Annotated in this window: 47 protein-coding genes and 1 riboswitch (1 of these 48 only partly in view); of the genes, 35 read left to right on the top strand and 12 right to left on the bottom strand. The window is 61.3% G+C overall.

Annotated features, from left to right (window positions below):
* The 4 genes from GQX66_RS28470 to aceE all read right to left on the bottom strand — a co-directional run.
* On the bottom strand, positions 1–1,997 hold the 5' portion of the coding sequence (locus GQX66_RS28470) for a GGDEF and EAL domain-containing protein (RefSeq protein WP_102686819.1). Its footprint begins 700 nt before the window's first position; the window shows 1,997 of its 2,697 coding nt (coding positions 1–1,997); its start codon is at positions 1,995–1,997; the stop codon falls past the left edge of the window.
* Between the two features lie 239 nt (positions 1,998–2,236).
* Entirely contained in the window at positions 2,237–3,634 is a 1,398-nt protein-coding gene (locus tag GQX66_RS28465; protein WP_240872120.1) for an alkaline phosphatase D family protein, read from the bottom strand.
* Positions 3,635–3,912: 278 nt separating this feature from the next.
* Positions 3,913–5,877, bottom strand: a complete 1,965-nt coding sequence (aceF, locus tag GQX66_RS28460) for a dihydrolipoyllysine-residue acetyltransferase (protein WP_240872119.1) — start codon at positions 5,875–5,877, stop codon at positions 3,913–3,915.
* Positions 5,878–5,888: 11 nt separating this feature from the next.
* On the bottom strand, positions 5,889–8,534 hold the full coding sequence (gene aceE / locus GQX66_RS28455) for a pyruvate dehydrogenase (acetyl-transferring), homodimeric type (RefSeq protein WP_240872118.1): 2,646 nt from the start codon (positions 8,532–8,534) through the stop codon (positions 5,889–5,891).
* A gap of 262 nt (positions 8,535–8,796) precedes the next feature.
* On the opposite strand from aceE, the gene GQX66_RS28540 reads away from it, so the two are divergent.
* The 17 genes from GQX66_RS28540 to GQX66_RS28375 all read left to right on the top strand — a co-directional run bounded on the left by GQX66_RS28540 (position 8,797) and on the right by GQX66_RS28375 (position 27,710).
* Positions 8,797–8,922, top strand: a complete 126-nt coding sequence (locus GQX66_RS28540; RefSeq protein ID WP_255261909.1) for a hypothetical protein — start codon at positions 8,797–8,799, stop codon at positions 8,920–8,922.
* Positions 8,919–11,858: a bifunctional [glutamate--ammonia ligase]-adenylyl-L-tyrosine phosphorylase/[glutamate--ammonia-ligase] adenylyltransferase gene (gene glnE, locus GQX66_RS28450; RefSeq protein ID WP_085746459.1), complete on the top strand. Its 2,940-nt coding sequence runs from the start codon at positions 8,919–8,921 to the stop codon at positions 11,856–11,858. Before GQX66_RS28540 ends, glnE begins: the two co-directional genes overlap by 4 nt.
* Positions 11,859–11,908: 50 nt before the next feature.
* Positions 11,909–12,943 carry a lipopolysaccharide heptosyltransferase II gene (waaF, locus tag GQX66_RS28445; RefSeq protein WP_240872117.1) on the top strand — a complete coding sequence of 345 codons (1,035 nt, stop codon included), beginning with the start codon at positions 11,909–11,911 and terminating at the stop codon, positions 12,941–12,943.
* A gap of 1 nt (position 12,944) precedes the next feature.
* Positions 12,945–14,006 (top strand): lipopolysaccharide heptosyltransferase I, encoded by a 1,062-nt coding sequence (waaC, locus tag GQX66_RS28440; protein WP_074689605.1) that lies wholly within the window; start codon positions 12,945–12,947, stop codon positions 14,004–14,006.
* Positions 14,006–15,127 (top strand): glycosyltransferase family 4 protein, encoded by a 1,122-nt coding sequence (locus GQX66_RS28435; protein WP_129972313.1) that lies wholly within the window; start codon positions 14,006–14,008, stop codon positions 15,125–15,127. Before waaC ends, GQX66_RS28435 begins: the two co-directional genes overlap by 1 nt.
* Entirely contained in the window at positions 15,128–15,934 is an 807-nt protein-coding gene (gene rfaP, locus GQX66_RS28430) for a lipopolysaccharide core heptose(I) kinase RfaP (protein ID WP_108559264.1), read from the top strand.
* Entirely contained in the window at positions 15,934–16,668 is a 735-nt protein-coding gene (locus tag GQX66_RS28425) for a lipopolysaccharide kinase InaA family protein (protein ID WP_085746463.1), read from the top strand. Before rfaP ends, GQX66_RS28425 begins: the two co-directional genes overlap by 1 nt.
* Positions 16,665–17,417 carry a lipopolysaccharide kinase InaA family protein gene (locus GQX66_RS28420; protein ID WP_102686815.1) on the top strand — a complete coding sequence of 251 codons (753 nt, stop codon included), beginning with the start codon at positions 16,665–16,667 and terminating at the stop codon, positions 17,415–17,417. The genes GQX66_RS28425 and GQX66_RS28420 overlap by 4 nt, the downstream gene beginning before the upstream one ends.
* A complete protein-coding gene (locus GQX66_RS28415) occupies positions 17,417–18,868 on the top strand; it encodes a lipopolysaccharide kinase InaA family protein (RefSeq protein ID WP_240872116.1) in 1,452 nt (483 codons plus the stop codon). Before GQX66_RS28420 ends, GQX66_RS28415 begins: the two co-directional genes overlap by 1 nt.
* Positions 18,869–19,027: 159 nt before the next feature.
* On the top strand, positions 19,028–19,363 hold the full coding sequence (locus tag GQX66_RS28410) for a YceK/YidQ family lipoprotein (RefSeq protein ID WP_085746466.1): 336 nt from the start codon (positions 19,028–19,030) through the stop codon (positions 19,361–19,363).
* A gap of 172 nt (positions 19,364–19,535) precedes the next feature.
* On the top strand, positions 19,536–21,293 hold the full coding sequence (locus GQX66_RS28405) for a carbamoyltransferase (RefSeq protein WP_007952261.1): 1,758 nt from the start codon (positions 19,536–19,538) through the stop codon (positions 21,291–21,293).
* A complete protein-coding gene (locus GQX66_RS28400) occupies positions 21,277–22,407 on the top strand; it encodes a glycosyltransferase (protein ID WP_085746467.1) in 1,131 nt (376 codons plus the stop codon). The genes GQX66_RS28405 and GQX66_RS28400 overlap by 17 nt, the downstream gene beginning before the upstream one ends.
* Complete coding sequence (locus GQX66_RS28395) at positions 22,407–23,303, top strand: antimicrobial resistance protein Mig-14 (RefSeq protein ID WP_085685299.1); 897 nt, start codon at positions 22,407–22,409, stop codon at positions 23,301–23,303. Before GQX66_RS28400 ends, GQX66_RS28395 begins: the two co-directional genes overlap by 1 nt.
* 8 nt (positions 23,304–23,311) lie before the next feature.
* Positions 23,312–24,712 carry a PIG-L family deacetylase gene (locus GQX66_RS28390; RefSeq protein ID WP_240872115.1) on the top strand — a complete coding sequence of 467 codons (1,401 nt, stop codon included), beginning with the start codon at positions 23,312–23,314 and terminating at the stop codon, positions 24,710–24,712.
* Between the two features lie 84 nt (positions 24,713–24,796).
* Entirely contained in the window at positions 24,797–25,753 is a 957-nt protein-coding gene (locus GQX66_RS28385; protein ID WP_085746470.1) for a glycosyltransferase, read from the top strand.
* A gap of 55 nt (positions 25,754–25,808) precedes the next feature.
* The gene (locus tag GQX66_RS28380) at positions 25,809–26,570 is read left to right on the top strand and encodes a hypothetical protein (RefSeq protein ID WP_085746471.1); all 762 of its coding nucleotides are present in this window, start codon (positions 25,809–25,811) and stop codon (positions 26,568–26,570) included.
* A 48-nt stretch (positions 26,571–26,618) separates the two neighbouring features.
* A complete protein-coding gene (locus GQX66_RS28375; protein ID WP_085746472.1) occupies positions 26,619–27,710 on the top strand; it encodes a glycosyltransferase in 1,092 nt (363 codons plus the stop codon).
* On the opposite strand, the gene GQX66_RS28370 is transcribed toward GQX66_RS28375, so the two are convergent.
* Positions 27,705–28,310, bottom strand: coding sequence for a toluene tolerance protein (locus tag GQX66_RS28370; RefSeq protein ID WP_085746473.1), 606 nt, complete (start codon positions 28,308–28,310; stop codon positions 27,705–27,707). The two genes, GQX66_RS28375 and GQX66_RS28370, sit on opposite strands and share 6 nt — an antisense overlap.
* A 110-nt stretch (positions 28,311–28,420) precedes the next feature.
* On the opposite strand from GQX66_RS28370, the gene GQX66_RS28365 reads away from it, so the two are divergent.
* From GQX66_RS28365 to hldE, 5 genes are all read left to right on the top strand, one after another.
* Positions 28,421–29,593 carry an O-antigen ligase family protein gene (locus GQX66_RS28365; protein WP_085746474.1) on the top strand — a complete coding sequence of 391 codons (1,173 nt, stop codon included), beginning with the start codon at positions 28,421–28,423 and terminating at the stop codon, positions 29,591–29,593.
* Between the two features lie 15 nt (positions 29,594–29,608).
* The gene (gene msbA, locus GQX66_RS28360; protein ID WP_085746475.1) at positions 29,609–31,414 is read left to right on the top strand and encodes a lipid A export permease/ATP-binding protein MsbA; all 1,806 of its coding nucleotides are present in this window, start codon (positions 29,609–29,611) and stop codon (positions 31,412–31,414) included.
* 189 nt (positions 31,415–31,603) lie between these two features.
* Positions 31,604–32,308: a sulfotransferase family 2 domain-containing protein gene (locus GQX66_RS28355; RefSeq protein ID WP_085746476.1), complete on the top strand. Its 705-nt coding sequence runs from the start codon at positions 31,604–31,606 to the stop codon at positions 32,306–32,308.
* Complete coding sequence (gene cysC / locus GQX66_RS28350) at positions 32,301–32,912, top strand: adenylyl-sulfate kinase (protein WP_085746477.1); 612 nt, start codon at positions 32,301–32,303, stop codon at positions 32,910–32,912. The genes GQX66_RS28355 and cysC overlap by 8 nt, the downstream gene beginning before the upstream one ends.
* A 102-nt stretch (positions 32,913–33,014) precedes the next feature.
* Positions 33,015–34,439, top strand: a complete 1,425-nt coding sequence (hldE, locus tag GQX66_RS28345; RefSeq protein ID WP_007952241.1) for a bifunctional D-glycero-beta-D-manno-heptose-7-phosphate kinase/D-glycero-beta-D-manno-heptose 1-phosphate adenylyltransferase HldE — start codon at positions 33,015–33,017, stop codon at positions 34,437–34,439.
* Between the two features lie 66 nt (positions 34,440–34,505).
* Here hldE and GQX66_RS28340 read toward each other — a convergent pair whose 3' ends face one another.
* The 4 genes from GQX66_RS28340 to GQX66_RS28325 form a co-directional block, all read right to left on the bottom strand.
* Entirely contained in the window at positions 34,506–35,474 is a 969-nt protein-coding gene (locus tag GQX66_RS28340; protein ID WP_007952240.1) for a hypothetical protein, read from the bottom strand.
* Between the two features lie 31 nt (positions 35,475–35,505).
* Entirely contained in the window at positions 35,506–36,318 is an 813-nt protein-coding gene (locus GQX66_RS28335) for an aldo/keto reductase (RefSeq protein WP_102686805.1), read from the bottom strand.
* On the bottom strand, positions 36,315–37,490 hold the full coding sequence (locus tag GQX66_RS28330) for an FAD-dependent oxidoreductase (RefSeq protein ID WP_102716951.1): 1,176 nt from the start codon (positions 37,488–37,490) through the stop codon (positions 36,315–36,317). The genes GQX66_RS28335 and GQX66_RS28330 overlap by 4 nt, the downstream gene beginning before the upstream one ends.
* A gap of 129 nt (positions 37,491–37,619) precedes the next feature.
* Positions 37,620–37,952, bottom strand: coding sequence for an SMR family transporter (locus GQX66_RS28325; protein WP_007952237.1), 333 nt, complete (start codon positions 37,950–37,952; stop codon positions 37,620–37,622).
* 102 nt (positions 37,953–38,054) lie between these two features.
* On the opposite strand from GQX66_RS28325, the gene GQX66_RS28320 reads away from it, so the two are divergent.
* Positions 38,055–38,957, top strand: a complete 903-nt coding sequence (locus GQX66_RS28320; protein WP_007952236.1) for a LysR family transcriptional regulator — start codon at positions 38,055–38,057, stop codon at positions 38,955–38,957.
* Between the two features lie 11 nt (positions 38,958–38,968).
* Positions 38,969–40,249 carry a lipid IV(A) 3-deoxy-D-manno-octulosonic acid transferase gene (gene waaA / locus GQX66_RS28315; protein ID WP_085746480.1) on the top strand — a complete coding sequence of 427 codons (1,281 nt, stop codon included), beginning with the start codon at positions 38,969–38,971 and terminating at the stop codon, positions 40,247–40,249.
* A 31-nt stretch (positions 40,250–40,280) separates the two neighbouring features.
* On the opposite strand, the gene GQX66_RS28310 is transcribed toward waaA, so the two are convergent.
* Complete coding sequence (locus tag GQX66_RS28310) at positions 40,281–41,714, bottom strand: TolC family outer membrane protein (RefSeq protein WP_240872114.1); 1,434 nt, start codon at positions 41,712–41,714, stop codon at positions 40,281–40,283.
* A 196-nt stretch (positions 41,715–41,910) separates the two neighbouring features.
* Positions 41,911–42,016: riboswitch (TPP riboswitch) on the top strand.
* Between the two features lie 146 nt (positions 42,017–42,162).
* On the opposite strand from GQX66_RS28310, the gene thiC reads away from it, so the two are divergent.
* Together thiC and cytX are read left to right on the top strand one after the other, a co-directional pair.
* Complete coding sequence (gene thiC / locus GQX66_RS28305) at positions 42,163–44,052, top strand: phosphomethylpyrimidine synthase ThiC (protein ID WP_240872113.1); 1,890 nt, start codon at positions 42,163–42,165, stop codon at positions 44,050–44,052.
* 108 nt (positions 44,053–44,160) lie between these two features.
* Positions 44,161–45,453, top strand: coding sequence for a putative hydroxymethylpyrimidine transporter CytX (gene cytX, locus GQX66_RS28300; protein ID WP_240872112.1), 1,293 nt, complete (start codon positions 44,161–44,163; stop codon positions 45,451–45,453).
* On the opposite strand, the gene GQX66_RS28295 is transcribed toward cytX, so the two are convergent.
* Positions 45,422–46,168, bottom strand: a complete 747-nt coding sequence (locus GQX66_RS28295) for an RsiV family protein (RefSeq protein ID WP_085746483.1) — start codon at positions 46,166–46,168, stop codon at positions 45,422–45,424. The two genes, cytX and GQX66_RS28295, sit on opposite strands and share 32 nt — an antisense overlap.
* Before the next feature lie 221 nt (positions 46,169–46,389).
* Between GQX66_RS28295 and GQX66_RS28290 the strand changes: the two genes are divergently transcribed.
* The 9 genes from GQX66_RS28290 to GQX66_RS28250 all read left to right on the top strand — a co-directional run bounded on the left by GQX66_RS28290 (position 46,390) and on the right by GQX66_RS28250 (position 55,696).
* The gene (locus GQX66_RS28290; RefSeq protein WP_102686800.1) at positions 46,390–47,007 is read left to right on the top strand and encodes an NUDIX domain-containing protein; all 618 of its coding nucleotides are present in this window, start codon (positions 46,390–46,392) and stop codon (positions 47,005–47,007) included.
* The gene (locus tag GQX66_RS28285) at positions 46,998–47,450 is read left to right on the top strand and encodes a DUF1249 domain-containing protein (RefSeq protein ID WP_007952222.1); all 453 of its coding nucleotides are present in this window, start codon (positions 46,998–47,000) and stop codon (positions 47,448–47,450) included. The genes GQX66_RS28290 and GQX66_RS28285 overlap by 10 nt, the downstream gene beginning before the upstream one ends.
* A 105-nt stretch (positions 47,451–47,555) precedes the next feature.
* The gene (cpdA, locus tag GQX66_RS28280; protein WP_240872111.1) at positions 47,556–48,371 is read left to right on the top strand and encodes a 3',5'-cyclic-AMP phosphodiesterase; all 816 of its coding nucleotides are present in this window, start codon (positions 47,556–47,558) and stop codon (positions 48,369–48,371) included.
* A 96-nt stretch (positions 48,372–48,467) separates the two neighbouring features.
* Positions 48,468–49,076 carry a YqiA/YcfP family alpha/beta fold hydrolase gene (locus GQX66_RS28275; protein ID WP_064382909.1) on the top strand — a complete coding sequence of 203 codons (609 nt, stop codon included), beginning with the start codon at positions 48,468–48,470 and terminating at the stop codon, positions 49,074–49,076.
* A 42-nt stretch (positions 49,077–49,118) separates the two neighbouring features.
* Positions 49,119–51,026, top strand: coding sequence for a DNA topoisomerase IV subunit B (gene parE / locus GQX66_RS28270; RefSeq protein WP_039766602.1), 1,908 nt, complete (start codon positions 49,119–49,121; stop codon positions 51,024–51,026).
* Positions 51,026–52,015: an esterase-like activity of phytase family protein gene (locus tag GQX66_RS28265; protein WP_240872110.1), complete on the top strand. Its 990-nt coding sequence runs from the start codon at positions 51,026–51,028 to the stop codon at positions 52,013–52,015. The genes parE and GQX66_RS28265 overlap by 1 nt, the downstream gene beginning before the upstream one ends.
* Entirely contained in the window at positions 52,012–52,536 is a 525-nt protein-coding gene (locus GQX66_RS28260; RefSeq protein ID WP_240872109.1) for a TIGR02281 family clan AA aspartic protease, read from the top strand. Before GQX66_RS28265 ends, GQX66_RS28260 begins: the two co-directional genes overlap by 4 nt.
* A gap of 7 nt (positions 52,537–52,543) precedes the next feature.
* The gene (parC, locus tag GQX66_RS28255; protein WP_129972327.1) at positions 52,544–54,808 is read left to right on the top strand and encodes a DNA topoisomerase IV subunit A; all 2,265 of its coding nucleotides are present in this window, start codon (positions 52,544–52,546) and stop codon (positions 54,806–54,808) included.
* Positions 54,809–54,985: 177 nt separating this feature from the next.
* The gene (locus tag GQX66_RS28250; RefSeq protein ID WP_085746491.1) at positions 54,986–55,696 is read left to right on the top strand and encodes an ABC-type transport auxiliary lipoprotein family protein; all 711 of its coding nucleotides are present in this window, start codon (positions 54,986–54,988) and stop codon (positions 55,694–55,696) included.
* Positions 55,697–56,075: 379 nt separating this feature from the next.
* Here the strand turns inward: GQX66_RS28250 and GQX66_RS28245 are convergent, their stop codons facing one another.
* Complete coding sequence (locus tag GQX66_RS28245; RefSeq protein WP_102686795.1) at positions 56,076–57,584, bottom strand: AhpA/YtjB family protein; 1,509 nt, start codon at positions 57,582–57,584, stop codon at positions 56,076–56,078.
* Positions 57,585–57,671: the final 87 nt, after the last annotated feature.

Raw genomic sequence — 57,671 nt, 5'->3', positions numbered from 1 at the left:
CTGCGCAGGCACAGCTTCGGCTGATAGAACACGTCCAGCTCGTTCTGGGTCAGGGCCCGGCGCAGGTTGTTCTCGACGAACAGTTTGTAGCTGGCCTCGGCGTTCAGCGCTTCGGTGAACACCTGGACCTGATGTTTGCCGTTGGCCTTGGCCTTGTGCAGAGCGAGGCCGGCGTTGCGCATCAGGGTCTGCGGGTCGCGGCCGTGCAGTGGCGCGCAGGCCAGGCCCACGGAGCCGGTGACGCTGATCAACTGGTTGTCGACGAACATCGGTTTATCCAGCGTCGCCAGCAATTGGTTGGCGATCTGCTGCCCGGTGGCAAGGTCTGTGTCGTCGAGCAACACTGCGAACTCGTTACTGGCGAACCGCGCCAGACTGCCGCTCGGGCTCAGGCTGTTACGCAGGCGCCGGGCCAGGCTGATCAACAGTTTGTCGCCGGTCTGGTGGCCGAGGCTGTCGTTGATCCGCTTGAAGTTGTCGATGTCCACCAGCAGCAGGCTGATCGGGGTATCGCTATCCCGGGCGAAGCGTTCATCCAGATTGCGGATAAATGCAGGCCGGTTGCCGAGGTTGGTCAGGTTGTCGGTGTAGGCCAGGCGCTCGATGCGCTGCTGCGCCAGTTTGGTCTGGGTGATGTCTTCGTAGATGCCGATGTAGTGCGTCAGCTCACGGTTGTCGCCGTAGACCTTGGAGATCGACAACTGGCCCCAGTAGGGTTCGAGGTTCTTGCGGCGGCTCTTGAATTCGCCCTGCCAACTGTTGCTCTTGGCCAGTGCCGACGGCGCGTCGAACAGCAACTCGCTGAGGTTTTCCAGGGCCGGCAGCTCCGACAGGCGCTGGCCGTGGACTTCCTCGGTGGTGTACTGGGTGATCGCGGTGAAGCTCGGGTTGACGTACTCGACCACGCCGTCGCAGTTGACCAGCAAAAAGGCGTTGGCGCTTTGCTCGACCGCACGCTGGAACAGGTGCAGCGCGCTGGTGGCGGTGCGGCGGTTGTGATTGTTGATGACCTGGGCGAACTGGTCGGCCAGTTCACCGGCAAAAGCGATTTCGTCGGACTGCCAGGCGCGGGTGACGCCGGTCTGCTCCAGGCACAGCACGCCGACCACTTGGCCGTCGACGCGGATGCTGGCGTCGAGCATGGCGTTGACGTCACGCGGGCGCAGGGCTTCGGCCATTTCCCGGGTACGCGGGTCGCGCATCGCGTTGTGCGCGTCGATGGCGCGGCTGCCGTGCAACGCGTCCATGTAATCGGGGAAGCCGCTGACGTCGATCACCTCCGGCAGGATGTATTCCTGGGTGGCGCGGTGGTACGCCGAGATCGGCACCAGCTTCTGGCCTTCAAGGTTCCACAGACTGGCGCAGTCGATTTCGTAGATATCGCAGGCGCAGCGGGTAATCAGTTCGGCGGCTTCTTGCAGGGAGTTCTGGCTGCTGTAACGCTGGCGGGCCAGCAGCAGGATCAGGTCCTGCTGGGCGCGCACCCGCTCCAGATGTTGCAGCTGTTCCTGCTGGGCACGCTGGTTGAGTTCAAGGGCGATTTGCAGGCGTGAATTCTGGGTTTCCAGATCGACGGAGGGCAACGTCGGCGCTTCGTCGAATACATCGTCGACCGCCAGCAGGTAACCGCGCAGCAAGTGGCGGTTGTGCTGTTTGTAGGCTTCACCGAGTTCAAGAATGCTCAACGCGCCGGCGGCGGTGTGCAGGGTATAGCGCACCAGGTAATGCGGGCTTTGGCCGAGTTGTTGCTGGATCGCATCATGCAGTTGATAGCGCGCTTCGGGCTCCATCAGGCTGGCGTAGGGCGAGCCGACCAGGGCGCAGAGCTCGACGGCGGGCTGGCCGAACTGGCGTTCACAGTTGGGATCGAGAAACAGCATCGCCCAGCTGGCTTCATTCAGGCGCTCGAAACGCAGCATGCCGAGCCGCGAGGGCACAGGCAACTGCGTCACTACCTCGGCCACCATACGGCTGGCGGCATCGGGTTGGCTCTTCATGAAGGGAACTCGCTTGGAAATTTGCTGAACGCGCCGGGCTCTCGCCCTCTTTACTGTTGCCTGCGGCAAGGTTGCATCATTGCGGCACCGACTGACAAGAGACATGAAGGCCAAGTGCTATAAGAATATGTCGGCTGCAGTGAACATTTCTCCAGCACTTGCCGGAAACTAATGCTATTAAGCGCGGAGATGGCCGTTCCAGAGCCTTCGGCCATCCGGAACGGTCGTGCCGCTGGATTTCATCGCAGCGGAATATCGATGGATTGCAGGTGCCTGCCATCCCGGTCGTGATAGTTGACCTGGATCCGTCCGGCCTCGACCACCATGTGCGCAAAGTTGTCCTGGCTGATGACTTGGCTGGTCAGTTCGTGCCGGTATTCGCCTGCCTCGGTCTGCGCCAGCGGCTGGTCGAGCATGAAGGTCGCGGCGGTGGCGTAGGGCAGCAATTTGCTGTTGCTCAGCGGCGAAGATACGACGGTGTGTACCTCGAAGTCCGGGTCTTCGCTGTGGCTCAGGCGACTGGTCAGCGAGCCATGCACATCGCCGGAAATGAACACGACGTTCCTGAGCCGATGCCAGCGGATGGTTTCCAGCAGGCGCAGGCGCTGTTCGGGGAAGCCTGCCCAGGCATCATCGCCGTTCATTTTGCGGTCGGGGTAGAACATGACACTGGTGACCACGAACTTGACCCTCGCCGGGCTCTTCACCAGCCAATTGCACAAGGCTTGTTCCTGTTCTTCATCGAGGATGCGGCGGTTCTCGGCCGACAAGTTGCGGCGAGTTCGACTGTCCGTTACAAACCATTCGATATCGCCGTCGCTGAATTGATACCAGTAGTGTTTCAGTGAAGTACGGTCGATTGTGCCGTTAGTTGTTGCGGAGTAAGCCGGGCTATGACTGACTTGATAGAGTTCGTAAGCCTTCATCGCATTGCTGAACAGTATTTCATCGGACTCGTTGGCGTTCATTGGCCAGTTATCTTCTATTTCATGATCATCTAGAATCATGTAAGTCGAAGTCTCCGACATCAGTCGTCGAATATTGGGCAGGGAAAACGCCGTACGATACTTTGCGATGAACTCTTCATAGCCGCGATCCGGTGCGAACAGGTTCAAATCATCAGCGTAGATTTGATCGCCACACATCATGATGGCGCTGATCGCCGGTTGTGCGCCTTCGATCAATTGACTGATCGACGCGAAAATCCGGTCGCCCAGATGCGGAAGAACCGGGATGCCGGCGGTCATGCGCAAGTAGCGGCAGGAACCGAGGATATAAGCGCGCGGCTGCAAGGGCTGATGGCTGCGGGTGCGCAGGCGATACGTTTCCCGTGGCCATTGCAGCGGTAACTCCGCCACGCTATCCACACTGTGGACGGGACTCATCGGGCTGAACCAGCCGGTCTGGTATTCGTAGTCGGTGTCGTCCTGCAAATGATCGAGCACCAGCACTTCAGTCATGTCGCGGGTCGAATCCAGTTTTACAAACTGGCCCGTCTGCCATTGTTTCGAATCCAATATCCGATAGCGAATGCCGGCAAATACGGCAGCGTTATGCTGCAGTCCGCCGCGAATAAAGATCCGCACCTGATTAGTTGTCGTGTAGCCAATGATCGGGCCGACAGTAGGTTTCAGCATGTTCGAGTCCATTCGAATAAATGTTGGTGATTGATAAAGTTACCCGGCTGGTTGGTGCAACTTTGATGCGCCAAGGTTAGTTGCCTGTTGCTGAAAAATATCGACAGGAAGTGGACTCGAGTCGTGGCTTATATCAGCGCAAGTTGTGGGAAAAGTTCGGGCGACAGTTATTTCAGGCAAAAAAAAGCCCCGCCAAACTGACGGGGTTGAGGTACGAGCGTGTGGCGCTCGAAAACGTGGAACACGATCGGCCCTCCGTTGCCGGAGGGCCGAGCGCTTTACAGCAGGATGGTGCGGATGTCCGCCAGCAGGTCGCTCAGACGCTTGGTGAAGCGTGCAGCAGCGGCGCCGTTGATCACACGGTGATCATAGGACAGCGACAGTGGCAGCATCAGTTTCGGCTGGAAGGCTTTGCCGTCCCAGACTGGCTGGATGGTTGCCTTGGAAACACCGAGGATCGCCACTTCCGGCGCGTTGACGATCGGCGTGAAGCCGGTGCCGCCAATGTGGCCGAGGCTGGAAATGGTGAAGCAGGCGCCTTGCATCTCGTCCGACGAGAGCTTTTTGGTCCGGGCTTTTTCCGCCAGGGAAGCGGCCTCGGCGGCCAGTTGCAGCAGGCTCTTCTGGTCGACGTTCTTGATGACCGGTACCAGCAGGCCATCCGGGGTGTCGACGGCGAAGCCGATGTTCACGTATTTCTTGCGGATGATCGCCTTGCCGCTTGGTGCCAGCGAGCTGTTGAAGTCCGGCAGTTCCTTGAGCAGGTGTGCGCAGGACTTGAGCAGCAGCGGCAGGATGGTCAGCTTGACGCCGGCCTTCTCTGCGACAGCTTTCTGTGCGGTGCGGAACGCTTCCAGCTCGGTGATATCCGCCGAGTCGAATTGCGTTACGTGCGGCACGTTCAGCCAGCTGCGGTGCAGGTTGGCAGCACCGACCTGCATCAGGCGGGTCATCGGCACTTCTTCGATTTCGCCGAAACGGCTGAAGTCGACGACCGGAATCGGCGGGATGCCCGCGCCACCGGTTGCGCCAGCGGCAGCGGCCGGTGCTTCCTTGGCCTTCTGCATCATGGCTTTGACGTAAACCTGCACGTCTTCTTTCAGGATGCGACCGTGCGGACCGCTGGCGCCGACAGCACTCAGTTCGACGCCGAACTCGCGAGCCAGTTGACGCACGGCAGGGCCGGCGTGAACTTTGGCGCCTGGCTTGGCTGGCGCAGCAACCGGAGCGGCAGCAGCAGGTGCAGCGGCAGCCGGAGCAGCAGCGGCCGGCGCCGGAGCGCTCGGAGCAGCAGCGGCAGCTGGAGCCGGGGCAGCAGCTGGAGCGGCACCTTTGACTTTCAGCTTGAGGATCAGGTCGCCGGTGCCGACTTCGTCGTCCAGCTTGATGGAAACGCTTTCCACCACGCCAGCGGCAGGCGACGGGATTTCCATGCTCGCCTTGTCGGATTCCAGGGTGATCAGCGACTGGTCGGCTTCAACGCTGTCGCCAGCCTTGACCAGCACTTCGATGATCTTGGCCTTGCCGGCCGAACCGATGTCCGGAACGTGGATGTCCTGAACGCTGTCGGCAACCGGTGCAGCTGGCGCGGCGGCCGGTGCTGGTGCAGCCGCAGCGGCCGGAGCAGCAGCCTGGGCCGGAGCGGCAGCAGCAGGGGCCGCAGCACCCGCCACTTCCAGATCCAGGATCAGGTCGCCGGTGCCGACTTCGTCGTTCAACTTGACGCTGATGGCCTTGACCACGCCAGCGGCAGGCGACGGGATTTCCATGCTCGCCTTGTCGGATTCCAGGGTGATCAGCGACTGATCAGCCTCGACGGTGTCGCCGACCTTGACCTGGATCTCGATGATCTGGGCCTTGCCCGACGAACCGATGTCCGGCACGTGCACTTGCTGAACCGAAGCGGCAGCAGGGGCAGCAGCTGGAGCAGCCGGTGCAGGAGCGGCAGCCGGTGCAGCTTCAGCCTTGGCGGCAGGCGCAGCAGCCGGAGCAGGGGCCGCAGCTGCGGCACCCTCGACTTCCAGTTCCAGCAGTTCGTCGCCTTCTTTCAGGCGATCGCCCAGCTTCACTTTCAGGCTCTTGATGACGCCAGCCTTTGGGGCCGGCACTTCCATGCTGGCCTTGTCCGATTCCAGGGTCAGGATGCTCTGGTCGGCTTCGATACGGTCGCCGACCTTCACAAACAGTTCGATTACTTCACCTTCACCGCTGCCGATGTCAGGTACGCGAATGAGTTCGCTCACAGAGTTTCTCCTCAGCAGTCCAGTGGGTTGCGTTTTTCCGGGTCGATGCCGAACTTGGTGATGGCCTCGGCCACGACTTTAGGTTCGATATCACCACGGTCAGCCAGTGCTTCCAGGGCTGCCAACACCACGAAATGACGGTCGACTTCGAAGAAATGACGCAGTTTCTTGCGGCTGTCGCTGCGGCCGAAACCGTCGGTGCCCAGGACTTTGAATTCCTTGGACGGTACCCACTGACGGATCTGCTCGGCGAACAGTTTCATGTAGTCGGTAGACGCGATGACCGGACCCTTACGGCCGCTCAGGCATTCTTCGACGTAGCTGCGCTTAGGCTTCTGGCCAGGTTTCAGACGGTTGCTGCGCTCTACGGCCAGGCCGTCGCGACGCAGTTCGTTGAAGCTGGTGACGCTCCACACATCGGCGCCGATGTTGAACTCTTCACGCAGAATCTTCGCCGCTTCACGGACTTCACGCAGGATGGTGCCGGAGCCCATCAGCTGTACGTGGTGCGCCGCATCGCGGGTGTCTTCTTCCAGCAGGTACATGCCTTTCTTGATGCCTTCTTCGGCACCGGCCGGCATGGCTGGCTGCTGGTAGGACTCGTTCATCACGGTGATGTAATAGAAGATGTCCTGTTGCTCTTCGGTCATCTTCTTCATGCCGTCCTGAATGATCACCGCCAGCTCGTAGCCGTAGGTCGGATCGTAGGTGCGGCAGTTCGGGATGGTGGCAGCCAGCAGGTGGCTGTGACCGTCTTCGTGCTGCAGACCTTCACCGTTCAGGGTGGTACGGCCGGCGGTGCCGCCGATCAGGAAGCCACGGGTACGGCTGTCGCCAGCGGCCCATGCCAGATCGCCGATACGCTGGAAGCCGAACATCGAGTAGAAGATGTAGAACGGCAGCATTGGCTGGTTGTGGCTGGAGTACGAAGTACCGGCGGCGATGAAGGAACTCATGGCGCCTGCTTCGTTGATGCCTTCTTCAAGGATCTGACCTTTCTGGTCTTCCTTGTAGAACATCACCTGGTCTTTATCGACTGGCTCGTAGAGCTGGCCGACGGACGAGTAGATGCCCAGCTGACGGAACATGCCTTCCATACCGAAGGTACGGGCTTCGTCCGGGATGATCGGAACGATGCGCGGGCCGATTTCCTTGTCCTTGACCAGTTGCGCGAGGATCCGCACGAACGCCATGGTGGTGGAAATTTCACGGTCGCCGGAACCGTCGAGGATCGCCTTGAGGGTGTCCAGATCCGGAGTCGGTACGCTGAAGCTCTGTGCACGACGCTGAGGCACGAAACCGCCCAGTGCGGCACGACGCTCGGCCAGGTAACGGGCTTCGGCGCTGTTTGGCTCCGGCTTGAAGAACGGCAGGTTTTCCAGCTCTTCGTCTTTCACCGGGATGTCGAAGCGGTCGCGGAACAGCTTCAGGCTGTCGACGTCGACTTTCTTGGTGTTGTGCGCGGTGTTCTTCGCTTCGCCCGCACCGGTACCGTAACCCTTGATGGTCTTGGCCAGGACGACGGTCGGTTGTTCTTTGTGGTTGACCGCTTCGTGGTACGCCGCGTACACCTTGTACGGGTCGTGGCCGCCACGGTTGAGTTTCCAGATCTCGTCGTCGGACAGATCAGCAACCATCGCCTTGAGTTCTGGCGTGTTGAAGAAGTGTTCACGAACGAACGCGCCGTCTTTGGCTTTGTAGTTCTGGTACTCGCCGTCGATGACTTCGTCCATGCGACGTTGCAGGATGCCGTCGACGTCTTTTGCCAGCAGTGGATCCCAGAAACGGCCCCAGATGACTTTGGTCACGTTCCACTGAGCACCGCGGAACACGCCTTCGAGTTCCTGGATGATCTTGCCGTTGCCGCGAACCGGGCCGTCGAGGCGCTGCAGGTTGCAGTTGATGACGAAGATCAGGTTGTCCAGCTTCTCGCGGCCGGCCAGGGAAATGGCGCCCAGGGATTCCGGCTCGTCGCACTCGCCGTCGCCCAGGAAGCACCAGACTTTCTGTTTGCCCGGCTGGATGAAGCCGCGGTGTTCCAGGTACTTCATGAAGCGAGCCTGGTAGATCGCCTGGATCGGGCCCAGACCCATCGAAACGGTCGGGAACTGCCAGAAGTCAGGCATCAGCCAAGGGTGCGGGTAGGACGACAGGCCCTGACCGTCGACTTCCTGGCGGAAGTTGTTCATCTGGTCTTCGGTGATGCGGCCTTCCATGAATGCACGGGCGTAAACGCCTGGCGAGGTGTGGCCCTGGAAGTAGATCAGGTCGCCGCCGTGTTCGTCGGTCGGGGCCTGGAAGAAGTAGTTGAAGCCGATGTCGTACAGGGTCGCACTGGAAGCGAAGCTGGAGATGTGACCACCCAGGTCAGAATCTTTCAGGTTCGTACGCATTACCATGGCCATCGCGTTCCAGCGTACCAGCGAGCGAATGCGGCGTTCCATGAACAGGTCGCCAGGCATGCGTGCTTCGTGGGTAACGGGGATCGTGTTGCGGTAAGGCGTGGTGATGGCGTAAGGGAGCTGCGAACCGCTGCGGGTCGCCAGTTCACCCATACGGGTCATCAGATAGTGAGCACGGTCTTCGCCTTCTTTGTCGAGAACCGATTCCAGGGCGTCCAGCCATTCCTGGGTTTCGACGGGATCGAGGTCTTGCATGGCTTGCTCCAGGGCGGAAAGGCTTCCAGAATCGGTTGCCTGAGTTTGCGACTGGCCTTGTGGGCAGACGATTTAAAATTCTTGGATTGCCGACAGGTTGTTCCGGCGGCGTGTAGTTTTACTACAAATCATCCGGCATTTCAGCCTTTCGAATGTATAGACGAGTAGTAAAACTACAGATGAAAGGCTTGTGGCCTCCGGCTGCGTTGTGAGAATAATCGTTAAGGTTGGTCTTTAGCCATCCGAAAAAGGTGAAAGTTTGATGCTGGCTGCCAAAGAAAAAGAAATTTCAGCTATTTCTCACTTTTGTTCGACAGTCCTTCGCGTAGCGGTTTTTCAATCATCACTACAAGCGGCCATTTACACGCCGATCAAGGATAGACCATGACCCTGCCCGCGCTTGCCGAACTGCCCGCCATTCTCCTGCCGTTGGTCAGCCGATCGGAGCAGTCGTTCCGTGCGGCCGTCGCCGGACTTGAAGATGATCTTGGCTTCTCCACCTGGACGCCGGAACGCTGGGCGCAGTTCGCCCGCGTCAGCGCCGCCAGCGATTTCGTCATTGAACAGAGCGTTCGTGACCCTTTGATGTTGTTGTCGCTGGTGCAGTCCGGTGAGCTGGACCGGCCGTTCGCCAAAGGTGAGTTGTGCGCGCAGATCGCCGCCGCCGTCAGCCTCGCCCAGACCGAAGATGAACTGGGCCGAGCCCTGCGTCGCCAGCGCACCCGGCATCAGGTGCGGATCATCTGGCGCGACCTCAACCGCCAGGCCGATCTGGTGCAGACCTGCCGCGATCTCTCGGACATGGCCGACGCCAGCATCGATCAGGCCTATCAATGGTTGTACCGCCGCCATTGCGACCAGTTCGGCACACCGACCGGCCGGCGCAGCGGCGAACCGCAGCAGATGGTCATCCTCGGCATGGGCAAGCTCGGCGCGGTCGAGCTGAACCTGTCTTCGGACATCGACCTGATCTTCGCTTACCCCGAGGGCGGCGAAACCGTCGGCGTGAAGCGCCCGCTGGACAACCAGGAATTTTTCATCCGCCTCGGCCAGCGTCTGATCAAGGCACTCGACCCGATCACCGTCGACGGTTTTGTATTCCGCGTCGACATGCGCCTGCGCCCGTACGGCTCGTCCGGCGCGCTGGTGCTGAGCTTCAATGCGCTGGAGCAGTATTACCAGGATCAGGGCCGCGACTGGGAACGCTACGCGATGATCAAGTCGCGAGTGGTGGCCGGCGATCAGGTGGCGGGCGAGCAGTTGCAGGAAATGCTGCGACCGTTCGTTTACCGGCGCTATCTGGACTTCTCGGCGATCGAAGCGCTGCGCACCATGAAGCAACTGATCCAGCAGGAAGTGCGGCGCAAGGGCATGGCCGACAACATCAAGCTGGGCTCCGGCGGTATCCGCGAAGTCGAGTTCATCGCCCAGGCCTTTCAACTGATTCACGGCGGCCGCGACCTGAGTCTGCAGCAGCGCCCTCTATTAAAGGTGTTGAGCACGCTTGAAGGGCAGGGCTATCTGCCGCCAGCGGTGATCAGCGAACTGCGCGAAGGTTACGAATTCCTGCGTTACACCGAACACGCGATCCAGGCGATTGCTGACCGTCAGACCCAGATGCTGCCGGACAGCGCTCAGGATCAGGCGCGAATCGCGTTCATGCTCGGTTTCGCCGACTGGGAAGCGTTCCACGAGAAGCTGATGTTCTGGCGCGGCCGGGTGGCTTGGCACTTTGCGCAAGTGATCGCCGATCCCGATGAGGACGAAGGCGTTGAGAGCGAAGTGGTGGTCGGCGGTGAATGGCTGCCGCTGTGGGAAGAGGCTCAAGACGAAGAAGCGGCCTGTCGCCAGCTGGAGGAGGGCGGTTTCGCCGACGCGACCAAGGCCCTGAAGGCACTGGCGAGCTTGCGCGCCAGTCCGCAGTTGCGGGCGATGCAGCGTCTGGGCCGCGAACGTCTCGATGCCTTTATTCCGCGCCTGCTCGCCCAGGCGGTGGAGCATGAAAATCCCGATCTGGTGCTCGAGCGGGTGTTGCCGCTGGTCGAAGCGGTAGCCCGGCGCTCGGCTTATTTGGTGCTGCTGACGGAAAACCCCGGCGCGCTGCGGCGTTTGCTGACGCTGTGCGCCGCCAGTCCGTGGATCGCCGAGCAGATCACCCGCTTCCCGTTGCTGCTTGATGAATTGCTCAACGAAGGCCGGCTGTTCAAGCCGCCGCTGGCGCCGGAACTGGCCGCCGAGTTGCGCGAGCGCCTGACGCGGATCCCGGAAGACGACCTCGAACAACAGATGGAAGCGCTGCGCCATTTCAAACTGGCGCACCGCTTGCGTGTTGCCGCCTCGGAAATCGCCGGCAGCCTGCCGTTGATGAAAGTCAGCGATTACCTGACCTGGCTGGCCGAAGCGATTCTTGAGCAAGTGCTGGCCCTGGCCTGGCGCCAGACCGTGGCCAAGTACGGCACGCCGCTGCGCACCGATGGCACGCTGTGCGATCCCGGCTTCATCATTGTCGGTTACGGGAAAGTCGGCGGGATCGAGTTGGGGCATGGTTCGGATCTGGATCTGGTGTTCATCCACGATGGCGATCAGCAGGCCGAAACCGATGGCCCGAAACCCATCGATGGCACGCAGTTCTTCACCCGGCTCGGCCAGCGGATCATTCACTTGCTGACGGCACAGACCAACTCCGGTCAGCTGTACGAAGTGGACATGCGCCTGCGTCCTTCCGGAGCATCCGGGCTGCTGGTCAGTTCGCTCGGCGCGTTTGCGCGCTATCAGGAAAATGAAGCCTGGACCTGGGAACATCAGGCGCTGGTGCGGGCGCGGGTGCTGGTGGGCAGCAAGGATGTCGGCCAGGCGTTCGAGAACGTCCGGGCCCAAGTGCTGGGCAAAGTGCGGGATCTGGCGAAACTGCAACAGGAAGTGAGCGAGATGCGCGCCAAGATGCGCGACAACCTCGGCAGCAAGAGCACTGCCGCCGGTACCGGGGCGAATGCCTTCGAGGCCACGGCGCCGTTCGACCTCAAGCAGGACGCCGGAGGTATCGTCGATATTGAATTTATGGTGCAATACGCGGCTCTGGCGTGGTCGCAGACCCACCCGCCGTTGCTGCGCTGGACGGACAATATCCGCATTCTGGAAGAGCTGGAGCACGAAGGGCTGATGCCGGCCGAAGACGCCAGCCTGTTGCGCGAGGCCTACAAGGCCTATCGTTCCGCCGCCCACCGGCAGGCCTTGCAGAAGGACGCCGGGGTGATACCGGGCGATCAGTTCGCAGACGAACGGCGGCAGGTGATGCGGATCTGGCGTGAGCTGGGGCTAAGCTGATTCTCGAGCGGGGAGGCGTAAAGCCTCCCCGGTTCGTTTATGGAAACCACATGAATATTCTGATCGTTGGGCCCAGTTGGGTCGGTGACATGGTGATGGCGCAGACACTGTTTCAGTGTCTCAAGCAGCGCCACCCGCAGTGCGAAATCGACGTGCTGGCCCCCGAGTGGAGCCGGCCGATCCTCGAACGCATGCCCGAAGTGCGCAAGGCCTTGAGCTTCCCGCTCGGCCACGGCGCGCTGGAGCTGGCGACCCGTCGGCGGATCGGCAAATCCCTGGCCGGCCAGTACGACCAGGCGATCCTGTTGCCGAACTCGCTGAAGTCGGCGCTGGTGCCGTTCTTCGCCGGCATCCCGAAACGCACCGGCTGGCGCGGCGAATTCCGCTACGGCCTGCTCAATGACGTGCGCACGCTGGATAAAGAACGTTATCCGCTGATGATCGAGCGTTTCATGGCGCTGGCCTACGAGCCGAACTCCGAGCTGCCGAAACCTTATCCGCGCCCGAGTCTGCAGATCGATCCGGTGACCCGCGAGGCTGCATTGGCCAAGTTCGATCTGACCCTCGATCGCCCGGTGCTGGTGCTGTGCCCCGGCGCCGAATTCGGTGAGGCCAAACGCTGGCCGTCGGAGCATTACGCCAAGGTCGCCGAGGCGCGCATCCGCGAAGGCTGGCAGGTCTGGCTGTTCGGCTCGAAGAACGATCACGCGGTCGGCGAAGACATTCGCGCGCGGCTGATTCCGGGCCTGCGTGAAGAGTCCGTGAACCTCAGTGGCGGCACCTCGCTGGCCGAGGCCATCGACCTGATGTCCTGCGCCGATTCGGTGGTCTCCAACGATTCCGGCCTGATGCACGTGGCCGCTGCGCTGAATCGCCCGTTGGTGGCGGTCTACGGTTCGACCTCGCCGGGTTTCACCCCGCCGTTGGCCGAGCACGTGGAAATCGTCCGTCTGGGCCTCGATTGCAGCCCTTGCTTCGACCGCACCTGCCGTTTTGGCCATTACAACTGCCTGCGCCAGCTGATGCCGGACGCGGTCAACGATGCCTTGCAGCGCTTGCAGGGCTCTGTGGTCGAGGTTCATTAACTTGCGGGTATTGCTGATCAAGACTTCATCGCTGGGCGACGTGATTCACGCGTTGCCGGCGCTGACCGACGCCGCCCGGGCGATTCCCGGGATCAAGTTCGACTGGGTGGTGGAAGAAGGCTTCGCCGAGATTCCGACCTGGCACCCGGCCGTAGGCAAAGTGATTCCGGTGGCGATCCGCCGCTGGCGCAAGAACATCTGGAAAACCATCACCAGCGGCGAGTGGAAACGCTTCAAGCAATCCGTTCGGGCGAACAAATATGACCTGGTGATCGACGCTCAAGGCCTGCTGAAAAGCGCCTGGCTGACCCGCTACGTCAAAGCGCCGGTGGCCGGTCTTGACAAGGGCTCGGCCCGCGAGCCGATCGCCGCGCGCTTTTATGACCGCAAACTGGCGGTGGCCCGTGGGCAGCACGCTGTCGAGCGTGTGCGCCAGTTGTTCGCTATCGCCTTGGGCTATGACTTGCCCAAAGGTCTGGGCGATTACGGCCTCAATGTCGAGCGTCTGGTCGAGTTGCCGCGCAAGAATGCCTACGTGGTGTTCCTCCACGGCACCACTTGGGACACCAAACACTGGCCGGAAGCCTACTGGCGCGAGCTGACCGAGCGGGTCGGTTACCTCGGCGTCGGGATCAAGCTGCCGTGGGGCAACCCGCTGGAGAAAGCCCGGGCCGAGCGCATCGCCGCCGGTTTCAAACACGCCGAAGTGCTGCCGAAGCTGAACCTGGCCGGGGTCGGCAAGGTGCTCGCCGGCGCCCAGGCCTGCGTCGCGGTGGACACCGGTCTCGGCCATCTGGCTGCGGCACTGGATGTGCCGACGATTTCCCTGTTCGGCCCGACCAATCCGGGCCTGACCGGCGCCTACGGCAAGCTGCAGATTCACCTCGGCAGCGATTTCCCTTGCGCGCCGTGCCTGCAAAAGAAATGTACCTATCAACCGACCGCGCAGGATGCCCGTCAGTTTGACCTGAAACGCGAGTGGCCCCTGTGCTTCACGCGTCTGAATCCCGAGCGTGTTGCCAGCCGACTGAGCACGTTGTTGATGGCTGAGGAGCTGCGCTGATGCAATTGGCTTTTGTCCTGTACAAATATTTTCCGTTCGGCGGTTTGCAGCGCGACTTCATGCGCATCGCCCTCGAATGCCAGAAGCGCGGGCACCAGATCCGCGTCTACACCCTGATCTGGGAAGGCGACGTGCCGCCCGGTTTCGAAGTGCTGGTGGCGCCGGTCAAGGCGTTCTTCAATCACCGGCGCAACGAAAAGCTCAGCGCGTGGATGGAAGCGGACCTGGCCAGGCGCCCGGTGGATCGCCTGATCGGCTTCAACAAGATGCCGGGGCTGGACGTCTACTACGCCGCCGACGGCTGCTTCGAAGACAAGGCGCAGAACCTGCGCCATTCGCTGTATCGCCGCTGGGGCCGCTACCGCCACTTCGCCGAATACGAGCGTGCGGTGTTCGCCAAAGACGCGAAGACCGAAGTGCTGATGATTTCCGAAGTGCAGCAGCCGCTGTTCATCAAGTATTACGACACGCCACTTGAGCGCTTCCACCTGCTGCCGCCTGGCATCGCCCAGGATCGCCGCCGTCCTGCGGATGCCGACCAGATTCGCGCCGGTTTCCGCGCCGAATTCAATCTGAAGGACGACGAACTGCTGCTGGTGCAGATCGGTTCCGGGTTCAAGACCAAGGGTGTCGATCGCAGCCTGAAAGCGCTGGCCGCATTGCCCGCCGAGCTGAAGAAACGCACCCGGCTGTTTGTAATCGGCCAGGATGACCCCAAATTGTTCCAGATGCAGAGTGCGACGCTGGGCCTGGGCGACAACGTGACGTTCCTCAAGGGGCGCAGTGATATCCCGCGTTTCCTGCTCGGCGCCGATCTGCTGATCCACCCGGCGTACAACGAAAACACCGGCACGGTGCTGCTTGAGGCGCTGGTCGCCGGGTTGCCGGTGCTGGTCAGCGCGGTCTGCGGTTACGCCCATTACATCGCCGAGGCCGACGCCGGGCGAGTGCTGGACGAGCCGTTCGATCAGGCGCAACTGACGCAATACCTGACTGACATGTTGAACGACGACGCTGCACGGGCGGCCTGGAGCCGCAACGGTCTGGCCTTCGCCGAGACGGCCGACCTCTACAGCATGCCGCAGCACGCGGCCGATGTGATTCTGGCGGAGCACGCTTAAATGAAGTTGATGCTGGCTGAACCGTTCAAGAGCCTGTGGGCCGGACGCGATCCGTTCGCCGAGGTCGAGGGCTTGCAGGGCGAGGTGTACCGCGAGCTGGAAGCCCGCCGGACGTTACGCACGGAAGTCGACGGCAATGGCTTTTTCGTCAAGATCCACCGGGGCATCGGTTGGGGCGAGATCTTCAAGAACCTGCTGACCGCCAAGCTGCCGGTGCTCGGTGCGGGTCAGGAATGGAAGGCAATCCAGCGTCTGCAGGAAGTCGGCGTGCCGACCATGACCGCCGTCGCGTACGGCGAGAAGGGCAGCAACCCGGCGGATCAGCATTCGTTCATCGTCACCGAAGAGCTGGCGCCGACCATCAGTCTCGAAGACTTCAGCATCGACTGGGTCAAGCAACCGCCGCAGCCGAAACTCAAGCGGGCGCTGATCGCCGAGGTCGCGCGCATGACCGGCATGATGCACCGCGCCGGGGTCAACCACCGCGACTGCTACATCTGCCACTTCCTGCTGCATACCGACAAACCGGTGACCCCGGAGGATTTCAAACTCTCGGTGATCGATCTGCACCGCGCCCAGACCCGCCCGGCGATCACCCAGCGCTGGCGCAACAAGGATCTGGCGGCGCTGTACTTTTCCGCGCTGGATATCGGCCTGACCCGCCGCGACAAGCTGCGTTTCCTCAAAGGCTACTTCCAGCAACCGCTGCGCCAGATCCTGGCCGAAGAAGCGCCGTTGCTGAGCTGGCTCGAAGGCAAGGCCAACAAACTCTATGCGCGCAAACAGCGTTACGGGGATGCGCTCTGATGGCGGGTTGGAATCTGGAGCCTGAGTACAGTGAACTTGCGCAGCATTTCGGTAGCCTCGAAGCGGTATTTGCCCTTCAGGGCGAGCGCCTGACTCGCGATCCATTGTCCGAAGTCATTCGCGTGCAGCTCAATGGCGTCAACTATTACGTCAAGCGCTACAGCGGTGCCGGCAAGGGTCTGCGGCGTTATCTGGGCAAACCCCGGGTGAAGATGGAATGGCAGAACCTCAAGCGCTTCGCCAAGTGGGGCATTCCCACCGCCGAAGTGGTGGCGTGGGGCCTGGAGCGCAACGGCATGGCCTACGATCGCGGGGCGATGATTACCCGGGAACTGCCGCGCACCGAAGACCTGTCGGCACTGGCCGAGCGCAACGATCCCAAGCTCAAGGATCGTGCCTGGGTCGACGGCGTCAGCCGGCAACTGGCCGGTTACACGCGTGTCATGCACGACCACCGCTTCACTCATAACGATCTGAAGTGGCGCAACCTGCTGATCGACGATCAGGCGCAGCTGTTTCTGATCGATTGCCCGAACGGCGATTTCTGGCGCGGCTTCTGGCTCAAGTACCGGATCACCAAGGATCTGGCCTGTCTCGACAAGGTGGCCAAGTATCACCTGTCGAACACCCAGCGCCTGCGCTTTTACCTGCAATATCGCCGGCGTGAACGGCTCAATGCCGCCGACAAGCAACGGATTCGCCACGTGGTGAGATTTTTCGAGGGACGCGAATGACTGATTTTCTGGCCGCTGAAGATCGTGCGCTGCTGGAGCGCCACGGTCTCGGCACGTTCGATGCGCTGTGGTCCAAGCAACTCGACGCCGTGGATGAGCCCAACACCGATGGCGGCGGCTGGAGCAGCGTGTTTCGTCTGGAGCTGGAAGGGCATGGCTATTACCTCAAGCGCCAGTGCAATTACCTGACTCGCACCTTGCACGCGCCATTCGGCGAGCCGACCTTCGCCCGGGAATTTCGCAATATCAGTCGTTACAACAAGCTGGGCATTCCGGCGTTGCAGGCGGCGTTCTTCGGTGAGCGCAAGGTCAACGGTGAAGTCCGTGCGATCCTGCTGACCCGCGCGCTGGAGGGCTGGGATGATCTCGATTCGCTGTTGCAGCGCTGGTCGGATCTCGATGCCGCGCAGCAGTCGGCGATTCTCAAGGCTTGCGGCCTGTTGGCGCGTCATCTGCACGGTATGCGTCAGGTGCACGGCTGCTTTTATCCAAAACACATTTTCCTGCGCGCCGAGAGCGATGGCTATCAGGCGCAGTTGATCGACCTGGAAAAGACCCGCCCGTTGCTGTTCGGCATGCGTGACCGGGTCAAGGATCTGGAACCGCTGCTGCGCCGTGCGCCGGAGTGGAGCGAGGCGCAATTGCGTGAGCTGCTGGCGGCGTATCTCGATCAATCGACGGACAGTTCGCTGGTCGACAGCTGGATCACGCGGCTGACCGCGCGGCGCAGTCGCAAGGAGACCCGCTGATGCAGTTGTCCGACTTGAAAAATGCCGGGCGCACGCCGAGTCTGCCGTTGACGGTTTCGCTCGCGGATGCGGCGGGCGTTGCCGATTTGCAGTTGCTCAGTCTGCTGCGGGTGTTGCCGGGGCAGCGTTACGTCGGTGCCGGTGTGTGGCGCGGGCGTCCGGTGCTGGCCAAATTGCTGGTCGGTAGCAAGGCAGCGCGGCATTTTCAGCGTGAGCTGGAGGGCGTGAAACTGCTCGCCGCCCAGGGCATGACCACGCCGTTGTTGCTGGCCGACGGCCTGAAGGACGGCGAGGGTGGCTGGCTGCTGTTCGAGCTCCTCAAAGGCGCCGAAAGCCTCGGCGATGCCTGGAACAAGGTCGAATCCTTGCCGGTGCTGGCCGACGAACAATCGGCGGTGCTGGCCGAAGCGCTTGGCGCCATCGGTCAATTGCACGGCAAAGGCCTGTGGCAGGAAGACCTGCACCTGGACAACCTGCTGCGCCACGGCGGTCAGCTGTATCTGATCGATGGCGCAGGTATCTGTGCGGAAAACGCCGGCCAGCCGTTGTCCCGGCAGAAAGTGTTGGAAAACCTCGGAGTGTTCTTCGCCCAGTTGCCCAAGTCGCTCGAGCCGTTCACCGAAGAATTGTTGGTGTATTACCTGCTGAGCAACAGCGAACACGCGCTGCCGCTGGAAGCCTTGCAAAAGCAGATCGACAAGGTGCGCGCCTGGCGCTTGAAGGATTACCTGATCAAGGTCGGTCGTGAGTGCACGCTGTTCAGCGTCAAGCGCGGCGCGTTCGGTCTGCGCTCGATTCGTCGTGAGGAAGAGCCCGCGATGTTGCCGGTGCTGGCGCAGGCCGATGCCTTGCTCGATCAGGGCCATCTGTACAAGACCGGCGGCGCGGCCAGTGTCGGCAAAGTCGAGGTTGCCGGGCGTCCTCTGGTGATCAAGCGTTACAACATCAAGAATTTTGCCCATTGGCTCAAGCGCTTCTGGCGTCCAAGCCGCGCCTGGCATTCCTGGCGCGAAGGCAATCGTCTGGCCTTCCTCGGCATCGCCACGCCAAAACCGTTGGCGGTGCTGGAAACCCGTTTTCTCTGGCTGCGCAGCAAGGCCTATCTGATCACCGAACATCTGGCCGGGCCGGACATCATCGAGCGCTTTGCGCCGTACGTTGAAAGCGGTGCGGCGCCGGAAAGCGAGTTGCAGGCGCTGGATCAGCTGTTTGCGCGGTTGATCGCCGAACGCATCAGCCATGGCGACTTCAAGGGGCATAACCTGTTCTGGCAGGAAGATCGCTGGGCGCTGATAGATCTGGATTCGATGTGTCAGCACGGCTCGTTGGGCAGCTTCGCTCCGGCCTATGCCCGGGATCGTGCGCGCTTCATGCGCAACTGGCCTGAGAGCAGCGCGCTGTATCAGGTGATTGATCAGCGGTTGCCCAAAGATGTAGCGGGCACTGCGTGATTGTTTTCGCCAGCGCGTAAGACATTTCTGCAGTTGGATCCGGGTGAGGCATGTGGCGACAAATCCTTGTGACTTGTCCTACGGCCTTCCCGGAACCCATGAACTGCCCCTTGCAAAACCCCGATGCTAGTTTGCCCCGACGTTCCCGGAGGGCAAATCTTGAGCATCAAAAACGCTATCACTATCGGCGCATTTTCCCTGGCACTGTCCGGCTGCGGCACCGCCGTTACGGTGCTGCAGGACGATGAAGACGCCACGCGCGGCCTGCGTAAACAGAAGACCTACTGTCAGTCGATTCCGCGTATCTACAGCGGACTCGCCCACGATTTCTGCCTGCTGCACGCGCCGCCCGATCCTACCGGCATTCTGGTGCCGGTTGTCCTGCTCGATCTGACCCTGTCCGGTGTGTTCGATACGGCTTTTCTGCCGTACACGATCTATCGCCAGACGGTGGACGGGAATATCAGTGTTTATTGGCGACCAGGCCGTGGATAGGCCGATGGACAAGGGTTCAGTAGGTTGAACGACATGGGGCAATTCGCACAGGGTCATTCCCGCCACGTTTACGCTATAATCCCGCCCTTTAGCTGTCTCTCGCCCGGTGCGAGGGCACATCATTTTTCAAGGCGCATCGCGCCTGAATGCAGACTAAAGAGGCTAGACCCCTGTGGCATTGACGATTCTTGGCCTGTCCGGCGCCCTTAGCCATGATCCTTCAGCAGCCCTGTACATCGACGGCAAGCTGGTCGCGGCGGCTGAGGAAGAGCGCTTCGTACGCGATAAACATGCAAAGAACCGCATGCCCTACGAATCGGCGAAGTTCTGCCTGGAGCAGGCAGGCATCAAGCCGTCCGACGTTGACGTGGTCGCGATTCCGTTCGCCCCGATCAGCATTTTCGGCAAGGCTCGCTGGCAGTACGCCAAGCGTTACTGGTACGCCCCGGACCGCGCACTCGACGCGATCCTGATGGGCAACCGTCGCTACAAGCGCTATCGCAACAAGATTGTCTGGTGCCTGGAGCAACTGGGCTTCGATCCGAAGAAAATCAAGATCGAACCGGTTGAACACCACCTGGCCCACGCTTCCAGCGCCTATCACTGCTCGGGTTTCAAAGAGAAAACCGCGATCCTCGGCATCGACGGCAAGGGCGAGTACGCCACGACCTTCTTCGGTTACGGCGAAAACGGCAAGATCCACAAGATCAAGGAATTCTTCGATCCGGACTCCCTCGGCGGCCTGTACGGTGCGATCACCGAGTTCCTCGGTTTCGACATGCTGGACGGCGAGTTCAAGGTCATGGGCATGGCGCCGTACGGCGACGCCAGCAAATACGATTTCTCGCGCCTGGCTTCGTTCGAGAACGGCGAGCTGGTGATCAACACCGACTACGCCAACGTGATCGGCTTGCGTCGCTATAAAGAGAAGGGCAAGGGTTACTACTTCTCGCCGAAGCTGATCGAGTGGCTGGGTCCGAAGCGCGAAGGCGACATCGCCGACGAGCCGTACATCCACTACGCCGCCAGCATCCAGGCACTGTTCGAAAAAATCGCGCTGCAGATGATCGACTACTACCTGGGCGACGTGCTCAAGGAAACCGGCAAGCTGGCCTACGCCGGCGGCTGTGCGTTGAACGTCAAGCTCAACCAGAAAATCATCGCCCGCGACGACGTCAAGGAACTGTTCGTACAGCCTGCCTCCGGCGATGCCGGCACTGCAGTCGGCGCAGCGGCCTATGTGTCCAACGCCCGTGGCGTGCCGGTCGAGAAGATGGAACACGTCTACCTCGGCCCGTCGTACAGCAATGAAGACGTGATCGCCGCGTGCGCCCGTCACGAGAACAAGCCGACCTGGCGCAAGCTCGACAACATGCCGGAGCAGATCGCCAAAATCATGGTCGATGGCAACCCGGTGGCCTGGTTCCAGGGCCGCATGGAGTTCGGTCCGCGCGCACTGGGTGGTCGTTCGATCATCGGTTGCCCGAGCGTGGCTGGCGTGGCTGACCGCATCAACCACCAGATCAAGTTCCGCGAGCGCTGGAGGCCTTTCTGCCCGTCGATGCTCGACACCGTTGCGCCACAGATGATCAAGATCGATCACCCGGCGCCGTTCATGACCTTCACCTTCGAAGTGGCTGAAGAGTGGAAAACCCGCGTGCCGGAAGTCGTCCACGAAGACGGTACTTCCCGGGCCCAGGTGCTCAAGCGCGAATACAACCCGCGCTACTACGACATGATGAAGGCGCTGGAAGTGCTGACCGGCAACGGCGTTTCCCTGAACACTTCGCTCAACCGCCGTGGTGAACCGATGATCTGCTCGCCGACCGACGCCCTGAACATGTTCTTCGGCTCGGATCTGCAATACCTGATCATGGAAGACATCCTGGTGGTCAAAGAAGGCGCAAACGCTTATGACACGCTCGGCTGAACGCCATGTGCTGCAGTTCTGTCACGGCTATGACGGGCCGTTCCTCGACTGCGCACGGCAATACGCCAGCCTGTTTGCGGGCACCGGTTATCGGGTCACCACGGTCTTTCTGACCGGGGCCGCCGATAGCGAGGTGGCCGCAGCCTGCGCCTCCGATGAAGTGTTGTTCATGGAATACAGCTCCAAGGCCATTCGTGGCCTGAAGCTGGGCGCCATCGGCGATCTGCGCAAGATCGCCGCTTCACGCAATTTCAGTTTCTGCATCGCCCATCGCTTCAAGCCGATCTACATCGCCTTGCTCGGCACTTCGCTGCCGGTGATTGGCGTGCATCACGCGTTTGGCGATTACAAACGCGGCTCGCGCAAACTTTTTGCGCAGATTTTCCGCAAGCGTTTGAGCCTGCTCGGCGTGTCCGATGCAGTGCGCGACGACATGCGCCGTTGCCTGCCGAAATGGCCGGCGGCGCGCATCCAGACCCTCTACAACCGCATCGATGTCTCGGCGTTGCAGATGAGTCAGGTGTCGGCCCGTGAAGCCCGCGAGACCCTCGGTCTGTCAGCGGATGCGTTCATTGTCGGCAACGTCGGTCGTCTGCACCCGGACAAGGATCAGGCCACGCTGCTGCACGGTTTTGCTGCGGCATTGCCCGGTCTGCCGGCCAACAGCCAACTGGTGATTCTCGGCAAAGGGCGTCTGGAACAAGACCTCAAGGAACTGGCCCGTGAACTGGGCATCGGTGATCGCGTGTTGTTCCTCGGCCAGGTGCCGGACGCGCGCAATTATTTCCGCGCATTCGATGTGTTTGCCTTGAGCTCCGACCACGAACCGTTTGGCATGGTGCTGCTGGAGGCCATGGCCGCCGGCGTGCCGTTGCTGGCCACGGCGTGTGGCGGGGCGAAGGAAGTGGTCGAAGGCGTGGGCATTCTGTTCCCGCTGGGTGACGCCGAGCATCTGGCCCAGGGTCTGAAACATCTGGCCGGCATGGACGAGCAGCAGCGTCGTCAATGCGCCGAAATGATGGTCGATCGTCTGCGCGAGCGCTTCTCCGACCGAGCTGTACGCGACACCTTCTGGCATTTGCCGCAAGTTACCGATCTGGCACCGAGGGGCTGATGCTCAACCGATTTCAAGGCTGGCGCGAACGTGGCTGGTCGCCCGTTGACGCCTCAACTTATGCACAGGCCTGGCAGCGTTTCGGCGGCAGCGTCGCGACTCATCCCATGGTGGTCGAGCGTCTGGCGGATCTGGCCGGCATCCCGGTGCGTTATCTGGCCTGGGAGCAGCAGGGCGACGTCAAAGCCGCGATCCCGACCTGGGGCCGCGACCTGGCCTTGTCCAAGGACGTGCTCAAGCGCAACGGCAAGAAAGGCTTGTTCGACCTCGGCAACGCCGAGCTGATCCTGCCGGCCGCCGTCGATGCCCAGGCCCCGCTGCGCCATCGCGGACGCTACCTGTCGGCGCTCAACGAAAACCGCTTCAGCGGCCTCAAGTTGCAGACCGAACAACTGGCCATGGCCCGTACCCCCGAAGAACTGTCGAAGAAGTTTCGCTACAACCAGCGCCGTGAACTGCGCCTGCTGGAAGAGGCGGGCGGTGTGGTGCGGCCGGTCAGCGACTTCTCGAGTGCGGAACTGGCAGCAATCTACTGCGACTTGTTTCAGCGTCGCTGGGGTTTTCCGGCCACTGGCGCGGCACGCATGGCCGAAGTCATCGAATTGCTGCGCGAATTGTTGATCGGCTCGGTGATCTTCCTCAACGACGCGCCGATTGCCATTCAACTGGTGTATCGCGTTGAAGCCCCGGAATGGATCAGCGTCGAATACATCAACGGCGGCGTCGACCCTGAAACCCGCGAATTCAGCCCCGGCAGCGTCCTGAGTTTCCTCAATACGCAAAGTGCCTGGGAGCATGCGCGGGCACTGGACAAGCCGCTGCGCTTTTCCTTCGGTCGTGCCGACCGTGAATACAAGGATCGCTGGTGCAATCCTGTGCCGGTCTTCACCGTATGAGTCAGCCCATGAGCCGCAAACAGCAATTGCTCAAGCGCCACCGGCGCAATAAACGCATCGGCCTGTTGATCGCACTGGTCGTGTTGATCGCTCTCGGTGTGCTGGTGGCCTGGTGGTTGCCGCTGGTGCTGGCATTGGTTGGCTGGATCGCCCACGAAGCGTGGTTCGCCGATCACCTGTTCTATTCGCCGAAAGACGATTACCAATACAGCTTTCCGCCGTTTACCCCGCAGCCAAAAGTGCATTTGAACGGCGAGCACTTGCGCCTCGACGAAGGCGTGATGCTGATGGACGACGCTACGCTGATCCTCGCGGTGAAGGTCAAAAGCAGCTTTCTGGGACGCTTCTTCGATCCTCGGGTCGAGTTGGCCGGGGGCACCCATCCCGATGCGCAGACGTTCGAACGTGGCGTCAACGGTCTGCGTTATCTGAACCTCAGCGGGCAGGCGCAGGCCTTGTCGCAAGGCCAGTTGCGTCTGCGCGGGCGCTTTTGCCGGGTCTCCGGCGAGCCGGTGCTGTGGGCACTGGAGCAGCCGGACTACCGCCAGCAGCGGGTGATGGTCATCGCCCCTCACGCCGACGATGCCGAACTCGCCGCCTACGGTCTGTACAGCCAGGCCAGTGAAGCCTGGATCGTGACGCTGACCGCCGGCGAGATCGAAGCCGAACATTATCAACAGATGGGCCTGAACAAGGTCGAGGCGGCGCGGCTAAAGGGGCGCCTGCGTGCCTGGGACAGTCTTGCCGTACCGCGCTGGGCCGGCGTACCGCAGGAGCACTGCGTGCAGCTCGGGTATTTCTGCCTGCAACTGGCGGCGATGCAGGCTGCGCCGAATCAGCCGGTGGGTTCGCGGGAAGCTGATTTGAGTGATACACGGATGTTTCGTCAGCTGAATCCGTTTGCCTTGCCCGGTGATGCCGATGGCGCGCCGACCTGGAACAATCTGCTGGCCGACCTGCGTGACGTGCTGTCCCGCGCGCGCCCGGATGTGATCGTGCTGCCGCATCCGACGCTCGATCCGCATCCCGATCACATCTGCGCCCAGGAAGCCGTGCTGGAAGTCTTGCGTGGTCTTGACTGGCAACCGGTCCTGCTCGGCTACGCCAACCACCTGCACGATAACGATCGCTGGCCGATGGGTGATAGCGGGCAAGGTATCGCCCTGCCGCCGACATTCGACTCGTCGCAACCGATGCAGCCATTGTGCGTGCCGTTGACGCTCTCGCAGCAACGTGACAAAGCCATGGCCTTGGGCATGATGCACGACCTGCAACCACCGGCTCCGTTCAAGCGTCGCTTGCGGCGCGGCCTGCAGCGCCTGCTTGCGGGGCGTGCGGGCTCGCCCTACGGTGAAAACGAATTTTTCCGCAAGGCTGTACGACGCCATGAACTGTTCTGGCGTTTATAGATGGTACGGGCCTGAAGTACGTCCGCTTTCGAGCGGAAAGACCTTCAGGCGTTGCTCTGTTTGCCTGTCGCGGCAAGGAAGACGATGAAAGTTTTATTTCTGGTGCAGAAAGATCAGCGGGCGATTCTGGATCGCTTGTACGAAGGTGTTGCGGCACATTGCGAGTGCGATCTGCGGTGGCTGAGCAGCGATGAACAGCGCAATCTGCGTCGCTATTTCCGGCGCGAAGTCGACGTTACGCAATATGACCGCATCGTGTTTTTCCTTCGTTTCAAGCAGGAAATCCGTCAGGTCGGATTTATCCGCACGATCCCCAATCTGGTGATTCTGGAACACGATGCCTACCAGAATTACATTCCGTGCAAATACACCGGTAAGTTCAGCGCGCATTACCGCCGCTTGCCGTGGGCGCGGGTGATCAGCTCCGGCTTCGTGGTCACCGAGCGCCTTCGTCAGGAGGGCTTCGACGCCGTCTTCGTGCCCAAGGGCTACGACCAGTCACAACTTGAAGATCAGGGGCGCGAGCGGGATATCGAGCTGGCTTTCGTGGGTAGCACCAACAGTGTTGCCTACAGCGGTCGCAAAGCCTTGCTCGACGAGTTGGGGCGCGTCGAGCCTCTGGTGGTCACTCGTACAAAATCCGGAGAGGAATACCGCGACACGCTCAACCGAATCCGCTTTTTTGTCAGCGCCGACGTTGGCATGGGCGAATTCATGATCAAGAATTTCGAAGCGATGGCCTGCGGTTGTGTATTGCTGGCGTTTGATCAGGGGGCAGAGGAAAGTCAGGCCCTGGGGTTGAAGGACATGCACAACGTGGTGTTCTACAGGGACATCGCACAGCTTCAGGAGAAGCTGGCCGTATTGCGCAGCGATCCGGAACTGGCGCCGCGAATTGCGCGCAACGGTCGGGAGCTCGCGGTCAGTCAGTTCAGCTTTGCACGAATCGGCCAACGTATCGTCGAGGAACTTAAGCCAGAACTGCGGGCTCGTGCGCCGCTGAGCCTTCTGGAAAAGGTGCGTCTGAAGCTGGGCATTTGACAAGCACTACCCGGCAATCGATATTGCTGGCGACTTTTACCTAATTGAGATTCCGGTGCAATTTACTCAAGAAAGTGACATCACCCTGGTGGTCACCAGCTGTGGTCGAATGGATCTGCTCAAGATAACGCTTGAGAGCTTCGACCGGTTCAATACCGCTCCCATCCGTGAAGTGTTCATCACGGAGGATGCGGGGGATGAAGGTGTGCACGCTGTGATTCCTGCTCATTGGAAGGAGCATTGCACCGTATTCATCAATCGCCCGAAGCTGGGGCAGCTGGCATCAATCGACTTGGCTTACGCACATGTCACCACACCCTATGTCTTCCATTGCGAAGACGACTGGGAATTCTATCGCCCGGGATTTGTGGAAGACTCCAGGACCATTCTCGACCTGCGCCCGGAAATTCTGCAGGTCTGGCTGCGTAGCTATAATCATGACTTGCGGGTGCACAGTCCTTACATTCGGCTGGAGACGCGGGAGATCGTCGGCGGGGTAGCTTGTTACCCGTTGGTGTCCGACAAGCCTGAGTGGCAGGGCTTTTCGCTGAATCCTGGCTTGCGCCGGATGAAGGAATACCGCTTGTGCGCACCTTTTGCCGGATTCAGTGGGGAGAAGGCGCTGTCCATTCGCTACGCAGACTTGAATCTGACGGCCATGACGCTGGAAGCGGACGCCGTCATGCACACGGGTTTCGGTCTGCATGTGCAAACGGCTGTCGAGCGTCAGCGCAAGGCGCGCCGCAGTCGTCGCGAACAGATAAAGTTCGTATTGTCTTTGCTGTTGGGAGTCTGTATTGGCTGGTTCATCAATTAAATGCACCGCAGCTTTTTTCCAGAAACCCAGGTATTGGCTTCGTTCCCTATGAGTATTCTCAACGTCATGTGGGCCGGGGGTGCTCCGTTTGCCTCAACTCATAAGGTGCATCAACAGATCCTGTCTCAGGCCGCTTCGTCGGAGCCGGTTCAAACCTGGTTGCTTCAAGGCCGCGCCTGCGAAGGTGGGCTGAGCGTTGGCGAAGTGACGGAGTGGGGGCTGTCCTCCGCCCGGTTGAAAGGGCGGCATTTCTGGCGGCTGACGAGGCCCTGGATGCGTTCCAGATTTCACAAAGCCCTCAAAAACAGCGGTGCACGCGTGGTGCTCCTCGATGGCCTTGGCGTAGCACGTACATTGCTGCCTGTCATCGAAGCCATGCCCGACGTTCGTGCGGTGGTGGTCTTTCATGGTTCGACGCGGCTTCATCCTGCGGATCGCGCGCTCTTCAAACGAATTCCCTCCTCGCAACTGACGCTGGTTGCAGTCTCGAACACCCTCGCGGCGTCGTTGTGTCAGGACTTGCAGATTCAGGTCATGACGTTGCGCAGCGCTTTCGATCCTCTGGCGTTTCGTGCCGACCTTCTCCCTCGGGAGCAGGCGCGAGCGCGATTGGGTCTTGCGCTGGACAAACCGGTATTGGGAGCTGTTGGGCGACTGGTCGCGGGCAAGGGGTTTGGTTGCCTGCTCGACGCTTTCGCCGAAGCCTTGCTTCAGCGACCTGATCTGCAGTTGGTGATTCTCGGTGAAGGCACGGGGCGCGCTGTGCTGGAGGCGCGGATCGATGAGTTGCAATTGCGTGGCAAGGTCTTGCTGCCGGGGCATCTGGATGATGCGGCTCAGCTTTACCGGGCATTCGATTGGGTTGCCATGCCGTCGCTGAATGAAGGCCTGGGGCTGATCATGCAGGAAGCCGTCATGGCGGGTGTTCCGGTTTTATCCAGTGAGCTGGAGGTGTTTCGCGAACAGTTGGCCGATACCGGCTGGTATGCCCCCGTTCAGGATGTGGCCGCCTGGCGTGACGCGATCCTGAGGGCGTTCAGCGCATCGGCCGAAACAGTCGCCGCCGAGCAATATCAGGCGCTGGCGCCTGACCAGGCCTGGCTCGATTTCAGCCAGGCTGCCCACGACCTGCTTTCATGAAGGCATTACGGCCTTTTCCAGTGCGTGCATCGGAAAGGTTTCGTTCAGCTTCTCGCGTTCAATATAGCGAGCGAAATGCTGCAGGTTGCGCTTGACCAGATACCGGGGCAACGGCGCCCGCAAAAAACGCAAGTCTGCTACATCGATCAGGCCCATGCAGTTGTCGGGCGTCACCACAATGTTGCCCAGGTGCAGCGAACGAAAATAGATCCCCGATTCATGAAGATTGCGGATCAGACCGGCCAGGTCTGGCAATGCCTGCTGCCACGAAAAACCTTCCTTGCTGGCTATCTGGCGCAAGGTCTCTCCCGGCAATGGCTGGTAGAGCACAGCTGTCATGCCAGGAGCTTGCAGTTTATAAAGCTGCAGGACCTGAAGGGTTGGAACGCCCAGTTTTTGCAGTCCGACGGCGTTATCGATGAAGCGTTTCGAGTAGGGGCGCCACAGTGCGGATGAAAAAAACCGTTTGCGGCGGAACAGTTTCAGAATATTCCCATCCTGCAACAGGTAGACTTTCGGCCCGTAGCTATCGGCCTCCAGGATTCTGGCACCGTCAATCATTTGATTCAAAGTGGCCTCTGGCAGCCGGGAAAATTGCATCGTGAAAAGCCTTGTGGGAAGAACGGGGCGCTGTGGCGGGCAATGATGCCGAAAAGTTTCAGCTTTAACCATGCCGGGCTGGGTGGGTGAACTCTATCAGGAGCAGTTTGATGCAAGAAACACGTTGGGCGAAAGCATGGATGTCGACAGGTCTGTTGTGGTTTCTGTTAGCCATTGCCATTGCGCCTACCAACAAAGCCTATCAGCAAGGCCTGGTCGTATTGCTCTGGATACCTGCGCTGGTCTTTTCCTGGTCTGCACGGGCCCGGCTCAGGGAGATGTTTCATGAACAGCGCTGGATCTGGCTGCCGATGCTCGGGCTTCTGGCCTGGTCTTTGATCAGTCTTTCATGGACGAACGCCGCGGACAGCGGGCGCGAGGCCAAGCGGTTGCTGTATATCGTGGTTTTTCTTCTGTTCTTTCCGGTTTTTGCCAATGGCAGACCCGACCGTGTGATTCGCATCATGCAATGGGGTGGCATCGGGCTGGCGGCCACGGCAATCGCGGCTATCGTCAAATTCTACCTTCTCGATGGCAATGTCCTGATGGCGCGCGTGGAAGGCCTGGGCGAGCTGGCCCACCCGATCCTCGGGGGCTATGTCATCGGCCTGGCGGCGGTATGGCTTGTTCTGTGGCCACCACAAACCGGGCGGATGCAGATTGTCTGGGTCATCGCGATGACGTTTCTGGGTATGTTCGTACTGCTCAGCCAGAGTCGCGGCGCCGCATTGGCATTGTTTCTCACGCTGCTTGCCATGCCGATCTGGTGCGGTGACCGCCGCAGCCGTGCAATTGCGGCGTGCGCGTTGGTTGTCGCCATGCTGGCTTTCGTGTTGTTCGAGCCGTTGGTCATGGCGCGCGGCGTTTCCTACCGACCGCAGATTCTGATGGCCTGCCTGCAAATGATCGCCGAGCACCCCCTGCGTGGGCTGGGTCTTGGTGGCGACTACAAAGTGTTTGCTTCGGGCATGTATTTTGACCATGCCCATAATCTGTTCACCCATGTCGCTATCGAGCTGGGCCTGCCAGGCTTGCTGTTGTGGTGTGCAATCTGGATTGCCGTCTTGTGCCAGGCATGGAAAGCCCGGGAAACCCTCTACGGGCGGGGCATCATTGGCATTTGGCTGTTCTCGAGCCTGGCCATGCAATTCGACGCCGCCAGCCTGACCGGAACCCCAAGGGCCGAGTGGTTTGTAAGCTGGTTGCCTATTGGTCTGGCCAGTGTTTTGGTATGGGCTCGGGCCAATCCCGGTGCCTGTGATAAAATTTCGCGTTCTTCCTAATCAGTGAGCCCTACGATGAGTGACGTACCGCCCAAAGCGGAACAGGATTCCAGCCTGAAGATCTACTTTCGGCTGTTGGGGTACGTAAAGCCCTATATCGGCCTTTTCCTTCTGAGTATCGTGGGCTTCGTGATTTTTGCCTCCACCCAGCCAATGCTGGCGGGAATACTCAAATATTTTGTCGATGGCCTGAGCAATCCCGAAGCGGTGCTCTTTCCCAATGTTCCTTATCTCAAGGACCTGCAGTTGTTGATGGCCGTGCCGTTGCTGATCATTCTGATCGCTGCCTGGCAGGGTCTGGGGTCGTTTCTCGGCAACTTTTATCTGGCGAAAGTATCGCTGGGACTGGTGCATGACCTGCGCATCGAGTTGTTCAACAAACTGCTGGTGCTGCCCAATCGTTATTTCGACACCCATAATTCAGGGCATCTGATTTCGCGCATCACGTTCAACGTGACCATGGTGACCGGTGCCGCCACCGATGCCATCAAGGTGGTTATCCGTGAAGGCCTGACGGTGGTGTTTCTGTTCGCCTATCTGCTCTGGATGAACTGGAAGCTGACCCTCGTCATGCTGGCGATCCTTCCGTTGATTGCCTTAATGGTGGGGAGTACCAGCAAGAAATTCCGCAAGCAGAGCAAGAAGATCCAGGTGGCCATGGGCGACGTGACTCACGTGGCTTCCGAAACCATCCAGGGCTATCGCGTGGTGCGCAGTTTTGGTGGCGAGAGCTATGAAGAGCGCCGCTTTGCCGCTGCCAGCCAGAGCAACACCGACAAGCAATTGCGCATGACCAAGACCGGAGCGGTCTATACGCCCATGCTGCAGCTGGTGATCTACAGCGCCATGGCCGTGCTGATGTTCCTGGTGCTGTTCCTGCGTGGCGATGCCACGGCCGGTGATCTGGTGGCGTACATCACGGCCGCGGGTCTGCTGCCCAAGCCGATCCGGCAGTTGTCGGAGGTCAGTTCGACCATCCAGAAAGGGGTTGCCGGTGCCGAAAGCATTTTCGAGCAACTGGACGTAGAACCTGAAGTGGATAACGGTACGGTGGAGCGTGACCGGGTCAGCGGCCATCTGCAGGTACGCAACCTCAGTTTCACTTACCCGGGCACCGAGCGCGAAGTGCTGAAGAACATCAACTTCAGTGCGGCGCCAGGCCAGATGATCGCACTGGTGGGTCGCTCCGGTAGCGGCAAGTCGACTCTCGCCAGCCTGATTCCGCGTTTCTATCATCACGATATCGGGGAGATTCTGCTCGATGACGTCGAGATCGAAGATTACCGATTGCGCAACCTGCGTCGCCACGTTGCACAGGTCACCCAGCATGTGACCCTGTTCAACGACACGATTGCCAACAACATCGCCTACGGCGACCTGGCCGGTGCCCCCCGGGCCGATATCGAAAAGGCCGCTACCGACGCCTACGCAATGGACTTCATCTCGCAAATGCCCGAAGGCCTGGACACCCAGGTCGGGGAAAATGGCGTGTTGCTGTCTGGCGGTCAGCGTCAGCGCCTGGCGATAGCACGGGCGTTGTTGAAGAATGCACCGCTGCTGATTCTCGATGAGGCGACATCGGCACTGGATACCGAATCCGAGCGGCACATTCAGGCAGCGCTGGATCACGTCATGAAGGGCCGCACCACGCTGGTCATCGCTCATCGCCTCTCGACGATCGAGAAGGCCGATCTGATTCTGGTGATGGATCAGGGCCAGATTGTCGAACGTGGCACCCACGCACAGTTGCTGGCGCAGAACGGCTACTACTCGCGTCTGCATGCGATGGGCCTGGATGCTCCGGCTGAAGACATCGCCTGATCCCGACGACAGGATGGGACTGCCCCATCCTGTCGCCCTTCGGGGCGTGCAATGCGCTTCCGAGATATGTATCCGTTTCTTTACGCTTCTTGACCAAACTTGAATAAATCCCGGTAACACGCTTGTTAAGGTTCTCGAACGAACTTTGACTTCAATCGAGAGGGCCATCCCTTTCGCGTGGGTACTGCGATGCTGCAACGTTATCTCTGGAAGCTGTTGCCCAAGGCACAGCGGCAATTTCTGCTGGATCGACTGTCAGTCGTGGACCGTCAGGTCGTGAACAAGTCGATGTCTGCGAATCGGCACTACCCCCCATCGTTCGCGCAGCGTTCCTGTCTGTTTATCCACGTGCCCAAATGCGCCGGCAGCAGTATCTGTACGGCGATGTTCAACGGCAGGACTCCGGGTCACCTGCCGCTGTACTGGTACGAGCAGCAGTTTCCCGAGCAGTATGCCGCTGCGTACAAGTTTGCTTTCGTACGAGATCCTCTGGAGCGGGCGTATTCGGCTTATGCGTTTCTCCACGGCAATACGTTGAGCGGGCGTGATCATGCCGCGCAGCAACTGGTTCGGCAGTACCGGGACTTCGACGATTTCATTGCCCGCTGGCTGCATACGGAGACGATCTCGCGACAACTGCATTTTGCCGCACAGAGCGATTTTTTGACCGACTCGCTGGGCCATCTGGCCATGGATTTCATCGGCTATCAGGAGCACCTGGAGCGGGATTTTCAGATTGTCTGCGAGCAGTTGGGGATGGTGTGTCAGCTGCCACACGTCAACGTTTCCGTGCTGCGCCAGCCGACCAAGGCGCGAGAGTTCTGTACCTTGCGAACCCGGCGTCTGGTACGTCGGGTCTATCAACGTGACTATGAGTTGCTCGGTTATGAATGAAGTGTTGCCCGGTCTGGCGACCGCATCGGCCATTCGCCCATACAGCTTCACGCTGTCTGCTCGGGACAGAGCCGCGCTCAAGGCCCAGCATCCTCGCTGCCTGTGGCTGACCGGATTGTCCGGTGCCGGCAAATCGACGTTGGCCAACACCCTGGAAGTGCATTTGCATGAATTCGGCCTGCACACGTTTTTGCTCGACGGCGATAACGTGCGCAACGGTTTGTGCCGGGACCTGGGAATGGACGATGCGAGTCGTCGGGAAAATATCCGGCGCATGGCTGAAGTGGCCCGGCTGATGGTTGACGCCGGCCTGATCGTCATCGTCGCGGCGATCTCGCCGTTTCGGGCCGAGCGGGACGCTGCGCGGCAACTGTTTGCCGAGGGCGACTTTATCGAAGTGCATGTGAGCACGTCGCTGAAGGTGTGTGAGCGCCGGGACCCGAAAGGTCTGTACCAGGCCGTGCGAGAGGGCCGGATCAAGCAGTTCACGGGTATCGACAGCCCTTACGAAGAACCCTCGGCGGCGGAATGCCGGATCGATACGGAAACGGTCGAGCCGAGAGAAGCCTGCGAGCTGCTGGCGGCTTTTCTGCTTAAAAAATGAGCAAAAAAGCCAGCTGTTTCATCCTGTTGCAGCCGCCGCACAAGCCTTCGCCAACCCTGTGTTAATATCGCGCCCCTGTTCATTTTGTATGTGGGTTGCTCCATGAAGTTGTCCATGCCGCGATTCGATCAAGCCCCTGTCTTGGTGGTCGGCGATGTCATGCTCGACCGTTACTGGCATGGTGGTACCTCACGGATTTCCCCTGAGGCGCCGGTTCCTGTCGTTAAAGTCGAGCAAATCGAAGACCGCCCGGGCGGTGCCGCTAACGTTGCCTTGAACATTGCCGCGCTGGGTGCGCCGGCGTCGCTGGTCGGTGTGACCGGTGACGACGAAGCCGCCGACAGCCTGAGCAACAGCCTCAAGGGTGCGGGCGTGAGAGCCTTGTTCCAGCGCATCGCGCACCAGCCGACCATCGTCAAGCTGCGGGTCATGAGCCGGCACCAGCAATTGCTGCGTATCGACTTCGAAGAACCGTTCGCCACCGACGCACTGGCCCTCGGCGCGCAGGTCGACGATCTGCTCGAAGGCATCAAGGTGCTGGTGCTGTCCGACTACGGCAAGGGCGCCCTGAAAAACCATCAGGCGCTGATCCAGGCCGCCCGTGCCAAAGGCATTCCGGTGCTGGCCGACCCGAAGGGCAAGGATTTCTCGATTTACCGTGGCGCGAGCCTGATCACCCCGAACCTCAGCGAGTTCGAAGCCATCGTCGGCGGTTGCGCCGATGAGCACGAGCTGGTGACCAAGGGCGCAACGCTGATGCACGACCTGGATCTCGGCGCGCTGCTGGTGACCCGTGGCGAACACGGCATGACCCTGTTGCGTCCGGATCATCCGGCGCTGCATTTGCCTGCACGGGCCCGTGAAGTGTTCGACGTGACCGGCGCCGGCGACACGGTGATTTCCACCCTGGCAGCCGCAATTGCCGCTGGCGAAGAACTGCCGCACGCGGTGGCGCTGGCCAATCTGGCGGCGGGCATCGTCGTCGGCAAGCTGGGTACCGCGGCGATCAGCGCCCCTGAGCTGCGTCGCGCCATCCAGCGTGAAGAAGGTTCCGAGCGCGGCGTGCTGGGTCTGGAGCAACTGCTGCTGGCAGTCGCCGATGCCCGTGCGCACAACGAGAAGATCGTGTTCACCAACGGCTGCTTCGACATCCTGCACGCCGGCCACGTGACCTACCTCGAGCAGGCGCGGGCCCAGGGCGATCGCCTGATCGTCGCGATCAACGACGATGCTTCGGTCAGCCGCCTGAAAGGGCCGGGCCGTCCGATCAACAGCGTTGACCGGCGCATGGCGGTTCTCGCCGGTCTCGGCGCGGTGGACTGGGTGATCAGCTTCGCTGAGGGCACCCCGGAAAACCTGCTGCGCGAGGTCAAGCCGGACGTGCTGGTGAAGGGCGGCGATTACGGCATCGACCAGGTTGTCGGCGCGGATATCGTCAAAGCCTACGGCGGCACCGTTAAAGTGCTGGGGCTGGTGGAAAACAGCTCGACCACGGCGATTGTGGAAAAAATCCGCAAATCCGAGTGATGCAAACATAAAGACCGCGCCTGTGATGACTCTCCGGAGTCACTCGCAGGCGCGGTCTTTTGCCGTTCAGGAGTTCACTTTCTTGCGTGGCACGATCTTCTTCAGCAGTTGCTTCGCCTTGCCGCGCAACCGTGCCAGCCCGGTGTCCTTGGGCGGTGGGGTCAGACCCTGCTGGCGCAGCCAGTCCTTCCAGCGAATCCGCTCGTCGCGCACCAGCCAGCCGTCCTGCCGGGCGAAACTTTCCGCCAGATACAGGCCGCGAGTGCCCGCCGGGTACAACTGACCTTTCTTCAGCGTGTACAGCTCGGGCAGCGGTTCGCCGTCCTGCAACGGCATCAAGTACAGATCGGGGCGCTTGCGGTCGAGTCGGGCGACCAGTTGATCGCCTTCCAGCCGTTCATCGACATGGAACAGGCTGAGGTTCTTGGCTTCCTTGGGCACGTCCAGCCGCAGGTCGTAGATCAATTGCAGGGACGCGGTCGGCAAATGCACGTAGGCCCGCGGCCGTTCAAGCAATTGCAGATTGGCGCAGCGCACCGGCCGTGCCGAACCGGACAGCGGCGTCAGGCGAAAGGGCAGAGCCTCGCGATAATGCAGCGCCGAGGCATACGGCGCCGGCAGCCAGGTGTCATTGAAGCGCCCGCCGAGCCAGCCTTCCGGGGTTTCCAGCAGGCATTCTTCGGCGATCTCCTGGATCGCTGTGTGCAGCGGAATGTTCAGCTCATGGGCCGGCACGTAACCGGAAATCAGCTTGAGCACCACATCGCCGCGATCCTGCCGACGCTGGCGCACCAGCACCCAGTAATCGCGATTCTGCCAGTGCAGGGTCAGACGCACCGAAACGCCTAGGTTGGCCAGCTCCAGCGCAAACCGCTCGGCGTCGGCCACGCTGACCGGTTTGCGTCGCTGCAGGGTCTGGGCAAAATTCAGCGGCATGCCGACGCTCTGGTAGGTCAGGCCTTCCGGCGTGGCTTCGACGAACAGCGGCAGCGTCTTGAAGTTGCTCGGGTTCTTTCTGATGAGCGTACGCGGCATGTCGGCTCCTGCTTAAGGCCGCGAGGCGGCGTCAGTGACCACGAAGGACCTGGGCAACGGTCGCAACGTTATGGGCGAGGTGCAGCGGATTGATTGTCCCGACAATGGCACTGGCCACGCCGGGCTGGGCGAACAGCAACTCGAAGCTGGCGCGCACCGGATCCACGCCGGGACTCAGGCACACATGACCGCTGGCCAGTGCCTTTTTCACCAGAATGGCTTTGCCGTGGGCAGCAGCATAGTCAATGACCGCCTTCTCGTTTTGTTCGTTCAGATTGTAGGTGACCATCGCACAGTCGCCTTGCTCCAGTGCTTTGAGGCCACCGTCGACGGTTTTGCCGGAAAAGCCGAAGCCGCGAATCTTGCCCTCGGCCTTGAGTGCCGCGAGGGTTGCGTAGACTTCGCTGTCGTTGAGGATCGCCAGATCGTTACCGTCGGAGTGCACCAGCACCAGGTCGATAAAATCGGTTTCAAGACGTTGCAGGGTGCGCTCCACCGACATCCGAGTGTGAGCGGCGCTGAAGTCGTGGGTCGACTGGCCGTCGACAAATTCTTCGCCGACCTTGCTGACGATCACCCAGTCCTGACGCTGACCGCGCAGCAACGGGCCGAGACGTTCCTCGCTGCGGCCATAGGCCGGTGCGGTGTCGATCAGGTTGATGCCCAGCTCCCGCGCCTGCTTGAGCAACATGCGCGCGGCGTCGTCGTCGGGAATCTGGAAGCCGTTGGGGTATTTCACGCCCTGGTCGCGGCCGAGTTTGACGGTGCCCAGGCCCAGTGGCGAAACCAGCAGGCCGGTGCTGCCCAGTGGGCGATGCAGATCGTGCAGGGTCGGCAGGCTCATGGCAGCAGTTGCTCCCAGGCGGGAACACCCATCGGTGGTTTTGGCAGCTCGGGCAGCGGAGCCGGGTGGCTTGGCTGGATGCCGTCGCGTTCGAGGGACGCGATCACGCGGTCAGCGAAGTCTGGCGCCAGGGCCAGTTTGGTTGGCCAGCCGACCAGCAGGCGACCTTCTTCAGCGAGGAAGGCGTTGTCTGGACGGGTAAGACCGGTTTGCAGCGGTTCGGCGCGATCGACGCGCAGGGTCGCCCATTGCACGGTGCTCAGGTCGATCCATGGCAACAACTGGCCAAGTTCTTTTTTAGCGGTGGCGATCTGTTCGGCCGGCTCACGGGCCACGCCTTCGGACTCGGCAATGTCGCCGCCCAGATACCAGACCCACTGGCCGTCAGCGGCCGGGTGGGTGGTCACGGTGATGCGCGGCTTGGTGCCGCCACCGAGGCAGTGCGCGTACAGCGGCTTCAGGCCCGGGCCTTTGGCGATGATCATGTGCAGCGGCCGGCGTTGCATGGCCGGATGAGTCAGGCCCAAAGCAGTGAGCAGGTCGGCGGTACCGGCACCGGCACTGAGGACGATGCGCTGGGCGCGGATCTCGCGGCCGTCGACTTTCAGGCCAACCAGTACGCCGCTTTCCAGCAGCGGCTCGATGGTCTGGCCGGCGAGCAGACCGTCACCCGACAGGTCGGCCAGACGCTGGATCAGGCTCGGCACGTCGATCACCAGTTCGGCGAGGCGGTAGACCTTGCCCTTGAAACGCTTGTCTTGCAGGGCCGGCGGCAGTTGATCGCCCTTGACCTGATCGACCCGGCCACGCACCGCTTTGCTGGCGAAGAAACTGGTGAGGTTGCCGGCGAGGGTGCCCGGCGACCACAGGTAATGGGCTTCGGACAACAGGCGCACGCCGGTCAGGTCCAGTTCGCCGTTACCGGCCAGGGCTTCACGCCAGCGGCGCGGCATGTCGGCGATGGCTTCCGAGGCGCCGGTCAGTGCACCGTGCAGCGCGTACTTGGCGCCGCCGTGAATGATGCCCTGGGACTTCACACTCTGCCCGCCGCCGAGGCTGGCGCTTTCCACCAGCACGGTCGAGAAACCCTGGCGACGCAGGCGCGCGTTCAGCCAGAGACCGGCGACACCCGCGCCGACAATCAGCACGTCGGTGGAAATTGGAGATGGCATGCAACGACCTCAGTGTTCAAGACGAGGGCGCAGTATACAGACTCGGGGAAAAGGGGATTTGTCGATGATCAACAGAGGGAAGGCATGAGCCCTTACAGGAGCGAGTGCCTGCAAGGGCTCATGTGAGGATCAATGGCCGGCCGTTTTCGAGAACAGCTGAATCACCACCACGCCGAGCACGATCAGCGCCATCCCGAGCATCGCCGGGATATCCAGCTTCTGCCCATAGATGAACAGCGCCGCGACGCTGACCATCACGATGCCCATGCCGGCCCACACCGCGTAGGCCACGCCCACCGGCACGCTGCGCACCACCAGGGTCAGCATCCAGAACGCGATGGCGTAGCCGACGATGACCAGCACCAGTGGCAATGGCGTGCTGAAGCCTTTGACGGCTTTCATCGAAACGGTCGCGATCACTTCGGCACAGATGGCGATGGCCAGGTAGACGTAAGCGTTCATGTTCAAATCCTCGTGTGTAGCGTTGCTTTCTGAGGCGGCATTCTAGTGACTCCCCAGATGGGGTAAAGTCATTACCTATCTGTTTACAAGATGGGTTGGCCGATGAGCATGCAGTGGAATCTGGAGCAGTTGCGGGTGTTTGTTGCGGTCGCCGAACAACGCTCGTTTTCCGCCGTGGCGCGTCAGCAACGCAAGGCGCAGTCGGCGATCAGCAGCGCGATTGCCATGCTCGAGGACGACCTCGGCGTCAGTCTGTTCGAGCGTAGCAGCGGTCGCCAGCCGAGTCTCACCGAAACGGGTGAAGCCTTGCTTGAAGAGGCGCGTGAAGTGTTGCGTCAGTGCGAGCGCCTGAACGGTCGGGCCGTGGCCATGATGCGCGGGCAGGAAGCGCAATTGCGGGTTGCCCAGGATGAGGCGATGCCTTATCAGGCGCTGGTGGAAAGCTTCGGCGCGCTGGCCGAGCAGTTTCCCAGTCTTGAGGTGCAACTGACCAGCGCCGCCCAAGGCGAGGTTTCGCGCAAACTCGTGGAGCGCCGTGCCGATCTCGGGTTGCTGTTCTATCACGACGAAATCCCCGAAGCGCTGGAGCGCCGGGTGCTGGGCAGTGTGGAAATGGTCACCGTCTGCGGGGTCAATCATCCGCTGGCGGCGCAGTCACGGGTCAACTGCCAGCAGCTTGCTCAGCATCGGCAACTGCTGATGTCGACTCAGACCAGCGTCTACCCCGGCAGCGAACCGGCCAGTCCGCAGGTCTGGCGCGCCGACAGTTTCTACGTGATGGCCGAATGGCTGGTGCGCGATCTCGGTTGGGCCTGGCTGCCGCGTCACGTGGTGCAGTACTCGGCGTATCAGGGCCTGATGGTGGAACTCGACAGCGAATGGACGCCGCCGGCGCTGGTGGTGGAGCTGGTCTGGCGCCGCGACGAACCCCTCGGGCCAGCCGCCCGTTGGCTGGCGGAGCGATTTGCCATACACCTGCGGGCGATCGGCGGCAAAAGCCGATAAACTCCGCCGCCATGAATAGAACTCTCTACACCGCGCTGTTTTACCTGGGGCTGCCATTGGTGGCGATTCGGCTGTGGCTGCGCTCGCGCAAGGCGCCGGCGTATGCCAAGCGGATTGGCGAACGATTCTCCTATGGCATGCCGGCCCTGCAACCGGGCGGCATCTGGGTTCATGCCGTGTCGGTGGGCGAAAGCATCGCCGCCGCGCCGATGATTCGCGCGCTGCTGCAACGTTATCCACAGCTGCCGATCACCGTAACCTGTATGACCCCGACCGGCTCGGAGCGCATTCACGCGTTGTTCGCCAACGAGCCGCGCATCCAGCACTGCTATTTGCCGTATGACTTGCCCTGCGCGGCGGCGCGTTTTCTGGATCGCGTGCAGCCGAAACTGGCGGTGATCATGGAAACCGAACTGTGGCCCAACCACATTCACCAATGCGCCAAACGCAGGATTCCGGTGGCGCTGGCCAACGGGCGCCTGTCCGAACGTTCAGCCAAGGGCTATGGCCGGTTCAGCAAACTGACCGCACCGATGCTGGCCGAGATGAGCCTGTTCGCCGTGCAGACCGAAGCTGAAGCACAGCGTTTCCGTGATCTCGGTGCGCGCCCGGAGACAGTCGAAGTCACCGGCTCGATCAAGTTTGACCTGACCATCGACCCGCAACTGCTGCAACGTGCTGCTGAACTGCGTGGCCAGTGGCAGGCGCTGGAGCGACCGGTATGGATCGCCGCCAGCACCCATGAAGGCGAAGATGAAGTGGTGCTGAATGCCCACCGTCGCTTGCTGGCCAACCATCCCGATGCGCTGCTGATTCTGGTACCGCGCCATCCGGAGCGTTTCAACTCGGTGTTCGAGTTGTGCCAGCGTGAAGGCTTTGCCACGGTGCGTCGTTCGACCGGCGCGAGCGTCGATGCTGCAACGTCGGTGCTGCTCGGCGACACCATGGGCGAATTGCTGTTTCTCTATGCCCTGGCCGACAGCGCGTTCGTCGGCGGCAGCCTGGTGCCCAACGGCGGCCACAACCTGCTGGAACCGGCAGCGCTGGCGAAACCGGTGATCAGCGGCCCGCATCTGTTCAACTTCCTCGACATCGCCGCGCAACTGCGCAGCGCCGGAGCCTTGGCCGAAGTGGATGATGCCGAAGGTCTGGCGACAGAAGTGCAGCGCCTGTTCGAACTGCCCCGCGACGCACAGCGCATGGCCGACGCCGGGCTGAGCGTGATGCGCCGCAATCAGGGCGCGTTGCAACGTTTGCTCGATGGCCTGGGAAGGTTGATCGACCGCCCATAAAAAAACGCAGCCTCAGGGCTGCGTTTTTTGTTTAAGGCCGGGCCTTGAGCTGGGCTTCGGCAGCCTTGGCCAGATCCGGCGGCAGGAAGTCCTTGTCCGGGTTGTAGTCGGCCTTCAGGTAGCGGGTCAGGTCCTGCAAATCACCCGGGTTCAACGTCCCCGCGGCCTGCTTCAGGCGCAGGTTGTCGAGGATGTAGTCGTAGCGAGTGTTGTTGTAGTTGCGTACCGAGGTGTAGAGCTGACGCTGGGCGTCGAGCACGTCGACGATGTTGCGCGTACCTACCTGGTAACCGATTTCCGTGGCTTCCACTGCGCTCTGGTTGGAGATGATCGACTGGCGGCGCGCCTGCACCTGCTCGACGTCGGTGTTCACCGCGCGGTGCAGGTTGCGGGTGTTCTCCACCACTTGCCGGCGCAGGCCTTCACGCTGTTGTTCGGTCTGGTCCAGCCGCGAGTACGACTCGCGCACTTGCGAGCTGGTCAGTCCGCCGCTGTAGATCGGGATGTTCAGTTGTAAGCCCACGGTGCTCTGCTCGACGTTGCCACTGTACGGCGTACCGAACGCGTTCGGGTTGGAGAAGCCGAGGGCGTCGTTGTCGCCTTTCTCGTATTTGGCCACCGCGTCGAGGGTCGGCAGGTGGCCGGCCTTGCGCTGTTTCAGGGTCTGTTCGGCGGAGCTGACCGCGTAGTTGCTGGCCAGCAGATTGAGGTTCTGTTTCGCGGCGGTATCGACCCAGGCCTTGGCGTCGTTCGGCGCCGGCGGCAGGATCGGCAACGTGTGGACGATGCCCTGGATCGAGTTGTACTGGCGGTTGGTCAGGGTGATCAGCGCTTCGAACGCATCATCGACCTGACGCTGGGCGACGATCCGGTTGGCGCGCGCGGTGTCGTAACTGGCTTGCGATTGCAGCACGTCGGTCTTGTCCGACAGGCCCACATCGAAGCGCTCATTGGACTGATCGAGCTGGCGCTTGAACGCGGCTTCCTCGGCTTTGGTCGAGGCCAGGTTGTCCTGGCTGCGCAGCACGTTGAAGTAGCTTTCGGCGGTTTGCAGGATCAGGTTCTGCTCGGTGGCCGAGAGTTGCAGCGCGGCCTGCTCGTTGACGTCCTTGGCGGCCTGGTACTGGAACCAGCGGTCGGCGCGGAACAGCGGTTGCGCCAGCGTCGCCTGATAGGAGTGCGCGCTGCGATTGGCGATGGCCGAGGGCTGGTCGATCGAAGTGCGCACGTTGGCGACTTCAGCGCCGCCGGACAGGTTCGGCAGTAGCCCGGCGCGGGCCTGGGGCACCACTTCTTTCTGCGCACCGTACTGGGCGCGGGCAGCGGCCAGGTCGGCGTTGTTGTCGACGGCTTCCTGATAGACGCTGACCAGATCGGTCCTGGTCGATAAAGGCGCTTCTGCTGCCCAGACCGTGGCGGTGGACGCACAAGACACGGCAACAGCCAGTGAGAGTTTGCGCAGCATGAGGCGATCCCTAGCATGAATATTATGGAAATAATCCGGGCGCCAAAGGTAAGGCGCGGCCCATGCAGCGTCAAGGCGCAGCATGGCGTAGCGAGTGTAGTTGCGCAGGCGGCAGGCAACAATCTGCCAATTGCGCCATTCATCATGGTGTTTGCCGCGGTGTTGGCGTTCTTTGCCGGTTGTGTCTAGACTGGCCGGGTTCTTGTCGGGGTGCCTTGCTATGAGGCTGAGATCGAATAATTTCGGATCCCGTTGAACCTGATCAGGTTAGCGCCTGCGTAGGGAACAAGATTTCTCGTCACCCGGCGAGTCCTCTTGTGCTTCGTCCGGGATATTGTTCGACAATCGAACGCTCGACGACGATGCACAGCACCAGTCCTGGTGCGTCCGTGCCTTTCAGGTTCTGCTCCGACAATCCACTGCCTGGATGCTGTCTGGAGAGCCCGTGATGACTACAAAATCTAAAAACGCGATCAACCTGAGTGACTCGGCCAAGGTCGACGAGCAGTCGGTTCAACCGTTCACCCGTTCGCAAAAAGTCTACGTTCAGGGCTCCCGCCCGGACATCCGCGTGCCGATGCGCGAAATCACCCTCGATGTGACCCCGACCGACTTCGGCGGCGAAATCAATGCGCCGGTCACCGTCTACGACACCTCGGGCCCGTACACCGATCCGAACGTGGTGATCGACGTGCGCAAAGGTCTGGGCGACGTGCGTTCGGCGTGGATCGATGACCGTGGCGACACCGAGCGCCTGCCAGGCCTGAGTTCGAATTTCGGTCAGGAGCGCCTGGCCGATCCGGAGCTGACCAAACTGCGTTTCGCCCACGTCAACAACCCGCGCCGCGCCAAGGCCGGGGCCAACGTCAGCCAGATGCACTACGCCCGCAAAGGCATCATCACCGCCGAGATGGAATACGTCGCCATCCGCGAAAACATGAAGCTGCAAGAGGCCCGCGCTGCCGGTCTGTTGAAGCAGCAGCACGCCGGCCACAGCTTCGGCGCGAGCATCCCGAAAGAAATCACCCCTGAATTCGTCCGCGAAGAAATCGCCCGTGGCCGCGCGATCATTCCGGCCAACATCAACCACGTCGAACTGGAACCGATGATCATCGGCCGTAACTTCCTGGTGAAGATCAACGGCAACATCGGCAACAGCGCGCTGGGTTCGTCCATCGAAGAAGAAGTGGCGAAACTGACCTGGGGCATTCGCTGGGGCTCGGACACCGTGATGGACTTGTCCACCGGCAAACACATTCACGAAACCCGCGAGTGGATCATCCGCAACTCGCCGGTTCCGATCGGCACCGTGCCGATTTATCAGGCGCTGGAAAAAGTGAATGGCGTCGCCGAAGACCTGACTTGGGAGCTATTCCGCGACACGCTGATCGAACAGGCCGAGCAGGGCGTCGACTACTTCACCATCCACGCCGGCGTGTTGCTGCGCTACGTGCCGCTGACCGCCAAACGCGTGACCGGCATCGTGTCCCGTGGCGGTTCGATCATGGCCAAGTGGTGCCTGGCCCACCACAAAGAGAACTTCCTCTACACCCACTTCGACGAAATCTGCGAAATCATGAAGGCCTACGACGTCAGCTTCTCGCTGGGCGACGGCCTGCGTCCGGGCTCGATTGCCGACGCCAACGACGAAGCGCAGTTCGGCGAACTGGAAACCCTCGGCGAGCTGACCAAGATCGCCTGGAAGCACGACGTGCAATGCATGATCGAAGGCCCGGGCCACGTGCCGATGCAGTTGATCAAAGAGAACATGGACAAGCAGCTGGAATGCTGCGACGAGGCGCCGTTCTACACCCTCGGCCCGCTGACCACCGACATCGCACCGGGTTACGACCACATCACCTCGGGTATCGGTGCGGCGATGATCGGCTGGTTCGGTTGCGCGATGCTCTGCTACGTGACGCCGAAGGAGCACCTGGGTCTGCCGAACAAGGATGACGTGAAGACCGGGATCATCACCTACAAGATCGCCGCTCACGCCGCGGACCTGGCCAAGGGACATCCGGGCGCGCAGATTCGCGACAACGCCTTGAGCAAGGCGCGTTTCGAATTCCGTTGGGAAGACCAGTTCAACCTCGGTCTGGACCCGGACACCGCCCGTTCGTATCACGATGAAACCCTGCCGAAGGATTCGGCGAAGGTCGCGCATTTCTGTTCGATGTGCGGGCCGAAATTCTGCTCGATGAAGATCACTCAGGAAGTCCGCGAATACGCGGCCAACCAGCGGATCGACGCGGTCGACATGGACGTCGCCCAAGGCCTGGCGGAACAGGCCGAGCGGTTCAAGAAGGAAGGCAGTCAGCTGTACAAGAAAGTCTAGCCACGAGCGGCAAGCTACAAGCTACAAGAGGAGAAGCAGTCCGCATATCGCTTCTGACTTGTAGCTTGCAGCTTGCAGCTTTTTTCTGCTTCTCTGTGAGAAACGTCCTTGAGCATTCAACCCGGTACTTATTCCCCCGACCTCGCCGTACCCGGCAACCAGCGTGTGTTTGGCGGTCGCGATCTGTTTTCCCTATGGTTTTCCCTCGGCATCGGCCTGATGGTCTTGCAGACCGGTGCGCTGCTGGCGCCGGGGCTGGGCCTGTCGGGATCGCTGCTGGCGATCTTCCTCGGCACCCTGGTCGGCGTCCTGTTGCTGGCCGCCGTCGGCGTGATCGGCAGCGACACCGGCCTGTCGTCGATGGCTGCGCTGAAACTCAGCCTCGGCAGCAAAGGCGCGAGCCTGCCGGCGTTGCTCAACCTGCTGCAATTGATCGGATGGGGCTCGTTCGAAATCATCGTCATGCGCGATGCGGCCAGCCTGCTCGGCACCCGTGCGTTCAGCGAAGGTTCGCTGTGGGCCAGTCCGATGCTGTGGACGTTGTGCTTCGGTGCGCTGGCGACCTTGCTCGCGATCAGCGGGCCGCTGACGTTCGTGCGCAAGATCCTGCGCAAGTGGGGCATCTGGCTGATTCTGGCCGCGTGCATCTGGCTGACCTGGAACCTGTTCGCCAAGGCCGATCTTGCCGCCTTGTGGGCACAGGCCGGGGATGGCTCGATGTCGCTCGCCGTGGGCTTCGACATTGCGATTGCGATGCCGCTGTCGTGGCTGCCACTGATTGCCGACTACTCGCGTTTCGGCAAGAAGGCGAAGAACGTGTTCGGCGGTACGGCGATCGGTTTCTTCATCGGCAACTTCTGGCTGATGAGCCTCGGCGTCGCCTACACCCTGGCCTTCGCGCCGAGCGGTGAAGTCAACGCGCTGCTGTTGGCGCTGGCCGGTGCAGGCCTCGGGATTCCGCTGCTGCTGATTCTGCTGGACGAGTCGGAAAACGCTTTCGCCGACATTCACTCGGCAGCGGTTTCCAGCGGGATTCTGTTGCGTCTGAAAGTCGAGCATCTGGCGTTGGCCATCGGTGTGATCTGCACCCTGATCGCCTTGCTCGCGCCATTGGCGCAGTACCAGAACTTCCTGCTGCTGATCGGTTCGGTGTTCGCGCCGCTGTTCGGCGTGGTGCTGGTGGATCACTTCATCCTGCGCAAGCGCAGTGCCCAGGTGGCGTCGGCCGCGTTGCGCTGGCCGGCACTATTGGCCTGGCTGGGTGGCATCAGCACCTATCACTTGCTGGCCAATCTGTATCCGGATGTCGGCGCGACCCTGCCGGCGCTGGTGCTGGCAGGGCTGCTGCAACTGGTGCTCGGTCGGGCTTTCAGTTACGGCCGGGAAACAGCTCGGGCTTGAGAATGCCGTTCAGGCGCGGGTAAGGGATCTTCAGTTCGACGTGGCCCAGCGCATAAGGCGCGATGGTGGTCACGTCGTACTTGAGGATCACGCCGCCGTAGGTCAGCGCCACGTTCGGGGTTTTAACGAATGGCCAGCTCTTCACGAACTCCGGTTCCTGATCGAGCTTGGTGCTGATCAGCCAGCTGTTGTGCGCCACTTGCGCGGCTTTCCAGAACGCTTCTTCCTGACCCGGCAGAAGCATGTCCGCCAGGGTCAGCACCTTGTGCTGCTGACGCGAATAGTTGATGAAACCTCGGCCCGGCGTACCGTGGGCGCCGCCGGTGTCCAGGTAGCTCGAGGTTTCGATGATCACCAGACCGTCATGCTGCTCGCGTACTTTCGCCTGCAAATAGCTGCTGTTGCGCGGGCCGGCGGTGGCCAGGAACTGCTCGCGATACGCTGCCAGCGTCGGCGCTACCGGGGCGTTCGGTGCGGTGCGGGTCATCTGCAGCAGGCGTTTTTCGATGATGCCGTCCAGCGCCGGTTCTGCCGGGAAGCGCAACGTATCGATGTTCACCAGTGGGCAGTCCGGGTTGGAGCAGCCCGGTTTCAGCGTTTCCGAGGCGTCGCGGGTGGTTTCCAGCGGCGTGCGGTAGTTGGGCTGGAACAGGCTGGCGCAGGCGCCCAGGGTCAGGGCGATGGCGGCCACGGAGGCGATTTTGAAAAGCGACATGGGCGTCCTTTCTGAAGCAGGGGAAGGCAAAAAGTTACCGCTTCGACTCTCAACGAAGCGGTCAGTTCGCCACTAAGCTAATTAGAGTGGGTTTCGCCTCCACCGTCCATCCCGCTGACAGTAAAGGGGCTGCATCAAACGTCACCGGCGCGTTAGGATGGCGCGAAGTCGAGGTCGCAGGTAAGGCGCCTCGTATTGGATTTGCAGTAAAGAGGATGCTCATGACCGATTTTGCCAAAGCCATTCCGACCGCCGTCGATATCGTGCGACGCGAGCAGTGCTACAAGGGCTTCTACAAGCTCGACCGTCTGCACTTGCGCCACGAACTGTTCGCCGGTGGCATGAGCCGCGAAATCAATCGTGAAGTGTTCGTGCGCCACGATGCGGTGTGCATGCTGCCCTACGATCCGCAGCGCGATGAAGTGGTGCTGATCGAGCAGTTTCGCGTCGGCGCGATGGGCAAGGCCGATAACCCGTGGCTGGTGGAGCTGGTCGCCGGTCTGATCGACAAGGACGAACAGCCGGAAGAAGTTGCTCACCGCGAGGCACAGGAGGAAGCTGGGCTGGACATCAAGGCCCTGTGGCCGATGACCAAATACTTTCCATCGCCGGGCGGCAGCAACGAATTCGTGCATTTGTATCTGGGGCGTTGCAGCACCGAAGGCGCGGGCGGCCTGCATGGGCTGGAGGAAGAAGCTGAAGATATTCGCGTCACGGTCTGGGCTTTTGAAGATGCCCTGCAGGCCGTACGTGACGGACGGATTGCCAATGCGGCGAGCATCATCGCCTTGCAGTGGCTGGCGCTCAATCGCGCCGAAGTGAGGGGGCTATGGTCGTAAACAAGCTGCGCGATCGCTACCGCGTCGACCTCGTGGGCCTGCAAGCCGCCTGCGAGGCGAACTACGCGCGCCTGATGCGACTGTTGCCGGACATGCGCAGCGACCCCGAGGCCCGGCGTATCGCCGTGACCCAGGGCGACCAGATGCTCGGCGTACTGACCCTGGAAGTGCTGCAGGCCTGTCCTTACACCACGACCCTGCAGGTGCGTCAGGAACACAGCCTGCCGTGGCTGCCGGTGCCGCAACTGGAAGTGCAGGTCTATCACGACGCGCGCATGGCCGAGGTGATCAGCGCCGAGCATGCGCGACGGTTTCGCGGCGTCTATCCTTACCCGAATGCGGCCATGCATCAGCCGGACGAGAAGGCCCAGCTCAATCTGTTCCTGGGCGAGTGGCTGAGTCATTGCCTGGCGTGCGGACACGAATACGCGGCGGTCCGATAACCACCGCAAGTTGTGAACTGCGTCCGGTTCGCCGGTTTCTCTTTGCGCTGTCCCCCCGCATAATTGCCGCACCTATCCAGTCCCGCGATCCCGGGGGAGAACGCCTTGCCGAGCGTATCGACTTTGACCACCGCCGACACGGCGTTGCTGGTGCAGCTCTCTGACAGTCATCTGTTCGCCGAGGCGGACGGAACGTTGCTGGGCATGAACACCCGCGAGAGCCTGCAAAAAGTCATCGAACTGGTGCTCGAACAGCAACCGCGGATCGACCTGATCGTTGCCAGCGGCGACCTGTCCCAGGACGGTACGCTGGAGTCCTACCAGCAATTCCGGCAGATGACGGCGCAGATCGACGCGCCGGCCCGCTGGATTCCCGGCAACCACGACGAGCCACAGATCATGGCTCAGGCGACTGTGAAGAGTGCGCTGCTGGAGTCCGTGGTGGACGTCGGCAACTGGCGCGTGACCCTGCTCGATTCGGCCGTGCCCGGATCGGTGCCGGGGTATTTGCAGGACGACCAGCTGCAACTGCTCGCCCGCTCCCTGAGCGAAGCGCCGGATCGCCATCATCTGGTGTGCTTTCACCATCACCCGGTGTCGATCGATTGCGCCTGGATGGAGCCGATCGGCTTGCGCAATCCGGAAGCGTTTTTCGACGTACTCGACCGTTTCCCGCAGGCCCGCGCCGTGCTGTGGGGGCATGTCCATCAGGAGATCGACCGCGAGCGCAACGGCGTACGGCTGATGGCATCGCCGTCGACCTGCATCCAGTTCGAGCCGGGCAGCGAAGACTTCAAGGTCGGCGAGCAGGCACCGGGGTATCGCTGGTTGCGATTGTTGCCGGATGGGCGAATCGAGACCGGTGTGGAGCGTGTCACGGGTTTCGATTTTCAGGTTGATTACGGCTCCGACGGTTACTGATTGACGGGCGCAGCGCTGATTTCCTCGGGTGCTGGCCCAACACCCCTCGACTCCCTGTAAACTCCGCTTTCTTCAGCCGACGCCCAGGGAGCTCAAATGTCCGGTTCGATTCTCTATATCCATGGTTTCAACAGTGCGCCGGCCTCGAAAAAGGCCTGTCAGCTGGTCGAGGTGATGGAGCGGCTGGGTTTGAGCGATCAACTGCGTGTGCCGGCGCTGCATCACCACCCGCGCGAAGCCATCGGTCAGCTGGAACAGGCAATCGCCGAACTCGGCCGGCCATTGCTGGTGGGAAGCTCGCTCGGCGGCTACTATGCGACTCACCTGGCCGAGCGCCATGGCTTGAAAGCCTTGCTGGTCAACCCGGCCGTCAGTCCGCACCGGATGTTCGACGGATACCTGGGCACCCAGAAAAACCTGTACACCGACGAAACCTGGGAGCTGACCCACGACCACGTGACGGCCCTGGCCGAGCTGGAAGTGCCGGCGCCGCAGGATCCGCAGCGTTATCAGGTATGGTTGCAGACCGGGGATGAAACGCTGGATTATCGCCTTGCCCAGCAGTATTACCGGGCCTGCGCCTTGCGCATTCAGGCCGGCGGCGACCACAGTTTCCAGGGATTTGTTACACAATTGCCGGCATTGCTCAGCTTTGCCGGGATTGGTGCCGATACCTATCAGGCAATCGATTTCACCGCACTGTGAAGTCTTGCCCCATTTTCATTGATTCACTGACGACGAGACCCTATGGCCACTCCCAGCGCTAGCTCCTATAACGCCGACGCCATCGAAGTCCTCTCGGGCCTCGACCCGGTGCGCAAGCGCCCCGGCATGTACACCGACACCAGTCGGCCGAACCACCTTGCCCAGGAAGTCATCGACAACAGCGTCGACGAAGCCTTGGCCGGCCACGCCAAATCGATCCAGGTCATCCTCCATGCCGATCATTCGCTGGAAGTCTGCGACGACGGCCGTGGCATGCCGGTCGACATCCATCCGGAAGAGGGTGTGTCGGGCGTCGAGCTGATCCTCACCAAGCTCCATGCGGGCGGCAAGTTTTCCAACAAGAACTACCAGTTCTCCGGTGGTCTGCACGGGGTGGGTATTTCGGTGGTCAACGCCTTGTCGACCCAGGTACGGGTGCGGGTCAAGCGTGACGGCAACGAATATGAAATGACCTTTGCCGACGGCTTCAAGGCCACCGATCTGCAAGTGATCGGCACCGTCGGCAAGCGCAATACCGGGACCAGCGTGTACTTCGCGCCGGATCCGAAATACTTCGATTCGCCGAAATTCTCCATCAGCCGCCTCAAGCACGTGCTCAAGGCCAAGGCCGTTCTGTGCCCGGGGCTGCTGATCAGTTTCGAAGACAAAGGCACTGGCGAGAAGGTCGAGTGGCATTACGAAGACGGCCTGCGTTCCTACCTGGTGGACGCGGTCAGCGAATTCGAGCGCCTGCCGGACGCGCCGTTCTGCGGCAACCTGGCCGGTACCAAGGAAGCGGTCGAGTGGGCCTTGCTGTGGCTGCCGGAAGGTGGCACCTCGGTCACTGAAAGCTACGTCAACCTGATCCCGACGGAGCAGGGCGGCACCCACGTCAACGGTCTGCGTCAGGGCCTGCTTGATGCGATGCGCGAGTTCTGCGAATTCCGCAGTCTGCTGCCGCGTGGCGTGAAGCTGGCGCCGGAAGACGTTTGGGAGCGCATTGCTTTCGTCCTGTCGATGAAGATGCAGGAGCCGCAATTCTCCGGCCAGACCAAGGAGCGTCTGTCGTCTCGTGAAGCAGCGGCTTTCGTTTCCGGTGTGGTCAAGGACGCGTTCAGCCTGTGGCTCAATGCCAACCCGGAAACCGGTCTGGCGCTGGCCGAACTGGCAATCAGCAACGCCGGCCGTCGCCTGAAGGCCAGCAAGAAAGTCGAGCGCAAGCGCATCACCCAGGGGCCGGCGTTGCCGGGCAAACTGGCCGATTGCGCCGGGCAGGATCCGATGCGTTCCGAGCTGTTCCTGGTGGAAGGTGATTCCGCCGGCGGTTCTGCCAAGCAGGCGCGGGACAAGGAATTCCAGGCGATCCTGCCGTTGCGCGGCAAGATCCTCAACACTTGGGAAGTCGACGGCAGCGAAGTGCTGGCCAGCCAGGAAGTGCACAACATCGCCGTAGCCATCGGTGTCGATCCGGGCGCCGAGGACATGAGCCAGCTGCGCTACGGCAAGATCTGCATCCTCGCCGACGCCGACTCCGACGGTCTGCACATCGCAACATTGTTGTGCGCCTTGTTCGTCCAGCATTTCCGCCCGCTGGTGGATGCCGGTCACGTCTACGTGGCGATGCCGCCGCTCTACCGCATCGATCTGGGCAAAGAGATTTACTACGCCCTCGACGAAGCCGAGCGCGACGGGATCCTCGACCGTCTGGTGGCCGAGAAGAAACGCGGCAAGCCACAGGTCACCCGATTCAAAGGCCTGGGTGAAATGAACCCGCCGCAACTGCGCGAAACCACCATGGACCCGAACACCCGGCGTCTGGTGCAGTTGACCCTCGGGGACGACTTCGCCCAGACCTCGGAAATGATGGACATGCTGCTGGCGAAGAAACGCGCCGGCGACCGCAAGACCTGGCTCGAATCCAAGGGCAACCTTGCCGAGGTTCTGGCCTGATGCGGTTTGGCTGGACCTTGGCGGGTGCGTTGCTGCTGGGTTCGATGACGGTGTCGGCAGAGCCTGTGCAAGAATTGCGCGTGCTCGCCGAACACCCGGTCGAAGGCATGCGCGGCGGCAATCTGTCGGGGCTGGCCTTGTGCGGTAATGACCTGTGGACGGTTTCGGACCGCGACGATGATCAGATCTACCGTCTCGATATCCGCGACCGGGTCTGGCAGGCCACGGCCGTGCGCATCGATCCGCCGAAAGTGCCGGACAGCGGCTTGCCGTGGGGCATCAGTTCGCGCACCTGGGCGGCGTCGTTCATTCGTGGCGGCGATCTGGATTTCGAAGGCATCAGCTGTGATAGCGCCGGTAACCGCTACATCGTCAGCGAAGCCCACGCGGCCGTGCTGCAAGTACCGCCGCAGGGGCCGTCGTCGTGGCTGAAAATCTCGCCGATGATGGTGCGCGAGGCGCGGGCCAGTGGCATGTTGCTGCAGTTCAACGCGATATTTGAAGGTCTGGCGATCAGTCCGGCGGGCGATCAGATGTGGCTGGCTGCCGAGCGGCAAAGTCGCGGTTTGTTGCTGATCAAACGCCAGCAGACAGTGTGGGATTGTGACGGTCGCTGCGTGTTGCTCAGCGAGGGCGGCATGGAAATGCAACCGCCGCAGTTCCCGAAAGCCCGTCCGGTCAATCGGGATTTTTCCGATATCTCCCTGTTCAACGGCAAGCTGTTTACCCTTGAGCGCAACGCGTACCAGATCTGTCGACGGGATGCGCAGACGGCCAAGGTCGAGCTCTGCTGGTCGTATGCGGCCGAGCTGTTGCAGGCCAATCGTCGTTACGAGCAGAACTTCGGGCTGGAAGAGGCGCTGGTCGTCGATGCACAGGGTGCCTGGATCGGCGTCGACAACAATTTCGGCCCGCGCGCCGATGGCGAGGTTCGCCCGATCATCTGGCGTTTCGCCGCGCCTGAGGGTGGCTGGAGCGCCAAGCCATGAGCCAGCAACCGCCGGGCAAACGCGCCGGTCGGGTGCTGATGATTCTGGCGTGGTGCGCGGCGCTGTTTCTGGCCACGCGGTTTTTCGGCCAGTGGGAAGAACGCCAGCGTAATCCCAATGCGGAAGTGGCTTCGCTGCAGGGCAACGGCTTTATCGAAGTGAAACTGATCGGCAACGCCCAGGGACATTTTGTCGCCAGCGGCCTGATCAACGGTCGGCCGGTGGAGTTCATGCTCGACACCGGCGCGACCGATGTGGCAATCCCTGCCGAGGTGGCGAAAGACCTCAGGCTGGAAGAAGGTTTCGGTGTGACCCTGAGCACGGCCAATGGCCTGAGCCAGGGCTATCGCACCCGTATCGACCGCCTGCAACTGGGCGACATCGTGCTGCGGGACGTCCGCGCACTGGTGGCGCCGGGGCTGCATGGCGATCAGGTGCTGCTCGGCATGAGCGCCCTGAACAAACTTGAATTTACTCAGCGCGGCGGCACCATGCTGCTGCGCCAGACAACGAACCGATGAGGCCCGCATGAGCGATAACCTTGCAGACAGCTTAGATGGCGTAGAACGCCGGTCGCTGGCTGACTTCACCGAAAATGCCTACCTCAACTACTCCATGTACGTGATCATGGACCGTGCCCTGCCGCATATCGGCGACGGTCTGAAACCAGTACAGCGGCGTATCGTCTATGCCATGAGCGAGCTGGGGCTGGATGCCGATTCCAAGCACAAGAAGTCGGCGCGTACCGTCGGCGACGTGCTCGGCAAGTTCCACCCGCACGGCGACTCGGCGTGCTACGAAGCGATGGTGCTGATGGCCCAGCCGTTCAGCTATCGCTACACGCTGGTGGACGGCCAGGGTAACTGGGGTGCGCCGGACGATCCGAAATCCTTCGCCGCCATGCGTTACACCGAAGCGCGGCTGTCGCGTTATTCCGAAGTGCTGCTCAGCGAACTGGGCCAGGGCACCGCAGACTGGGGCCCGAACTTCGACGGCACCCTGCAGGAACCGCTGGTGTTGCCGGCACGTTTGCCGAATATCCTGCTCAACGGCACCACCGGCATCGCCGTGGGTATGGCCACCGACGTACCGCCGCACAACCTGCGCGAAGTCGCGACCGCGTGCGTGCGCCTGCTCGATGAGCCGAAAGCCACGGTCGAACAGCTCTGCGAGCACATTCAGGGCCCGGACTACCCGACCGAAGCGGAAATCATCACCCCACGCGCCGACCTGTTGAAAATGTACGAAACCGGCAAGGGCTCGGTGCGCATGCGCGCCGTGTACCACGTCGAGGACGGTGACATCATCGTCACCGCGCTGCCGCATCAGGTCTCCGGGGCCAAGGTGCTGGAACAGATCGCTGCGCTGATGCAGGCCAAACCGTCGAAAGCGCCGCAGATCGCCGATCTTCGCGACGAATCCGACCACGAGAACCCGTGCCGCATCGTGATCATTCCGGTCAACAGCCGCGTCGATCACGAAGCGCTGATGCAGCACCTGTTCGCCAGCACCGAGCTGGAGTCGACCTATCGGGTCAACGTCAACATCATCGGTCTGGACGGCAAGCCGCAGCTGAAAAACCTCCGTGCGCTGCTGGTGGAGTGGCTGGAATTCCGCGTGCTGACCGTGCGTCGCCGCCTGCAATTCCGCCTCGACAAGGTCGAGCGTCGCCTGCACCTGTTGGACGGTTTGCTGATCGCCTACCTCAACCTGGATGAAGTGATCCACATCATCCGCACCGAGGAACACCCGAAAGCCAAGCTGATCGAGCGTTTTGCCCTCAGCGAGATCCAGGCCGACTACATCCTCGACACCCGCCTGCGTCAGTTGGCGCGACTGGAAGAGATGAAGCTGCGCGACGAGCAGGACGAACTGCTCAAGGAACAAGCCAAGCTGCAAGCCTTGCTGGGCAGCGAAGCCAAGCTGAAGAAGCTGGTTCGCACCGAGCTGTTGAAAGACGCTGAAACCTACGGCGATGACCGTCGGTCGCCAATCGTCGAGCGTGCCGAAGCCAAGGCGCTGACCGAACACGATCTGCTGCCGAACGAGAAAGTCACCGTCGTACTGTCGGAAAAAGGCTGGATCCGTTCGGCCAAAGGCCACGAGATCGACGCCACCGGCCTGTCGTACAAAGCCGGGGACGGCTTCAAGACCTCGGCGGCGGGGCGTTCGAACCAGTCGGCGGTGGTCATCGACTCCACGGGCCGCAGTTACTCGCTGGCCACCCACACCCTGCCATCGGCACGGGGCCAGGGCGAGCCGTTGACCGGCCGTCTGACGCCGCCGCCGGGCGCCACGTTCGAATGCGTGCTGATGCCTGAAGAGGACTCGCTGTACGTGATCGCCTCCGACGCCGGCTACGGTTTTGTGGTGAAAGGCGAAGACCTGCAAGCCAAGAACAAGGCCGGCAAGGCCCTGTTGAGCCTGCCGAACAACGCCAAGGTGATTGCGCCGCGTCCGGTCGCCGACCGCGAGCACAACTGGCTGGCCTCGGTGACGACCGAGGGTCGCCTGTTGATCTTCAAGATCAGCGATCTGCCACAATTAGGTAAGGGCAAAGGCAACAAGATCATCGGTATTTCCGGTGAGCGTGTGGCCAGTCGCGAAGAATATGTCACGGACATCGCCGTTCTTCCGGAAGGCGCCACCTTGGTGCTGCAGGCCGGAAAACGTACCTTGTCGCTGAAAGCCGACGACCTCGAACACTACAAAGGTGAACGTGGTCGTCGTGGTAACAAACTGCCACGTGGCTTCCAGCGGGTGGATGCGCTGCTCGTCGAAAACCTCAATTAAGCGTCCTAGACGCTCCGATCTACGATTTAACCCGTAGATCGGCGCTTTGGCGCTGGAGTCGGAACGCATATTCACGGATGATATGGCCTTTCCAAGCGCCGGCGTGGCCGAGCGTTCTTCATATTTATTGAGTATTTTCACTGTGGTCAGCCTTGTGGCGGCCACCTGGACGGGATGATGACTTCTCTGCGCCCCCTTATTTTCCTGCTCGCCGGCGTTCTTGGCCTGGCGGGTTGCAGCGTTCACCAGCCGGTGTCGCTGTATCAGCTGGACAGCGGAAGTCCGGCCCAGCCTGCGCAAAGCGCGGGCATGGCAGTTTTGCTGGGCCCTGTGATCGTTGCCGATTACCTGCAACGGGAGACCCTGCTGCAGCGTCAACCGGACGGCAGCCTGCAAGCTTCGACCGATGGTCGCTGGGCCGGAAGCCTTTCGTCGGACATCGATCAGTTGCTGTTGCGTCAGGTTGCCGGGCATCTGGACAGTCAGCGCGTCGTGCTGGCGCCGGCCACTGTGGGCTTCACCCCGGATGTGCAGGTGCTGTTGACCATTACGCGTCTGGATTCTGGTCAATCGCAACCGGCGATCCTCGATGCGCAATGGCGTCTGATCGACCGCCGTGGCCAGGTGCGCGATAACCGCATCGTCCATCTGCAAGAGCAGCATGCCGGCACCACCGCCGCGCAGGTGCAGGCGCAAGGCGTGTTGTTGCAGCGTCTGGCCGAGCAGTTGTCGGTAGCGCTCAAGCCGTTGGCCAATCAGCCACCGGTCGCCGAAGCGCCGCGCAAACCGGCACCGAAACCGGCAGCACCGGCGGCGGAAGCCGAGAAGCAGCCGAAGATACCGATGGCTTCGCCGATTCGTACGGATATGGAAGTGTTTCGCTTCTAAGGCTGGATCGAGTCAGGACAGAGCCCGCCTTGTGCGGGCTTTGTCGTGTCTGGGCGTTGGTGGGACATGCATTGGTGTCCGACTCGAAAAGCCCCTCACCCTAACCCTCCCGAAACGTCGGACCGCCCGGAGGGAGAGGGGACTGATTGGGGGATATTCGGGAGGTACGCCGACTTGAAAGCTCGGCTGTGAATCCATAATCGACTCAAATTTTCAGGTCGACGGATAGCGTTATACACCTCAGTCAGTCCCCTCTCCCTCTGGGAGAGGGCTAGGGTGAGGGGCTGTTTGACGACGGGTGATATCACAATAACGCCACAAACAAAAAGCCCGCAGACAATCACTCGTCTGCGGGCTTCTTCACATCAAGGGCAAGGCCTCAGGCCCGACGCTCATGCATCCGCGCCAGCTGCCGCTCAAGCATCGACGGATAAGGCTCCATCAACCGCTCCACACAGCAAGCCCCCTCAGGGCTGGCAATCGGCCGGATTCGTGCACGCTGGCGAATCAGCGCGTCGTCACCGATCTTGCGCTCCACCAGCAGCAGGTTGCGGCTGTGTTGCGACAGAGCCAGGGCGTCCTGGGCGGAATCGGTCAGCAACAGGTCAATCTGGCTCAGGCCGAACAGTTCGTCGCCGAGGGTCAGGCCCAGCTGCAATTGCAGGGTGATGCCGCTGTCGGCGACTTCGATCTGCAACTGGTGGCCCAGCGCCCGCAGCAGCTCGCCGCAGCAGATGGCGTTGGTCAGGTAATCGTCGCCGCTGTCTTCGGTGTGGAACAGCATCAGGGTGCTGCCGTCGTTCAGTGTTTCGATTTCACCCTGGTACAGCGAAGCAGCCTGCTCCAGGCAGTCGCGATAGCGATCCTGCAACTCTTCCAGACGTGCGCGCGGCAAACGGCGCAGTTGTTCCTGCGAGCCCAGTTGTACCGCCAGCACCGCCGTGTGTTGCGGCACGCTCGGGGTCGGTCGGCGCACTGCCGGTTGTGCTGTTTCGTCCAGCGACTCGTCACGCAGATCGGCGAACGGGTCTTCGTCATCGTCGTCTTCAACGGTGCTGACCACATGGCGTGGCGCAGGCTTCTGCGCAGCCATCGGGCGGCTCTCGTCGAAACTCGGATCACGCAGGTTGCGCACTTCGAATTCCGGCTCGTCGTCCTCGAACTCGGGTTCCGGCTCAGGCTCCGGTTCGGCCGGCTCCGGCGCATAGTTGGCGTGTAACTGGCGGGCAAGATCGCCGATCTCGTCCTGACGTTCGATACCCGGCGTGTATTCGTCGATCCGGCGCAACCACACGCGCAGTTGCAGCAGCGGCGTGGAGATGTGCCGGCCCAGACGCAGGCTCAGGGCCAGTGACAGTGCCAGCAGGATCGCACTCAGGATACCCATGCTTTGCAGGCTGATGGTCATCGGCTGCTGGAACTGATCCATGTCCAGGCTGATGCGCAGTTGCCCGGCGGTCACGTCCTGGAAAGTGATCTTGCTCTCGTACATGCCCTCGGCTTCGCCCAGCAGGCCGTGCTTGGGCCGCTGACCGGACTCGGCGAGGATGCGGTTGTCCACGCTGTAGATGGCGGCGTGGGCCACCAGCTTGTTCTTGGTCAGGTTGTTGAGCAGCACGTTGAGGCTGAGGATGTCGTTGGACACCAGCAGCTCGGTGGCGGAGGTGGCGGTCTGCGTGGTCAGGCTTTCGCCCAGCGCATCGGCCTGCTCGTGCATGGCCTGCTTGAACTGCAGGCCCATCACGCAGGCATAGATCACCAGGGCCAGGGCGACCAGGATCACGTTATGGCTGGCAATGCGCAATGCAATCGGTACACGGCGGTGGCGCAGTGCACGGAAGATCAGCAGAAAGAAGTTATCGGTTTTAACTGGCGTGGGCCGGTTCACTGAGCTCGGCTCTTTTGTCCGTGAAGTTGACGCGCAGTATAGCGACAGGCCCTAGACCGGCAAAGCGCTGGCGGTGCCCGATGGTCA

It is taken from the genome of Pseudomonas sp. B707, assembly GCF_022496685.1.
GTDB classification, from domain to species: Bacteria; Pseudomonadota; Gammaproteobacteria; order Pseudomonadales; family Pseudomonadaceae; genus Aquipseudomonas; species Aquipseudomonas paraglycinae.
Note: the sequence above shows the minus strand (reverse complement) of the source record. Positions and strands in the feature narration are given on the sequence as shown.

Coding starts and splice junctions, on each gene's coding strand:
- GQX66_RS28465 (WP_240872120.1), bottom strand. CDS start 3,634: ATGCTGAAACCTACTGTCGGCCCGATCATTGGCTACACGACAACTAAT.
- aceE (WP_240872118.1), bottom strand. CDS start 8,534: ATGCAAGACCTCGATCCCGTCGAAACCCAGGAATGGCTGGACGCCCTG.
- GQX66_RS28540 (WP_255261909.1), top strand. CDS start 8,797: ATGCTGGCTGCCAAAGAAAAAGAAATTTCAGCTATTTCTCACTTTTGT.
- glnE (WP_085746459.1), top strand. CDS start 8,919: ATGACCCTGCCCGCGCTTGCCGAACTGCCCGCCATTCTCCTGCCGTTG.
- waaF (WP_240872117.1), top strand. CDS start 11,909: ATGAATATTCTGATCGTTGGGCCCAGTTGGGTCGGTGACATGGTGATG.
- GQX66_RS28435 (WP_129972313.1), top strand. CDS start 14,006: ATGCAATTGGCTTTTGTCCTGTACAAATATTTTCCGTTCGGCGGTTTG.
- rfaP (WP_108559264.1), top strand. CDS start 15,128: ATGAAGTTGATGCTGGCTGAACCGTTCAAGAGCCTGTGGGCCGGACGC.
- GQX66_RS28425 (WP_085746463.1), top strand. CDS start 15,934: ATGGCGGGTTGGAATCTGGAGCCTGAGTACAGTGAACTTGCGCAGCAT.
- GQX66_RS28420 (WP_102686815.1), top strand. CDS start 16,665: ATGACTGATTTTCTGGCCGCTGAAGATCGTGCGCTGCTGGAGCGCCAC.
- GQX66_RS28415 (WP_240872116.1), top strand. CDS start 17,417: ATGCAGTTGTCCGACTTGAAAAATGCCGGGCGCACGCCGAGTCTGCCG.
- GQX66_RS28400 (WP_085746467.1), top strand. CDS start 21,277: ATGACACGCTCGGCTGAACGCCATGTGCTGCAGTTCTGTCACGGCTAT.
- GQX66_RS28395 (WP_085685299.1), top strand. CDS start 22,407: ATGCTCAACCGATTTCAAGGCTGGCGCGAACGTGGCTGGTCGCCCGTT.
- GQX66_RS28390 (WP_240872115.1), top strand. CDS start 23,312: ATGAGCCGCAAACAGCAATTGCTCAAGCGCCACCGGCGCAATAAACGC.
- GQX66_RS28385 (WP_085746470.1), top strand. CDS start 24,797: ATGAAAGTTTTATTTCTGGTGCAGAAAGATCAGCGGGCGATTCTGGAT.
- GQX66_RS28375 (WP_085746472.1), top strand. CDS start 26,619: ATGAGTATTCTCAACGTCATGTGGGCCGGGGGTGCTCCGTTTGCCTCA.
- GQX66_RS28370 (WP_085746473.1), bottom strand. CDS start 28,310: ATGCAATTTTCCCGGCTGCCAGAGGCCACTTTGAATCAAATGATTGAC.
- GQX66_RS28365 (WP_085746474.1), top strand. CDS start 28,421: ATGCAAGAAACACGTTGGGCGAAAGCATGGATGTCGACAGGTCTGTTG.
- msbA (WP_085746475.1), top strand. CDS start 29,609: ATGAGTGACGTACCGCCCAAAGCGGAACAGGATTCCAGCCTGAAGATC.
- GQX66_RS28355 (WP_085746476.1), top strand. CDS start 31,604: ATGCTGCAACGTTATCTCTGGAAGCTGTTGCCCAAGGCACAGCGGCAA.
- cysC (WP_085746477.1), top strand. CDS start 32,301: ATGAATGAAGTGTTGCCCGGTCTGGCGACCGCATCGGCCATTCGCCCA.
- hldE (WP_007952241.1), top strand. CDS start 33,015: ATGAAGTTGTCCATGCCGCGATTCGATCAAGCCCCTGTCTTGGTGGTC.
- GQX66_RS28340 (WP_007952240.1), bottom strand. CDS start 35,474: ATGCCGCGTACGCTCATCAGAAAGAACCCGAGCAACTTCAAGACGCTG.
- GQX66_RS28335 (WP_102686805.1), bottom strand. CDS start 36,318: ATGAGCCTGCCGACCCTGCACGATCTGCATCGCCCACTGGGCAGCACC.
- GQX66_RS28330 (WP_102716951.1), bottom strand. CDS start 37,490: ATGCCATCTCCAATTTCCACCGACGTGCTGATTGTCGGCGCGGGTGTC.
- GQX66_RS28325 (WP_007952237.1), bottom strand. CDS start 37,952: ATGAACGCTTACGTCTACCTGGCCATCGCCATCTGTGCCGAAGTGATC.
- GQX66_RS28320 (WP_007952236.1), top strand. CDS start 38,055: ATGAGCATGCAGTGGAATCTGGAGCAGTTGCGGGTGTTTGTTGCGGTC.
- waaA (WP_085746480.1), top strand. CDS start 38,969: ATGAATAGAACTCTCTACACCGCGCTGTTTTACCTGGGGCTGCCATTG.
- GQX66_RS28310 (WP_240872114.1), bottom strand. CDS start 41,714: ATGCTGCGCAAACTCTCACTGGCTGTTGCCGTGTCTTGTGCGTCCACC.
- thiC (WP_240872113.1), top strand. CDS start 42,163: ATGACTACAAAATCTAAAAACGCGATCAACCTGAGTGACTCGGCCAAG.
- GQX66_RS28295 (WP_085746483.1), bottom strand. CDS start 46,168: ATGTCGCTTTTCAAAATCGCCTCCGTGGCCGCCATCGCCCTGACCCTG.
- GQX66_RS28290 (WP_102686800.1), top strand. CDS start 46,390: ATGACCGATTTTGCCAAAGCCATTCCGACCGCCGTCGATATCGTGCGA.
- GQX66_RS28285 (WP_007952222.1), top strand. CDS start 46,998: ATGGTCGTAAACAAGCTGCGCGATCGCTACCGCGTCGACCTCGTGGGC.
- GQX66_RS28275 (WP_064382909.1), top strand. CDS start 48,468: ATGTCCGGTTCGATTCTCTATATCCATGGTTTCAACAGTGCGCCGGCC.
- parE (WP_039766602.1), top strand. CDS start 49,119: ATGGCCACTCCCAGCGCTAGCTCCTATAACGCCGACGCCATCGAAGTC.
- GQX66_RS28265 (WP_240872110.1), top strand. CDS start 51,026: ATGCGGTTTGGCTGGACCTTGGCGGGTGCGTTGCTGCTGGGTTCGATG.
- GQX66_RS28260 (WP_240872109.1), top strand. CDS start 52,012: ATGAGCCAGCAACCGCCGGGCAAACGCGCCGGTCGGGTGCTGATGATT.
- parC (WP_129972327.1), top strand. CDS start 52,544: ATGAGCGATAACCTTGCAGACAGCTTAGATGGCGTAGAACGCCGGTCG.
- GQX66_RS28250 (WP_085746491.1), top strand. CDS start 54,986: ATGACTTCTCTGCGCCCCCTTATTTTCCTGCTCGCCGGCGTTCTTGGC.